Source organism: Pseudoalteromonas sp. SG41-2 (assembly GCF_014164535.1).
GTDB classification, from domain to species: Bacteria; Pseudomonadota; Gammaproteobacteria; order Enterobacterales; family Alteromonadaceae; genus Pseudoalteromonas; species Pseudoalteromonas rhizosphaerae.
The window spans coordinates 115,343-164,977 of record NZ_JACJFK010000011.1 but is presented as its reverse complement, the minus strand read 5'-3'; the positions used below and the strand labels follow the sequence as shown (position 1 = coordinate 164,977).

At 40.4% G+C, this 49,635-nt stretch carries 41 protein-coding genes; 16 read left to right on the top strand and 25 right to left on the bottom strand.

The features are described from left to right. Positions 1-322: 322 nt before the first annotated feature. Positions 323-1,132, bottom strand: a complete 810-nt coding sequence (locus H5186_RS11045) for a sulfite exporter TauE/SafE family protein (RefSeq protein WP_182794455.1) — start codon at positions 1,130-1,132, stop codon at positions 323-325. Positions 1,133-1,643: 511 nt separating this feature from the next. On the opposite strand from H5186_RS11045, the gene H5186_RS11040 reads away from it, so the two are divergent. Beyond that, complete coding sequence (locus H5186_RS11040; RefSeq protein ID WP_182717840.1) at positions 1,644-2,618, top strand: DUF1852 domain-containing protein; 975 nt, start codon at positions 1,644-1,646, stop codon at positions 2,616-2,618. Between the two features lie 68 nt (positions 2,619-2,686). Next, positions 2,687-3,736 carry a methionine synthase gene (locus tag H5186_RS11035; protein WP_182794454.1) on the top strand — a complete coding sequence of 350 codons (1,050 nt, stop codon included), beginning with the start codon at positions 2,687-2,689 and terminating at the stop codon, positions 3,734-3,736. 102 nt (positions 3,737-3,838) lie between these two features. Here the strand turns inward: H5186_RS11035 and H5186_RS11030 are convergent, their stop codons facing one another. The 4 genes from H5186_RS11030 to H5186_RS11015 all read right to left on the bottom strand — a co-directional run bounded on the left by H5186_RS11030 (position 3,839) and on the right by H5186_RS11015 (position 8,141). Continuing rightward, positions 3,839-4,270 (bottom strand): DUF3859 domain-containing protein, encoded by a 432-nt coding sequence (locus H5186_RS11030; protein ID WP_182739272.1) that lies wholly within the window; start codon positions 4,268-4,270, stop codon positions 3,839-3,841. Between the two features lie 49 nt (positions 4,271-4,319). Next, positions 4,320-6,143, bottom strand: a complete 1,824-nt coding sequence (locus H5186_RS11025) for a protein kinase domain-containing protein (RefSeq protein ID WP_182739271.1) — start codon at positions 6,141-6,143, stop codon at positions 4,320-4,322. Between the two features lie 321 nt (positions 6,144-6,464). Continuing rightward, positions 6,465-7,391, bottom strand: coding sequence for an electron transfer flavoprotein subunit alpha/FixB family protein (locus H5186_RS11020; RefSeq protein WP_182717844.1), 927 nt, complete (start codon positions 7,389-7,391; stop codon positions 6,465-6,467). Then, positions 7,392-8,141 (bottom strand): electron transfer flavoprotein subunit beta/FixA family protein, encoded by a 750-nt coding sequence (locus H5186_RS11015; protein ID WP_149981096.1) that lies wholly within the window; start codon positions 8,139-8,141, stop codon positions 7,392-7,394. It lies immediately after the preceding gene. Between the two features lie 195 nt (positions 8,142-8,336). Between H5186_RS11015 and H5186_RS11010 the strand changes: the two genes are divergently transcribed. The 6 genes from H5186_RS11010 to H5186_RS10985 all read left to right on the top strand — a co-directional run bounded on the left by H5186_RS11010 (position 8,337) and on the right by H5186_RS10985 (position 15,010). Beyond that, positions 8,337-9,983 carry an electron transfer flavoprotein-ubiquinone oxidoreductase gene (locus H5186_RS11010; protein WP_182794453.1) on the top strand — a complete coding sequence of 549 codons (1,647 nt, stop codon included), beginning with the start codon at positions 8,337-8,339 and terminating at the stop codon, positions 9,981-9,983. A gap of 139 nt (positions 9,984-10,122) precedes the next feature. Next, the gene (locus H5186_RS11005) at positions 10,123-10,593 is read left to right on the top strand and encodes an acyl-CoA thioesterase (protein ID WP_145233918.1); all 471 of its coding nucleotides are present in this window, start codon (positions 10,123-10,125) and stop codon (positions 10,591-10,593) included. A 222-nt stretch (positions 10,594-10,815) separates the two neighbouring features. Then, positions 10,816-11,388: an outer membrane beta-barrel protein gene (locus tag H5186_RS11000; RefSeq protein WP_182717846.1), complete on the top strand. Its 573-nt coding sequence runs from the start codon at positions 10,816-10,818 to the stop codon at positions 11,386-11,388. A gap of 108 nt (positions 11,389-11,496) precedes the next feature. After that, the gene (tsaA, locus tag H5186_RS10995) at positions 11,497-12,201 is read left to right on the top strand and encodes a tRNA (N6-threonylcarbamoyladenosine(37)-N6)-methyltransferase TrmO (protein WP_182717847.1); all 705 of its coding nucleotides are present in this window, start codon (positions 11,497-11,499) and stop codon (positions 12,199-12,201) included. Between the two features lie 90 nt (positions 12,202-12,291). After that, entirely contained in the window at positions 12,292-14,016 is a 1,725-nt protein-coding gene (locus H5186_RS10990) for a proline--tRNA ligase (protein ID WP_182717848.1), read from the top strand. 151 nt (positions 14,017-14,167) lie between these two features. Beyond that, a complete protein-coding gene (locus H5186_RS10985; RefSeq protein WP_182739270.1) occupies positions 14,168-15,010 on the top strand; it encodes a UDP-2,3-diacylglucosamine diphosphatase in 843 nt (280 codons plus the stop codon). Between the two features lie 17 nt (positions 15,011-15,027). Here the strand turns inward: H5186_RS10985 and H5186_RS10980 are convergent, their stop codons facing one another. The 4 genes from H5186_RS10980 to H5186_RS10965 form a co-directional block, all read right to left on the bottom strand. Beyond that, a complete protein-coding gene (locus H5186_RS10980) occupies positions 15,028-18,078 on the bottom strand; it encodes an ATP-binding protein (protein ID WP_182794452.1) in 3,051 nt (1,016 codons plus the stop codon). 192 nt (positions 18,079-18,270) lie between these two features. Then, positions 18,271-19,479 carry an ABC transporter permease gene (locus tag H5186_RS10975; protein WP_182717851.1) on the bottom strand — a complete coding sequence of 403 codons (1,209 nt, stop codon included), beginning with the start codon at positions 19,477-19,479 and terminating at the stop codon, positions 18,271-18,273. Next, entirely contained in the window at positions 19,472-20,260 is a 789-nt protein-coding gene (locus H5186_RS10970) for an ATP-binding cassette domain-containing protein (protein ID WP_182761330.1), read from the bottom strand. Before H5186_RS10970 ends, H5186_RS10975 begins: the two co-directional genes overlap by 8 nt. Next, positions 20,257-21,066: a DUF3025 domain-containing protein gene (locus H5186_RS10965; RefSeq protein ID WP_182717853.1), complete on the bottom strand. Its 810-nt coding sequence runs from the start codon at positions 21,064-21,066 to the stop codon at positions 20,257-20,259. The genes H5186_RS10970 and H5186_RS10965 overlap by 4 nt, the downstream gene beginning before the upstream one ends. 108 nt (positions 21,067-21,174) lie before the next feature. Here H5186_RS10965 and H5186_RS10960 point away from each other — a divergent pair, with 108 nt between their 5' ends. Both H5186_RS10960 and H5186_RS10955 read left to right on the top strand, forming a co-directional pair. Next, positions 21,175-22,800 (top strand): M28 family metallopeptidase, encoded by a 1,626-nt coding sequence (locus H5186_RS10960; RefSeq protein WP_182730936.1) that lies wholly within the window; start codon positions 21,175-21,177, stop codon positions 22,798-22,800. 69 nt (positions 22,801-22,869) lie between these two features. Further along, positions 22,870-24,042, top strand: coding sequence for a putative manganese transporter (locus H5186_RS10955; RefSeq protein ID WP_182739266.1), 1,173 nt, complete (start codon positions 22,870-22,872; stop codon positions 24,040-24,042). Positions 24,043-24,107: 65 nt separating this feature from the next. Here the strand turns inward: H5186_RS10955 and H5186_RS10950 are convergent, their stop codons facing one another. From H5186_RS10950 to seqA, 6 genes are all read right to left on the bottom strand, one after another. Then, positions 24,108-25,685: a dihydrolipoyllysine-residue acetyltransferase gene (locus tag H5186_RS10950; protein WP_182794451.1), complete on the bottom strand. Its 1,578-nt coding sequence runs from the start codon at positions 25,683-25,685 to the stop codon at positions 24,108-24,110. Positions 25,686-25,693: 8 nt separating this feature from the next. Beyond that, positions 25,694-26,671 (bottom strand): alpha-ketoacid dehydrogenase subunit beta, encoded by a 978-nt coding sequence (locus H5186_RS10945; protein WP_182761327.1) that lies wholly within the window; start codon positions 26,669-26,671, stop codon positions 25,694-25,696. Continuing rightward, complete coding sequence (locus H5186_RS10940) at positions 26,671-27,885, bottom strand: thiamine pyrophosphate-dependent dehydrogenase E1 component subunit alpha (protein ID WP_182761326.1); 1,215 nt, start codon at positions 27,883-27,885, stop codon at positions 26,671-26,673. Before H5186_RS10940 ends, H5186_RS10945 begins: the two co-directional genes overlap by 1 nt. A 261-nt stretch (positions 27,886-28,146) precedes the next feature. After that, entirely contained in the window at positions 28,147-29,199 is a 1,053-nt protein-coding gene (gene astE / locus H5186_RS10935; protein WP_145233889.1) for a succinylglutamate desuccinylase, read from the bottom strand. 84 nt (positions 29,200-29,283) lie between these two features. Beyond that, positions 29,284-30,921, bottom strand: coding sequence for a phosphoglucomutase (alpha-D-glucose-1,6-bisphosphate-dependent) (gene pgm, locus H5186_RS10930; protein ID WP_182761325.1), 1,638 nt, complete (start codon positions 30,919-30,921; stop codon positions 29,284-29,286). A 10-nt stretch (positions 30,922-30,931) separates the two neighbouring features. Then, positions 30,932-31,516: a replication initiation negative regulator SeqA gene (seqA, locus tag H5186_RS10925; protein ID WP_182717858.1), complete on the bottom strand. Its 585-nt coding sequence runs from the start codon at positions 31,514-31,516 to the stop codon at positions 30,932-30,934. A gap of 141 nt (positions 31,517-31,657) precedes the next feature. Here seqA and H5186_RS10920 point away from each other — a divergent pair, with 141 nt between their 5' ends. The 5 genes from H5186_RS10920 to fur all read left to right on the top strand — a co-directional run bounded on the left by H5186_RS10920 (position 31,658) and on the right by fur (position 34,193). Beyond that, on the top strand, positions 31,658-32,422 hold the full coding sequence (locus tag H5186_RS10920) for an alpha/beta fold hydrolase (protein WP_182794456.1): 765 nt from the start codon (positions 31,658-31,660) through the stop codon (positions 32,420-32,422). A gap of 99 nt (positions 32,423-32,521) precedes the next feature. Beyond that, complete coding sequence (locus tag H5186_RS10915) at positions 32,522-32,743, top strand: DUF2788 domain-containing protein (RefSeq protein ID WP_054204660.1); 222 nt, start codon at positions 32,522-32,524, stop codon at positions 32,741-32,743. Positions 32,744-32,745: 2 nt separating this feature from the next. After that, a complete protein-coding gene (ybfE, locus tag H5186_RS10910; protein ID WP_016709654.1) occupies positions 32,746-33,024 on the top strand; it encodes a LexA regulated protein in 279 nt (92 codons plus the stop codon). A gap of 14 nt (positions 33,025-33,038) precedes the next feature. Then, the gene (gene fldA, locus H5186_RS10905) at positions 33,039-33,566 is read left to right on the top strand and encodes a flavodoxin FldA (RefSeq protein WP_149981079.1); all 528 of its coding nucleotides are present in this window, start codon (positions 33,039-33,041) and stop codon (positions 33,564-33,566) included. A gap of 186 nt (positions 33,567-33,752) precedes the next feature. Then, entirely contained in the window at positions 33,753-34,193 is a 441-nt protein-coding gene (gene fur / locus H5186_RS10900; protein ID WP_145233880.1) for a ferric iron uptake transcriptional regulator, read from the top strand. A 91-nt stretch (positions 34,194-34,284) separates the two neighbouring features. Here the strand turns inward: fur and glnS are convergent, their stop codons facing one another. Then, entirely contained in the window at positions 34,285-35,946 is a 1,662-nt protein-coding gene (glnS, locus tag H5186_RS10895) for a glutamine--tRNA ligase (protein WP_145233878.1), read from the bottom strand. Between the two features lie 511 nt (positions 35,947-36,457). Here glnS and H5186_RS10890 point away from each other — a divergent pair. Further along, positions 36,458-37,528, top strand: coding sequence for a DUF3083 family protein (locus H5186_RS10890; protein ID WP_182717859.1), 1,071 nt, complete (start codon positions 36,458-36,460; stop codon positions 37,526-37,528). Between the two features lie 42 nt (positions 37,529-37,570). Here the strand turns inward: H5186_RS10890 and H5186_RS10885 are convergent, their stop codons facing one another. From H5186_RS10885 to sdhC, 9 genes are all read right to left on the bottom strand, one after another. Continuing rightward, on the bottom strand, positions 37,571-39,418 hold the full coding sequence (locus H5186_RS10885) for a GGDEF domain-containing protein (RefSeq protein WP_182794450.1): 1,848 nt from the start codon (positions 39,416-39,418) through the stop codon (positions 37,571-37,573). 217 nt (positions 39,419-39,635) lie between these two features. Beyond that, positions 39,636-40,508, bottom strand: a complete 873-nt coding sequence (sucD, locus tag H5186_RS10880; protein WP_145233870.1) for a succinate--CoA ligase subunit alpha — start codon at positions 40,506-40,508, stop codon at positions 39,636-39,638. Continuing rightward, positions 40,508-41,674 (bottom strand): ADP-forming succinate--CoA ligase subunit beta, encoded by a 1,167-nt coding sequence (gene sucC, locus H5186_RS10875; RefSeq protein WP_145233868.1) that lies wholly within the window; start codon positions 41,672-41,674, stop codon positions 40,508-40,510. The genes sucD and sucC overlap by 1 nt, the downstream gene beginning before the upstream one ends. A gap of 176 nt (positions 41,675-41,850) precedes the next feature. After that, positions 41,851-43,365: a 2-oxoglutarate dehydrogenase complex dihydrolipoyllysine-residue succinyltransferase gene (odhB, locus tag H5186_RS10870; RefSeq protein WP_182717861.1), complete on the bottom strand. Its 1,515-nt coding sequence runs from the start codon at positions 43,363-43,365 to the stop codon at positions 41,851-41,853. Between the two features lie 3 nt (positions 43,366-43,368). Then, positions 43,369-46,191: a 2-oxoglutarate dehydrogenase E1 component gene (locus H5186_RS10865; RefSeq protein ID WP_182717862.1), complete on the bottom strand. Its 2,823-nt coding sequence runs from the start codon at positions 46,189-46,191 to the stop codon at positions 43,369-43,371. Between the two features lie 86 nt (positions 46,192-46,277). Further along, entirely contained in the window at positions 46,278-46,994 is a 717-nt protein-coding gene (locus H5186_RS10860) for a succinate dehydrogenase iron-sulfur subunit (RefSeq protein ID WP_064666153.1), read from the bottom strand. 10 nt (positions 46,995-47,004) lie between these two features. Then, positions 47,005-48,777 (bottom strand): succinate dehydrogenase flavoprotein subunit, encoded by a 1,773-nt coding sequence (gene sdhA, locus H5186_RS10855; RefSeq protein ID WP_182717863.1) that lies wholly within the window; start codon positions 48,775-48,777, stop codon positions 47,005-47,007. Further along, entirely contained in the window at positions 48,778-49,125 is a 348-nt protein-coding gene (gene sdhD, locus H5186_RS10850) for a succinate dehydrogenase, hydrophobic membrane anchor protein (RefSeq protein WP_169017830.1), read from the bottom strand. It lies immediately after the preceding gene. Then, positions 49,116-49,493, bottom strand: a complete 378-nt coding sequence (gene sdhC / locus H5186_RS10845; RefSeq protein ID WP_084448108.1) for a succinate dehydrogenase, cytochrome b556 subunit — start codon at positions 49,491-49,493, stop codon at positions 49,116-49,118. The genes sdhD and sdhC overlap by 10 nt, the downstream gene beginning before the upstream one ends. Positions 49,494-49,635 lie beyond the last annotated feature (142 nt).

Here is a 49,635-nt window from a genome sequence, read left to right as displayed (position 1 = left end):
AGGTGCTAGGTGCTAGGTGCTAGGTGCTAGGTGCTAGGTGCTAACAAAATATTTTAATAATTAAGCTGGCAGTGCCAGCTTTTTTGCGTTTATACGGATACTTTTCATAAATGTTCTAATGTACTTTCATTTAAAAAACGACTTAGCTTTCTCAGATTTAAGCCCTCATTTATTTCTCATTCTTTCCTCTTTGTGCAATAAAATTTTAGTGAATTATTCACAAAGAAATTAAGGTTCGCTGCGCTTAAAGAGCTAGCCTACGCAAATAGAACCGATTTGATAAATTATTGGCTCTATTCGTTTCACTGCAGTGCCCTTCCTTTTAATACATAATCATTTTGACAGCGGTTACTAGCAACAATGCGGCGAAGATTTTTTTGACTAACGTGACTGGTAAGTGATGGGTGGCTTTGGCGCCTAACGGGGCGGTAAACCAGGATGTGCAAATAATACCGAATAACGCTGGTAAATACACAAATCCAGCAAATCCATCTTCTAGTGCAAAATGGCAGCTGCCTGAGCTGATGTAACCAATTGAACCAAATAATGCGATAACAATGCCGCATGCGGATGCACACCCTATGGCTTTTTTCATATCGACTGAGAAAAACGTTAACAATGGTACCAAAAGCGCGCCTCCGCCAATACCGATCATCGCAGACAAGCCGCCGGTGATCGTGGTCATAATGGTTAACACACTTTTATTGGGCATGTCACGCTCAACCGATGGCTCACGCTTGTTACTTACAAACATCTTTATCGCAATAAGTACCACTGTGATAGCAAACACTAAGCGAACAACCTGCTCAGGTAATAGTGCCGCTATAAAGCCACTGATAAGCGCCCCCAGTGCAACGCCCGTCATTACCCAAGGAGCAAGAGTCCATGGAACATTGCCATTTTTATGATGTGCGATTGCGGAAGACGTTGATGTAAATAATATTGATGCTAATGACGTTGCAATTGCGGCAATAACGACTTGCTCAGCTGGTAGAATTTCAAAATGCAGTAAAATAATACTCAACACAGGAACAATAACCAACCCGCCCCCAATACCTAGCAGCCCTGCTAAAAAACCTACGCCACAGCCAAGTAAGGCGCAGTATAAAATCAACATTATCAATTCACTCATTGCGTTATCTCTTATTATAATTTGGGAGCACTCATGCTAAATGAATGCGGTTCTATTTCCAACAGAGCAGCGATCACTCACCACATTGGCCGCGAGTATATCAATATAACTGATGCCCATTGATATATTTGCTAAATTAAGCCCTGAATAATCCTCATGTTTTAGATGAAATAAATACAAGATACCCACCCAGAAGTCTAAATGTCTGTATAGCCAAGTTGGCACTCTGTCTTTTAAAGTGCCACTTCAGATAATTTATAGCTAATGGCGTGCAATATTATTAGTTGATGAATACAGCTCATGTTTTAGGTGAAATTAAACCGTTTTTATTCATGTATCGATCCACGTATAAATAGCTCAACTCTTAGAGGCAACACAGTTTTACAGCGGTTTTAATTAAGCCATCAGGCACAAAAACTGTGAACATCACTTACGAGATCAGTAACGTTAATCCGCTCAAGAGCACAGCATAAACGCAGGTTTTAAATCAGATAATTGGATATAGATCACTATGACTAAAGATTTCACATTTACTATTAAGAGTATTTGTCTCGATGAAAATTATCATCCAGCAGCTAATACACGTATCACTACCAATTTTGCAAACTTGGCCAGAGGCAGTTATCGCCAAGCAAACTTACGCAACGCCTTAAAAATGATCGATAACCGTTTTAATGCCTTGGCGCAGTGGGATAACCCAAAAGCGGATCGTTATTCTGTAGAGCTTGAAATCATCTCTGTTGATATGGATATTGCTGGCAGTGGTAATAGCTTTCCATCGATTGAAATATTGAAAACAAATATTGTTGATCATCACACTAACAAACGCATTGAAGGCATTGTAGGAAATAATTTTTCCTCCTATGTGCGCGACTATGATTTTAGTGTATTACTGCAAGAACATAATAAAGATCAGCCTAAATTTAGTATTCCTGATAACTTTGGCGAGCTGCATGGCAAACTATTTAAATATTTTATTAGTTCTGACAGCTACAAAAAGCACTTTAAAAAGCCGCCAGTAATATGCCTAAGTGTTTCGGATAACAAGACCTATCATCGTACTGAAAATCAGCACCCTGCGTTAGGTGTTGAATATCAGCCAAATGAACCGTCTTTGACTGAGCAATATTTCAAAAAAATGGGCTTGCAGGTGCGTTATTTTATGCCGCCAAATAGTGTAGCGCCCTTAGCCTTTTATTTTGTTGGTGATTTGCTAAATGATTACACTCATCTTGAGCTTATTAGCACTATTAGCACTATGGAGACATTTCAAAAAATCTACCGACCAGAGATCTATAATGCCAATGCGACTGCGGGGAAATCATATCAACCAAATTTGAAGAACCTAGATCATTCACTCACGCAAATTGTTTATGACCGTGAAGAGCGCAGTAAATTGGCGAATGAACAGGGGAAATTTGCTGAGCAGCACTTCATCAAGCCATATCAAACAGTGCTTGAGCAATGGTCTGCTAATTACGCGTAATAGCGAGTTCAATCGTTAGATTCAATCGCAACTTAAAAAGTTAACCCAAATAAATGGCATTATTTATTATGAAAACATCTATTAGCAAAACAATATTACCGACTTCAACTGCAGGCAGCTTACCTAAACCTTCATGGCTTGCAGAGCCAGAGACTCTTTGGTCACCTTGGAAACTTCAAGGTGATGAATTAATTGACGGCAAACACGATGCATTACGGATCTCTCTGCAAGAGCAACAACGCGCAGGTATTGATATTGTCAGTGATGGCGAGCAAACACGCCAACACTTTGTTACCACATTTATTGAGCACCTTAACGGTGTAGATTTTGAAAACCGTAAAACGGTGAGAATTCGTGACCGCTATGATGCCAGTGTACCGACAGTCATTGGACCTGTTAGTCGTATAAAACCGGTTTTTGTTGATGATGCTAAGTTTTTACGCAGCCAAACCAAAAAACCGATCAAATGGGCGCTTCCAGGTCCTATGACTATGATAGATACACTTTATGATGACCATTATAAAAGCCGCGAACAGCTCGCTTGGGAATTTGCCAAAATTCTTAATCAAGAAGCCAAAGAACTAGAAGCTGCGGGGGTTGATATCATTCAATTTGATGAGCCTGCATTTAACGTGTTTTTTGATGAGGTAAATGATTGGGGAATTGCGTGTTTAGAAAAAGCCATTGAAGGCCTTAAATGCGAAACGGCCGTACATATTTGTTATGGTTATGGCATCAAAGCCAATACAGATTGGAAAAAAACGTTAGGCTCAGAATGGCGACAATACGAAGCAGCATTTCCAAAACTGCAGCAATCTAATATTGATATTATCTCATTAGAATGTCACAACTCTCATGTACCAATGGAACTACTTGAACTTATTCGCGGTAAAAAAGTAATGGTTGGCGCCATTGACGTTGCCACCAATACCATAGAAACACCTGAAGAAGTGGCAAATACGCTACGTAAAGCACTGCAGTTTGTCGATGCTGACAAGCTCTACCCGTGTACTAACTGTGGTATGGCCCCCCTACCTCGCGCAGTTGCAAGAGGTAAGCTCAATGCGTTAACCGCTGGCGCAGAGATTATTAGAAAAGAGCTGGCTCAAAGTAATTAAAATCTAATTTATTTCATGAGGTGGAGTAACCACCTCGTCCTAATTTATTTTCAACAATTACACTTACTACAAATACAATAAGCCTATATACACATAAAGTATTTAATACCCGCGCTTTTGCCAAAACTCAATTTCTGACATGGACTCTTGTTCAAACACTGAAAATGTTTTATCGGCAATCAGTTTACCGTTTAGCTCTATGGTCATGCGCCAGTCACCTATTTTATTGCTGATAGGTTGCCACAAGGTATCACCTAAGTAAAAGTGCCAGTCATTGTCTTTAACGTATTCAAAGCCGTAAAATGGTGGCATTACCTCACCATCAGCATCCGGTATGTCAGGATGATAAATACAATAATGAAGCTTTTCGCCTTTGGCTTTTTTAATATTAATGATAAAACCAAACTCCACATCGAGTTGTGCGGGTACTTTTGTGGTAAATGCTTGAATTTGCGGTAAGGCTTTTGATGATGAATCCCACTTTGTATAAATACCAAAGCTTTGCATAGTGATTGCGGGCTGAGTTTTTGCCATTATTTATCCTTTTTTTGATGCATTAGTTTAACGTATTTACACGGCAAAATTAAGCGCCAAAACGTTTAGGATCTTTAGGATAGAAAAAATCAGGCTGGCGATCACACAAGGCAAACTCACGGGTATTTTTGTAAGGTAGTTTCATAAACCCGGCAACCCCCACATCAGTAATGCTCACCGCATATTGCATCAACTTATTAAGCAAGCGCTTAAACTGTGCTTCTTTAGTGCCATCTAACAAACGATAGTAATGATGTATTTTCATTCTATCTGGTAAAGCTTCAAAAATAATGCAGCCGGTATGATGTATTTGGTTTAACTCAAATACGCATTTGATCACTTTTTTAGGTAGCTGCAGTTGCTCGTCCGGATCTTTACCGTCTTCAAAATAAGAATGTGGTCGGGTGACTTCTGAGCTTTTTAAATTCATTACCTCATAGTCAAGCTCTGGAAGTTGTTCAAACTTAAATGCCCCTGTGCCATCACGCTCCAGTTGAATGGTCTTTCTTGCATCAAATAAACAACACTTAAATAAGCCTTTTTGATGAATGCCTTGTGCCAACATCACGGTATTATTAACCGCTTGGGTAAAAGCATGGCCTAAACTTTCATCATGCATGATCAGTGATGATTCAACGAACAGTGATTCCTCTTTCCAATGAAAGCTTAAGCCCCCTACTACTGGGTATTTTGCTAATCGGCTGATAGAAGCTAAAAATGCTTTTTCAGTATCACCGGTATCAAACAGGAATTCTTTATAATACCGGTCCAATTGAGCGTCATTTACATCAAGCAGTTGTTGATTGAGGTCGGCTTGGCGTAAAAATTGTTTACGTGAACTATAAACCACAGTATCAGGTAGTTCGTCATCGTTACCAAACCAAAATGGAATATTGGCTCGCACATCTTCAGCTAAATTGAGCTCTGGTAAATATGCTTTTGCCATAGCAGGCATATTACGCATAAAGTAATCACCCGCCCCGTCTCTTGTAATTTTATTTTTAGAGAGCATACCGTCAATCACTTTTGCAAGCTCCATAGGGAGCCCTAGTGAACTGGCTGGGATCACTTGCGCGCCAAATCGGCATGACTGTGCAGAAGCCAGTGCGTATAAGGTGGACGCCACGCCTTGCTCATCAAAACGCGGCGATGATTTAGCACCTGACATTTGCTCATCACCAATAAAATACACATCCCCCATCCGCGCATTGGTGGTACTTAAATCGCCAGACATTAAATCCATAAAGTTACTGGTGATTGGCTCGCCATTACTGTCTATTTGGGCATACACCGAGCTGCCCCAGTCCACCAGCGATAAGCCTTGGGTATGTTCATCCCACACTAGATTAGAGGGCTTGATATCGCCATGCACAATCGGTTGTGGCGTTATGCCATTTTGCTGAGTGCGTAGGTCTATTAATACATTACGTAGTTTTAGCGCTAAACTGGCGATTGCTGCTGCGCTAAAGCGGCCTTTTTTAAGTGATACTTTTTCTAAGTCTTCGCCCAGCGCGCGGGCCATCATTAAAATGCCCTGCTTTTTTATCCGTTCAAAAGCATAAAACTTAGGCACTAATGGGTTATCAACTTGCGAGAGCATATACGCTTCGTCCTCAAGTCGATCACGTACACTTTGCGCCAAGGTGATACGTGAAAATTTAAACACCCAAGGAAGTTTACGCTCATCTAAACCCGCAAATACAAATCCAAAAGCACCCGAGCCAATCATTTCAACCTGGCTGTAGCCTAAATTAGTGAGTTGCTTAATACAGATATTCAACCATTGGCGATGTTTTTTGGCGTCATGGTGCGAAAGCAAATAGACCGACTGCTCTTCATTGATATAAAAATTGCGGATTGCTTTGGTTTTCACTGCGAGGTCTCAACGTATTCTAAAAAATGTAAGGGATAAGGGTGAAGCTAGCTTATTGATTATTAATTTTTTAGTTCTAAATTTCTAGTCATTTAGCCTCAGCTTAGCGTGTCCTGACATTTTGCGCAAAAAAAGTGTAAAAAGGCAATGTGTGTTAAAAAAATAATGCACCCAACTCACTAAACGACAAGTGATACTCCTTATTCATGGTAATTACTTAGTTAGATATTACAGACTTTCTGATTGGTAAAATAAAAGAAAAAAAGCCGCGTGATCAGTAAACTGATCACAACAGCTTTTAACAACCAGAATCGTTATAAATTAGAGTGCTTGTTCAAGCTCTGGTAGCACATCAAATAAATCTGCTACTAAACCATAATCTGCCACTTGGAAGATTGGCGCATCGGGATCTTTATTGATAGCCACAATCACTTTAGAGTCTTTCATACCCGCTAAGTGCTGAATTGCGCCACTAATGCCTACGGCAATATATAAGTTAGGCGCAACGATCTTACCGGTTTGACCCACTTGCATATCGTTTGGCACAAAGCCTGCGTCAACCGCAGCACGAGACGCACCAATTGCCGCGCCTAGTTTATCGGCAATACCATTAAGTAATGAAAAGTTCTCGCCATTTTGCATACCGCGTCCACCTGATATAACCACTTGCGCAGCAGTTAACTCTGGGCGCTCAGATTCGGTTTGCTCAACACTTACAAATGCGCTTAATTCACTGCTAAACACAGAATCAACAACACGACTCTCAGCGGGAGCTTGCTCACCTTGCAGATCAAAGCTACTTGCACGAACGGTGATCACTTTTTTGCTATCCAGTGATTTTACAGTTGCGATGGCATTACCTGCATAGATTGGACGTTTAAATGTATCAGCGTCAACCACATCAATGATTTCTGAAATTTGTGCAACATCAAGTAATGCGGCAACACGTGGCATGAAATTTTTGCCCGTTGTAGTGGCACTAGCAACAAGATGCGAATAATCTGGCGCAAGCGATAACACTAAATCTGCGATGTTTTCAGCTAACTGATGCGCATACTCACTATGATCAGCCACCAGCACGGTGTTTACACCTGCAATACTGGCCACTATTTCACTCATTGGTGCTACGTTTTCACCAGCAATTAGTACATCAACAGCAAAACCAAGCTTTAATGCTGCGTTTATGGTTTTAGAAGTTTCAGGCTTTAAACTGCCATTGTCATGATCTGCTATAACTAATGTTTTCATTTAAATCACCTTCGCTTGTGTTTTTAATAAATCAACTAACTGGGCTACATCATCAACAATGATACCGCCACTGCGTTTTGCAGGTTCATGTACCGCAACAAGTTCGATACGCGGGGTTAAGTCTACACCTAAGCTATCAGCTGCAATTACCTCAAGTGGTTTACGTTTGGCTTTCATAATATTTGGCAATGATGCATAACGGGGTTCATTCAAACGTAAGTCTGTTGTGACTACGGCCGGTAACTTTAATGCCACTGTTTGTAAACCGCCATCAACTTCACGCGTCACATTAACAGTGCCATTTGCTATGTCGACCTTTGATGCAAACGTACCTTGCCCGCGCCCAGTAAGAGCCGCCAGCATTTGACCTGTTTGATTGTTATCTGAATCAATCGACTGTTTACCTAAAATCACCAGTTCAGGGGCTTCTTGCTCGACGATTTTAGCAAGCAGCTTTGCAACGTGCAGTGATTCTAATTTTTCGTCAGTCTCAATATGAATCGCTTTATCGGCGCCCAGTGCCAGAGCTGTACGTAATTGTTCTTGAGATGCTTTAGCACCAATGGTTACAGCAATCACTTCAGTGGCAGTGCCCGCCTCTTTTAAGCGGATAGCTTCTTCAATGGCAATTTCGCAAAATGGGTTAAGTGCCATTTTCACATTAGTTAGATCAACGTCGCTATTATCTGCTTTAACGCGTGCTTTTACGTTGTAGTCGATAACTCTTTTTATTGGAACGAGAACTTTCATAGGAACTCCATAATTATTTAAACCTACAAGCTAACGTGTACGTCAACCTATTTATTTTATGAAATCAGACTACTTCCTGTTGACGTAAACGTCAACCTAAAATAACCTTAAACTATTCATCGCCTGTAACGTTTCATTTGCAAGTATGAAATTGCCCTCGTAAAGGCACAGGTCCGTCACATAAAAGAGGTTAATATGGTCGAACGCGAAACCATGGAATTTGATGTCGTTATTGTCGGCGCAGGCCCTGCAGGCTTAGCTACCGCCATACGATTAGCGCAACAAGCACAAGAAAAACAACAAGAGTGCATGATCTGCGTGGTTGAAAAAGGCTCCGAAGTGGGCGCCCATATATTATCGGGCGCAGTATTTGAAACCACCGCTTTGGACGAGTTACTGCCCAATTGGCAAGAACTTGGCGCACCAGTGACCACTAAAGTAACCAGTGATGAAATATATTGGTTTAATAATGACAGCAAAGCCACCGCTATCCCTCACTTTGCCGCACCTAAAACATTTCATAATACTGATAACTATATTGTCTCTATGGGTAATGTATGCCGCTGGCTTGCAGAGCAAGCAGAAAAACTAGGTGTTGAGATTTTCCCAGGGTTTAGCGCGCACTCACTGATTATTGAAGATGACACAGTAAAAGGCATTATTACCGGCGATATGGGCCTTGATAGCAATGGCAATGAAAAAGATGGCTTTATGCCTGGCATGGAACTTCGTGCTAAATACACTGTATTTGCTGAAGGTTGTCGTGGTCACTTAGGTAAACAGCTGATCACTCAATTTGCACTTGCTCAAGATGCCTCACCGCAACATTATGGTTTAGGCTTTAAAGAAATTTGGCAAATCGATCCTGCTAAACACAAGCAAGGCACGGTAGTTCATGGCACCGGTTGGCCCTTAAGTGCAGATACTAACGGTGGTGCGTTTATGTACCACAGTGATAATAATCAAGTTGTAGTCGGCTTAATTGTTGATTTAAATTACTCAAACCCGCATTTAAGCCCGTTTGATGAATTTCAGCGCATGAAACACCACCCAATCTTTAAAGATGTATTAGCCAGTGGTGAACGTATTGCTTATGGCGCTCGTGCGATTGCAAAAGGTGGCTTACACTCATTACCAAAAATGCACTTCCCGGGTGGTTTGTTGGTCGGCTGTGATGCTGGCACCTTGAATTTTGCCAAAATCAAAGGCAACCACACAGCGATGAAGTCAGGTATGATTGCCGCTGAGGTGATCTTTAGCGCGCTTACAAACGAACAACAGCATACTGACTTAGTTGACTACAGCGAAGCATTTAAACAAAGCTGGGCTTATAAAGAGCTATACCAATCACGTAACTTTGGCCCTGTGATGCATAAGCTAGGAAAATTTATTGGTGGTGCGTATAACACTCTTGATCAAAATATTTTTGCAGGGGCATTACCTTTTACTTTTAAAGATAATATCCCAGATCACGCAACGCTAGTTGATAAAAATCAGGCCAGCGTCATTGATTACCCGAAGCCTGATGGTCAACTCAGCTTTGATAAATTATCTTCGGTGTTTTTATCAAATACCAATCATGAAGAATCTCAGCCGTGTCATTTAAAACTAAAAAATAGCGCTATTCCTATCGATGTTAACTTAGTTAAATTTGACGAGCCTGCTCAGCGCTATTGCCCGGCGGGTGTGTATGAGATACAGCAAATTGCCGGCAAAGACGAGTTTGTGATTAATGCACAAAACTGCGTGCATTGTAAAACCTGCGATATTAAAGATCCGAGCCAAAACATCACCTGGGTAACACCTGAGGGAGCCGGTGGTCCCAACTACCCAAATATGTAATCTAAATACAATTAAAGCGCTTGATACAGCGTAAAAATAATATTTTACATATAAATTATAAACCTATCCTAAATTGCAGGGGCTTCGGCCCCTTTTTTGCGCTATGCTAATAAGAATTATATATGAGTGAGATATTTTTATGCCGTCGTCTAATGTTGTATTCCGTTTTTTAGCAGAGCCCACCGATGTGAATTTTGGCGGGAAGGTTCATGGCGGTGTCGTCATGAAGTGGATTGACCAAGCAGGTTATGCCTGCGCTGCTGGTTGGAGTGGTCATTACTGTGTCACTGTATCTGTCGCTGGGGTTAAATTTCGTCGCCCTATTCTAGTTGGTCAAATTGTTGAAGTTGAAGCTAAAATTGCCCACACTGGCAAAACCAGTATGCAAATCTTTATACAAGTTCGCTGTGGCGATCCGAAAACGCGTAATTTAGTTGAGACTAACCACTGTGTAATTAGCTTTGTTGCCATGGACGAAACAGGTTACCCCGTAGCAGTGCCAGAATACATCGCAGTGAGTAATGAAGACAAAAAATTAGAAAACTACGCAATTAAGATGAAAGAGATTGCCATAGAAACTGAAACTTTATTGCATAAATCAGAACCCTGATCACCTAAACTATCTATCTGTAAAAGCTACATCCTAGTCAGAAATATTTTCTCCAGCCAAACTGAACGAGCGTTTAAATAGCGCTCATTGGTATACTTTATATGCTATAAAAGACTATAACTGGCTGTTTTTAAGCCAAATTAATCATGGCACGCACCATGCAATATTAAAATTAACCGGTAATTTAAAGGTTATATTTTTATTTTGTAAAGGAGCTATTAAATGATTAAATCAATTTCACTTTCTGCTATCTCATTAGCATTGTTAGGTTTTAATACTGCAGCTAGTGCAGAAACAACAAACATGGATTACCCTCGCGTATATACAGGTATTGGCTATGGTCAATACTCATTCAAATTTGAAGACTCTGATGACGACATCGATTTTGATGATGATTCACAAATGCTTAAAGGTTACGTTGGTACGCAATTTAATAAGTATTTAAGTTTAGAGCTTGCCTATCAAAACTTTGATGAAGTAAGCGATATTGATAGCTATGCTGAAGTTGATGGTGTGTCTTTGGCCGCACGGTTAGCTGCCCCTATTACGGATAGCTTCTCTGTCTATGCTAAAGGTGGTTGGCTAGAATGGGATGCTGAGGTAACCAGCGACCTTCCTGCTATTGGTAAGATATCAGCAGATCAAAGTGGAGGCGATGTATTTTATGGTGCAGGTATCGAGTACGCATTCACCACCAACATGCAGGTACGCTTTGAGTATGAACGCTATGAACTAAAAGATGAAATTGATCCAGAAATGGATGTAGCATCGGTTTCATTCCAATATATGTTCTAAGAAATGCTTAACCTATTTTGAGGTTATTTAGCAGTAAAAGGCAGCTTCGAGCTGCCTTTTTTGTTGTTAGCGGTTAGAATATCGTATCTTTAACAGTAATTGAGTTTCATGAGCGATTTTCAACTAACGGCTATTGGCCATATTCAATCTCCTTATAAACAAAAGTTCGCCATTCCTCGCCAACCGCGTTTAGTTCCACAAGCAAAAGCTAAGTTGGTATTTGCTGCTGATTTTAACCGTGAAGAATTTGTTCGTGGTTTAGATGAATTTAGCCATATTTGGTTATTGTTTCGCTTTCATGAAACTGCAGATAAAGGCTACTCAGCCATGGTTAGACCACCGCGTTTAGGCGGTAATGAGCGCAAAGGCGTATTCGCCACACGCGCGACCTTTAGACCCAATGCCATAGGCATGAGTGCCGTCAAACTTGAAGGCATAGAGTATAAAAATGGCCAGCTGTGTTTATTATTGGCAGGCATAGATTTACTTGATGGCACCCCGATTTTAGACATCAAACCATATTTACCTTATTCAGATGCCATGGTTGATGCCACTGCAGGCTTTGCTGACACGCGCCCAGAAACGCAAATGACCGTTGAGTTTAGCCCGCAAGTGCAGGCGTTTATTGAACAGCAAACCAACTTCCCACAGTTGCATGACTTTATTAGTAATGTACTTAAGCAAGATCCTCGCCCTGCCTATAAAAAGCAAAAAGAGGGTGAACAAAGTTATGGAATGACCTTGTATGATTTTAATATCCGTTGGCAAGTAAACGACGAGCATAACTATGTCACTAGCATAGAAAAAAGTTAGAAAAACACACTTAGCGCTTTAGTGTAAAAGCAACCGCTGCTAAACTGAGTGCCCAATTGAAATAATAATTTTATAACTATCGGAATAAACATGCGTACCAGTCAATATATACTCGCAACACTTAAAGAAACGCCATCAGATGCTGAAATTGTATCGCATCAATTAATGTTAAGAGCGGGCATGATCCGTCGCGTCGCGTCGGGCCTATATACTTGGTTACCCTCTGGATTACGCGTGTTACGAAAAGTCGAAAACATTGTGCGTGAAGAAATGGACAAATCAGGTGCAATCGAAATGTTGATGCCTGTTATTCAACCTGCGGATCTATGGGAAGAGTCTGGCCGTTGGGAGCAGTTTGGCCCAGAACTTATGCGTTTTACTGACCGTCACAATCGTACTTTCGCGTTAGGACCAACCCATGAAGAAGTGATCACTGACTTTGTTCGTAAAGAAGTAAGTTCGTATAAACAATTGCCGCTTACTTTGTATCAAGTACAAACAAAAGTGCGCGACGAACGTCGTCCTCGTTTTGGGGTTATGCGCGCGCGTGAATTTACTATGAAAGATGCCTATTCATTTCATTTAAGTGAAGAATGTTTAGATGCAACTTATCAAGTAATGCACAAAGCATACTGTAATATATTCGATCGCTTAGGCCTTGATTACCGTCCTGTTATTGCTGATACCGGCTCTATAGGTGGTAGTGTATCTCATGAATTTCATGTGTTAGCTGAATCAGGTGAAGATGCTATCGCCTTTAGTGATAAAAGTGACTACGCAGCAAACATCGAAAAAGCAGAAGCATTAGCGCCAAGTGAAGCGCGCCCTGCTGCCGCAAAAGAATTAAAAGCATTCCCAACGCCTGATGCGAAAACTATCGACGAGCTAAAGAAACACTATGGTGTTAAACCTCATCGCAGTGTTAAAACACTGATTGTTTACGGCGCGCCAAATGAAGATGGTCAACGTGGTTTAGTTGCATTAGTAATACGTGGCGATCATGAGCTTAACGAACTTAAAGCTGAAAAACATCCATTAGTAGATTCTCCACTGGAAATGGCAAACGAGGCTGACATAATTGCAGCCATTGGTGCTAAACCGGGTTCATTAGGCCCTGTTGGCTTAATCATGCCAATTTTAGTAGACCGTACAGCCAACGTAATGGCTGATTTTGTAGCCGGTGCTAACAAAGATGACGAGCATTACAGCGGTATTAACTGGGATCGCGATGTAACTGAGTATGAAGTTGCTGATCTACGTAATATTGTCGAAGGTGATCCTAGTCCATGTGGTAATGGTACTTTACATATTAAACGCGGTATTGAAGTTGGCCATATCTTCCAGCTTGGTACTAAGTACTCAGAAGCGATGAAAGCGGGAGTATTAAACGAAAGCGGTAAAAACCAAATAATGACTATGGGTTGTTATGGTATTGGTGTATCGCGTATTGTCGCAGCGGCTATTGAACAAAATAATGATCAATACGGTATTATTTGGCCACAGCCAATCGCCCCGTTCGATTTAGCTATTGTGCCAATGAATATGCATAAATCGCATCGTATACCAGATATCGCTAATAACCTTTACGACGGTTTAAAAGCCGCAGGCTTAGACGTGTTATTTGATGACCGTAAAGAGCGCCCAGGTGTGATGTTTAACGACATGGAATTACTCGGTGTACCTTTCACGTTGGTAATTGGTGAGCGTAATCTTGATGAAAACAAGGTTGAGCTGAAAAATCGCCGTACCGGTGAAAAACTAATGATAGATATTGATAGCGCTGTTGAAGCAATCAAAGCGGCCATGAACGCTTAATCATCAGCACCCTCTGTAACAAAAAAACCGCGAAATGCGGTTTTTTTGTTTTTGCACGATCATTAATTGTCATAGATGTTTCGTCAAACAGTCTTATAAACGTCATTCAAGTTGCTTAACTTTGTTGTTATTACACCGTGAGTAACCTCCTATGCACGACATCGAAAAAAGTGATAAAAAGTACTACCCAGCCGTTTGGATCTCCGATGTACATTTAGGCTATAAAGATTGTCGAGCAGATTACCTACTCGACTTTTTAAATAGTATTGAGTGCGATACCCTTTATCTAGTGGGTGACATCGTCGATTTATGGTCTATGAAGCGAAGTTTTTATTGGCACCCTAGTCACTATCAAGTATTAGCCTGTATTCAAGCCAAAGCAGTTCAAGGTACTCGAGTGATTTATATTCCCGGCAATCACGATGAAACATTCCGGCACTACGTCAATAACAGCCTATTTGGTATTGAAGTCCACCAGCAGTTTATTCACACAACCAAAGCCAACAAACGATTTCTTCTGGTTCACGGTGATGATTTTGACTCAGCAACTCGGTATAACAAACTGATCAGTATTGCCGGTGATGCAGGTTATGACTTTTTACTATTTTTAAATCGCTGGACTAATCGTATTCGACGCCTATATGGTGGTAACTATTGGTCACTTGCTGCTTGGATAAAAGCCCGCGTTCATAAAGCGCGTGAAGCAATAGAGGCATTTGAAAATGCTGCTATTCATGAGGCTAAAAAGCAAGGCGTAGACGGTATTATTTGCGGTCACATTCATCACCCACAACTCAAAGTCGTTGATGGCATTGTTTACTGTAATGATGGCGATTGGATAGAAAGTTGTACCGCAGTAGTAGAGCAAGAAAATGGTCGTATCGAATTGCTACACTGGTCTGACACTCAAACAGTGATTAATTCTGCTGATATTACCAAACTTAATCAAAATCTTGGTGGACCAAAGGCTAAACCTGAAAAATCAGTAGCTTAAAATTTAGACTGTGTGGTTTATTTTAACCACATAGCTAATTTGTCTTTCAAAACTTTTGGCTTTATGGGTTTGGTAATATAATCATTCATACCAGCTGTAATACAGCGTTCTCTGTCACCTGCCATAGCGCTGGCAGTCATAGCGATAATAGGCACTTTCGCATAGTCAGCACCAGCTTTGTTGCTGCGAATTGCAGAGGTCGTGTCATAGCCATTGAGGTTTGGCATTTGGCAATCCATAAAAATCAGATCAAATAAAGCTGTTTGCTCTGTATTTAATATTTCTAGTGCATCGAGGCCATCGCTGGCACATACAATAGTGACACCGGTATTTTTTAATATTGCTTTGGCAACTTCAAGGTTGATCATATTATCATCAACCAATAACACCTTAAAATTTGAGAAATCGTATTCAACATATTCTGTTTGCTCACTACCTTGGCTAGCAACCAAAAAACTATTATTAACACCAAACAAACTTGCTAACTTAAAGCTAAATTGATCTTGAGTAAGCGGCTTATTAAGTACATGGCAATTTTCAGGCACCTGCTCTTTGGCTTTTTTACTAAGCAATAAATCACGCAAAATTAATACATATTTTTTATTCTGCTTATTACATAAATTAATCAGTGTTTGTAAGTATGGGTGATCATTATCAACAACCAGTAAATCAACTTTTAACTCTTGATATTGTGCTTGGTAGTCAAATCGTTGAATATTATTGGCCGCTACTTGGCAATTTTTAATCAATAAATTAGTGACATTGTTATATACACTGTCGCTATCTATCAGCACGCCAACCTGAATATCTTTTGCCAACTCAACGGCTGTATTGAGCTTTTTCTCAGCTGCAATATGTAATTGCACTTGCGCTGTAAAACAGCTCCCTTTGCCTTTTTCACTGGTGACGCTAATATCACCGCCCATCAATTGCGCCAACTTACGACAAATTGATAAACCAAGCCCAGTACCACCAAAGTGGCGAGTGGTACTGGTGTCCTCTTGGGTAAAGGCCTCAAACAACTTATCGATATTTTTTTCAGCAATGCCGATGCCTGAATCTTCAATAACAAAGCTCATTAATAACTTTTCTTCAGTAAGATACTGACATCCAAGAGTCAAACTGACTTCACCTTGATGGGTAAATTTGAATGCATTATTAAGTAAGTTTATTAATATTTGTTTTAATCGGTGGCTATCTCCTACTAACATACGATCAATAACTTTATCGGTATGCAAAAACACTTCTAAGCCTTTACGCTGGGCTTGTAATGCCATAGAGGTGATCATATCACTGCATACAGTAATCACATCAAAACTGTGATTATCAATATCAAGTTTACCTGCTTCTATTTTTGAAAAATCCAAGATGTCATTAATTAATGTCATTAATGAGTTAGCGCTGCTATTGGCCAGCTCTAGGTATTGCTGTTGCTGTTGCGTTAGTGTGTCTTCTTTGAGCATTTCCAGCATCCCTAATACACCATTCATAGGGGTACGTATTTCATGGGAAATGTTAGCAATAAAATCACTTTTCGATTTACTGGCTGCCAACGCTTGTTCAATCGCACTTTCAAGTTCAGTTGTGCGTTGGCGAACCTTTTGCTCTAACGTACTATTGAGTTTTTCAAGCTCTACTTGAGTCTGTTTAAGTGAATTGATGTTTCGTAAAATCGCTGCAACCTGGTGGCGCTGGGTAAAAATATCAAACACGCTAGTAAGTGTAATTGAGTAAAAGTGTTGTTGATCCTGCGGATCAGTATACACGCCTTCAAATGATGGTTTTGACCCCTGCGCTATGGTTTCATCAATACATGAATTATCACTTTCAGCAAGCGTAAATAATTGCGTGAATTTGGTGTGATCAATAATGATATCAAAGAACTGCAACGCTGTTTTATTGGCATTACTGATAAGCCCATCCTCTTGTACTGTTAAGATTGCATCGAGGGAATTTTCAATAATCTTGTTATTACGCTCCTTCAAGGAGTGAAACTCTAATTTGCGGTTTATATACCTTTGGTATAACCACACTAATAACCACAAAGCAGTGAAAAGTGAAATAATTACCAGCACAAAATGATCACGACGCTTAGCAACGTCTTTTGCCAAAATATCGGTATTAATTGATACCGCAAGTTCAAGGGGCAACATGCTAATGTTATTTTCTAAACTAATACGTTGTTTTAAATAATAATGACTTGGTAAATCATGAAAAGGTAAAGTCGCTTGGCTGCTCATATCTTGGCTTTGACTAAATACACTTAACCAAGTAATGTCTTGACCAAACTCAAAACCAAATCGCAGTTTAGGATCTGGGTGAAATAAAAACTGCTGCTGATCATTTAACAGATAAACATCAACCCCAGCAGGTGAACTAAAAGTAACACTATTAAATAACTCATCAGCAAAATAATTGGTTACTAATACAGCAAACACTGCTCCTTGTTTATTAAATACCGGCTTAGCAACTCGGTAGGTACTCACGTAGGGGATCTGAATTTGGCCATGCTCTCGATTATAGTTAATCGGTGATATATAGACAGATTCACTATCTAACCTGCTGGCATTAAGCATGTAATCCCGCTGCCCTTTTTGTTGTAATAAGTCTCCCTCTAGGCAAACCAAAGCATCATTGATCCTATCAACACGGACAATTTCTTGACCATTATCAGCAAGGGTAATATATCTGGCTTGTAATAGCTGCGGGTCAGTGCGCATAAAGCCACTAAATATTTCAGCTAAGCGCGTTTGCCATATTGCGATGGGAGTATTTAATAGTGGATCAATAAGGTTATTTGCAGCGGCTCGGCTGATGCCACTGATAGGCGGTGTGGCATTTAAAAAGTTGATTGACGAAACACTGTCTTTTAAATGTCCTTTTAACATCAGTGCTTTTGTATCAAGCTCTTGCTGTAGTGTGGTTTGGGCAACCTGGTAAACATCTTTGCGTACTTTCAGCTCAAATATATATAAAGCAGGTATTGCGAGGATGAAAAAAAACAGCAATGCTAATAAAGAAAGTTTATTACTGCGAAATAAATTAAAAAATGTCAGTGAGTTGCGCATCAAAATTGCCAGTTTGCTTTCAAATACAAACTACATTATAGAGCAATTAAAAAGTTATCTCTGCGCTTTTTATCGATTCTTAGTTTTTCTAAGGAAACTATAGTAATAAAAAATGACGAGCTAGCCCGTCATTTTTATTATTTAACTGAGAGTATTGTAACAACCACGCCCAGCCTACTTCTATATAATTTATTATCTAAATAAGACTTCTTCTTTATTAAACCATTTAACACAAAATGCTAATAGTGCACCGGCAACAATCACGGTCGCTAAAAAGATTAGTCCAAGTAACGTGTAATCAATCGTACCTTTGATAATTTCTTTAATCGCTAAAGCCACATTAGTAACCGGTATAAATGCGGTTTTAGCTGTTAGCTCAACATTCGGTAGTAAAGCAACAATGATAGGAAATATCACCCCCATACTCAGTGGTGTCATGTAATTCTGAGCTTCTTTAAAGCTACGAGCATAAATCGATATTGCTAACGCAAGAGAAGAAAAAATCGCGGCGACGGGTAATAAAATAATAAAAATGAGTGCCAAATCTAATACGCGTAATGAACTAAATGCTGTTTTTATCACATCCAAATCAATGAAAGAAATCGCGATACTGATCCAAACGCCCATACTCAACACGGTTATCGTTGTGGTGGCGATTGACGCTGCAAGTAAAGTAATAAATTTACCTAATACAAGTTGCGTACGGGTGATTGGTGTCAATAGTAACGTTTCTAATGTGCCGCGTTCTTTTTCACCTGCACCTAAATCAATTGCTGGGTATGTTGCTCCCATCAATACTAATGGGATCAGTAAGTAAGGGATAAAGCCGCCTATTTTCTCACCTAAATTTTCTCGTTTATCAGCAGTATCAACTTTTACAACTTTGATTGGATCAATAATTGCACTTTGTTGCTCAACTGAAACACCGTAGCTTAATAGTTTTTCAGCTCTTAGCTTATTACCAAATTCTTCAGCAAGCTCTTTTACTCTGTCGAATAAAAAGTTAATCGCTTTAGCATCGTTATAAACCACTTGCCACTGACTTTGTTTTGCGTCATCAAGGTTTTGTTTGGCATCTGCGGGTAAGAAAATACCCATATCAATGGTGCCGGCTTTAACGGCCTCTGTAAGCTCTGCAACTGTATTAAAGGTGTGATCACCTTTGTATAATTGAAAACTTTTATGATAAAAAACTTTATCTGTGAATGATTGCGCATATTCGCCATTGATAATGGCATAGGTATGAACTTTTTGTTCGGCTTCAAGTGTTGCTTGAGAACTAATAAATGCCATCACCGCAAATAATAATGGAAAGATAGCAACTGGTAATGCGACAATAAAAATGAGTGTTTTTTTATCTCGTAATAGCTCCTTTAATTCCTTTTTAAATACTTCAAACATTATTTTTCTCCGTCAATATATTCATAAACGCTTGATTAAGTTCGTCGCTTTTACCCACTTTTTTAAATTCGTCAAGACTGCCGTCAAAACAACTGATACCTTCGTTGATCACCGCAACGCGGTCACACAGTAGCGCTACTTCATCTAAATGATGGGTTGAAAATATAACAGGAGTCCCTTGCGCTTTAAGCCGTTTTATAAACTCGATCACCGTTTGAGTGGTCATAATGTCTAATCCAGTGGTCGGCTCATCAAGTACCACGACTGCCGGATGGTGCACAACTGCGCGGGCTATATTGGCTTTTTGCTTCATACCCGTTGATAAATTATCAGCACGTTTATCAATAAAGCTATGCATATCGAGTAAATCAAATAACTCTTCACACCGTGAACTAATCGCGTCTTTACTCATACCGTGTAGTTTTGCAAAATATTCGATATTTTCTTTTACCGTTAAACGGCCATATAAACCGGTACTGCCAGATAGAAAACCAATAGACTTACGACCAAATAGTGGTTTTTTAATGATGTCTTCACCAGCAATAATTATTTGCCCTTCATCGGGTTTTAACGCTGTCGAGAGCATTCTTAGCGTGGTGGTTTTTCCTGCACCATTAGGGCCGAGTAAGCCCAGCACTTCGCCTTTATTACAATGAAAGCTGACATCTCGCACCGAATGAAAATAATCTTTATCTTCACGGGGATCTATTTTATCGACTTTGTTTTTTTTATGGTCTTTAGTTAGCTTAAATTTCTTTTTAAGCCCCGTAACTTCTATCATGTTCGTGTCCTTCGTTTTGGTCTAAAGTAATCCGTATTACTATAAAACTCGGGGTTATTATTATCATACCAGCCTGGTACGCCTAGCAGTGGTAATGGTGAGAGCTGGCTATTGTCCCTTAAACAGTTATCGACGCTAATCATCTCATAAAGGGTTTGATCAATATACTGATACTGCTGGGCTAAATCTTTACAAAATATGTCACTCGGTACTTTTACAAATAATGCTTTACCTGTCAGACCAATATACGGCTTTGTTAGCATTTCATAATTAGCGTGGCCGAACATAAATGGCGCAATGGTTTTACCCCACAACGCTCTTTGCTCAATAAATGCCTGCTGCCATTGATGATTTTTAAGTAACGCAGGCCAAACATTATCACTTACAGCAAGTACAACCCCACATTCATCAAACAAGGTTAAGGCATTGCGGTGTTTTGAGCGTACTTTAGTGCCGTGAAGTGTGATCTCTTCAACATGGCGTTGATTGATCAATGCTTTCGTTTTAGGAAATAAACACCAGATAAGTCCACCAAATAAGTCATGCCAATTTTGTTGTCGCGTTGGTACTTTACCGGTATCAAAAATGATTTGCTCATAATAGCGCTCTTCCTCACTAAAGCAGGCGTCTTCAACAAAGCGAATTGTTTGCTGATTTGCATTTTTAGCATCTAAAAATGATGAAATCCACGCACATTGCGGCCAGTCGGATAAACCGTTTAAAGAAAACAGTGTATTTAAATGGCTAAATGCACCATTTTCTAAACTGGCGCTATGCCATTGTTCGTAAGGGGTAAAACGCTTCATGAGTATCTTTAGCTTTACAATTATTATGGTTGGAGTTTACCGCAAAAACTGGTTCTCTTTAATAGAAGTTCTTATACTGAGCTCACTTAAAACAAAAAAAGAGCGACTATGAAACGTTATTTTTCTCTGACACTCCTTGCAACTGCGGTACTTGCAGGATGTGCAACAACAAGTCTCACCTCTGATGATGTTAGCAAAGGGTATAATTCAATCAATGCCCAACAACTCGCAGAGCATGTCAAAGTGCTTGCCTCCGATGAATTTGGAGGCCGCGCTCCATCTTCAAAAGGTGAAGAACTCACACTAGCTTACCTTACTGAAGAATTTAAAAAACTAGGTTATCAACCAGGTAATGGCGACAGCTTTTTACAAGAAGTTCCGTTGGTGTCTCTTGAAGCAGATCCAAACATGGTGTTAACTATCGGCGGCAAAGATTACCAGTATAAAAAAGACATGGTAATGGGCAGCAGTCGCATTAGCGAACGCCAAAGTATTAAAGACTCTGAACTGGTATTTGTTGGTTATGGTGTTAATGCCCCAGAATATAATTGGAATGATTACGCAGGTTTAGATGTTAAGGGTAAAACTGTGGTGATTTTAGTCAACGACCCTGGTTTTGCCACTAAAGATCCTGCTTTGTTTACCGGTGATGCCATGACTTACTATGGCCGTTGGACTTACAAATACGAAGAAGCCAGCCGTCAAGGTGCTGCTGGGGCTATCATCGTTCATGAAACTGCACCGGCCTCTTACCCTTGGTCTGTGGTTGAAAACTCATGGAGCGGCGAGCAGTTTGGTTTTCAAAAAGAAAACAATAATATGGACAGAGTCGCTGTTGAAGGTTGGGTAACCACAGAGGTTGCTAACGAGCTTTTCACTAAAGCAGGTTTAGATTTTGCCAGTGCGAAAGCCAATGCAGCAAAAGGTGCTTATCATGTTGATATGGGCGATTTAACGGCGTCTGTTGCGGTTAAAAACACCATCAAAAAATCAATTTCATATAACTTCATTGCGACTTTACCCGGTAGTGAAAAACCAGATGAGCATATTATATACTCAGCACACTGGGATCACTTAGGTACTGATAAAAACCGTAAAGGCGACCAAATCTACAATGGAGCACATGATAACGCGACAGGCACTGCAGGCTTAATTGAAGTAGCAGAAGCGTTTGCAAGCTTACCAAAGCACCCTAGCCGCTCAATGACTTTCTTGGCAGTGACAGCTGAAGAGCAAGGTTTATTAGGATCTAAGTATTATGCTGCACACCCAGTGATAGCAGCAAATAAGACAGTCGCTAATATTAATATGGATAGCTTGAACTTGTTAGGCAAAGTAAAAGATATCAGCGTGGTTGGTATTGGTAAATCAGAAATGGACTCGCTATTAGCACAGGCAGCTAATGCACAAGGGCGCACTGTCTCGGGCGATCCTAAACCATCTTCAGGCGGGTACTATCGCTCTGATCATTTTGCTTTCGCCAACATGGGTATTCCAGCGATGTATGCGGGTGGTGGCAGTGAAGCACTTGACGAAGATACGGCTAATTATCGTAAACGCATGAGCTTAGTGCTACGTGGTTGTTACCATCAACCATGTGACAGATACCGTGATGAATGGGATCTATCGGGAGCTGTACAAGACTTACAACTGTTTTATCAAGTAGGTTTTGATATTTCAGAGCAACCACAATGGCCCAAATGGAATGCGAACTCAGAATTCCAAAGAAAATAACGCAAATGATATTGATTTTCATTTAATTTGAATCTAAAGTGCAACTTAGATAGTTTTTAGGTTGCACTTATGTTTTTACTTTCACTGCCCAAAATTAGTTTTCCAGCGTCCACACATTTTATTACCAGTAATAAACGGCTGCTATTACCGCTATTGTTGTTGTGTTGTTTAGCTTATGCTCCTTTGCGAGCAATGACATTGACGGCAATGAGTGATGCGTTTTTTCAAGTTAGTATATTTGTTGCCGTCACTTTATTTATCTATTACTACGCCATCGATCGGTTGCCTCACTTAGAGCTTGGCTATTTAAGCCAAAAATCACCCTTGTTAGAAATTAGTTTTGCTTCACTACTAGGAGCTTTACCTGGCTGCGGAGGCGCCATCATAGTAGTGACACAATTTACCAAAGGACAAGCGAGCTTTGGCTCTATCGTTGCTGTATTAACAGCGACCATGGGGGATGCTGCATTTTTACTATTAGCAACGAAGCCGCTTGAAGGCTTACTTATTATGATTATTGGCCTAAGCGTTGGTATTATCAGCGGATCCTTAGTCAATGCATTTCATAAGCAAGATTATCTTCGCCCAGCAAAAAATGATTATGCTGATGAGTGCTTAAATCAGCCTAGTAAGGCAATTATAGTCAGTAAATCAATTTGGCAAATTATTATGATGCCCAGTCTTATTGTGGCAATAATGATTGCTTTCAATACTGACTTTTCAGCCTTTGATGCTCTACTTGCTGAATCAATAACCTTATTTGGCGCTATTATGGCGCTATTGGCTGTTACCACTTGGGCGCTGTCGTCTAAAGGTCAAAGCTATCAACAAGTAACTTCAGAAGAAGAGACTATAACGCCCCCTTCAAAGCTATATAAAGTTTTGCAAGACACCCATTTTGTTACGGCATGGGTAGTTGCCTCATTTATGCTATTTGAGTTATTAGTAACATTTGCCGGTGTGGATTTAAAAGCCTGGTTTACTCACTATGCATACTTAGCGCCTTTAATTGCCGTTTTGATTGGTTTTTTACCTGGCTGTGGACCACAAATAGTGGTAACTACATTGTATATTCAAGGCATCATTCCCTTTAGTGCCTTAGCTGCGAATGCAATATCAAATGACGGCGATGCCCTTTTCCCTGCAATCGCAATGGCACCACGTGCCGCATTTGTGGCAACAATATATTCGGCAATTCCCGCTTTACTCGTTGGCTATGGCTTATATTTCTTTGGGGTGTAAGTCACTGACATAAAAAAGCTCAGCGACTGCTGAGCTTTGATAAAATGAATAATTAAGAGCTACGCTTAACTCATTGCCATCATCATTTTGGCTGGGTTTTCTAAATACGATTTCCACAAGTTATTGAATCGCGCTATCGTGGCCCCATCAATCACTCGGTGATCGCCTGACCAACTAACTTGCATAATTGCAGCAGACACCACTTGCCCTTTGGCATCAAAACGCGGTAGATGTTGTAATTTACCCAATGCCACAATCGCCACTTCTGGCTTGTTGATAATTGGCGTCGCAACTGTTCCGCCAATCGCACCAATATTAGAAATGCTAATTGTGCCGCCTTTGAGATCGTCAGGGCTAACACGTCCTTCACGGGCAGCATCCGTCAATCGCGTTACTTCATTGGCTACATCAACAATACTCTTTGTTTGACATTGTTTGATATTTGGCACTAACAAACCAATTTTAGAGTCAACTGCCATACCGATATTGTGATCATCAAAGTAGCTAAGCTCAGTGCATTCATCATTTATTTTCGAGTTTAATACCGGAAATTCTTTCATAGCCAGCGATAAGGCCTTGATGAAAAATGGCATCATTGTCAATTTAACGCCTTGTTGCTTATATTGCTCTTTTAAATCACTGCGCAAAGCAATCAAAGTTGTTAAATCAATCTCATCACAAAATGTAAAATGTGGGATAGTCGTTACCGAAGCAACCATTTGTTTAGCCATTGCTGCTTTGATGCCTTTAATTGGCTCAATGCGCATGCCGCCAGTGTCGCTAGCTGTGGTTTTCGTAACGTCAGGCTTCGTTTGCAGTGGTGATGTATCAATACTATTTGGCACTTCCCCTTTCACAAACTGTTCAATGTCCTCTTTGTAAATACGGCCATTCTTACCACTGCCTGGGACTGTGGTTAGATCAACATCAAGTTCACGTGCTTTGCGTCTTACTGCCGGTGATGCGACCGCCTTTTTATTAATTACAGGGGCTGTCACTGACTTTTCAACTACTGCTGTTTTTTGCTCTACCGCTTTGGTTTGTGCTTTCACTAATGCATCATTGATATCGACAACGTTTGCTTGAGTGCCTGCAATCGACATTTGAAAAAGTGGACTGTGTACTTGTGCAACATCCCCTTTAGCATAATAAAGTTTTACCACTGTGCCGGTATATTTAGCTGGAATTTGTACCAGTGCTTTATCTGTCATTACATCACAAACGGCTTGATCTTCTTCTATCAAATCGCCTTCGCTGACTAACCACTCAACAATTTCACACTCAACAATTCCTTCACCAATATCGGGAAGGATAAAATCCTCAACGACTTCAGCGTGAGTATTTGTTTGCGTGTGCTCTATTACGCTGGTTGTTTCTGCTTGAGTATGATCGGCTGTAGTCTCACCAGCTACATCCATTGCAAACAGTGGGGCATGCACTAAAGCAATATCCCCTTTAGCATAATAGAGCTTACTGATCACACCATCATGAACCGCAGGAATTTGCACCAGTGCTTTGTCTGTCATTACATCACAAATCGGTTGATCTTCAGCTACGGTGTCGCCTTCGGCTACTAACCATTCAACAACTTCACATTCAACGATGCCTTCACCGATATCCGGTAAAATAAAATCTTTTGCCATGATGACTCCTAAAATTCGACCGATTGCTTGATTGCTGCTAGCACTTTCAACGCATCAGGTACATATTCTTTTTCAAGCGCTAATGGATACGGAGTATCTAAGCCGCAAACACGTAAGATAGGTGATTCTAAATGCAAAAAACATTCTTGTTGGATTGTCGCCGCAATTTCTGCACCAAAACCATTAGTGATTGGTGCTTCATGGCTAACAATAAGTCGACCTGTTTTTGTCACTGAGTTAACAATCGTTTCCATATCCCATGGTAAAATACTGCGTAGATCAATCACTTCACAACTAATACCTTGCTCATTTGCACGTTTTGCAGCATCTTCGATGATTTCCATCTGTGCGCCCCAAGCAAGTAGTGTTACATCCGTACCTTCACTAACTATTTCAGCTTTACCCAGTTCAATGCTGTAATCTTGTTCAGGAACTTCACCCGTTGATGCACGATATAAGCGTTTAGGCTCAAAGAAAATAACTGGATTATCATCTTTAATTGCAGCTCGTAATAAGCCCTTTGCTTGGTAAGGGTTGCGAGGAACAACAATCTTAAGTCCCGGGGTATGTGCAAAATAAGCTTCAGGTGATTGTGAATGATATAAACCGCCGGCAATACCACCACCGTAAGGAGTACGGATAGTCAGGTTGCCAACATTAAACTCGTTACCGCTACGGTAACGAAATTTAGCAGACTCATTTACTATTTGGTCAAAGGCTGGAAAGATATAATCGGCAAATTGAATTTCAGCAAGTGCTGGTGCGCCAAACGCTGCTAAGCCATTAGCAAAACCCATGATCCCTTGTTCGGTTAATGGTGTATTAAATACACGGTGCTGACCATATTTCTCTTGTAGTCCAGACGTTGCGCGAAATACGCCGCCAAAATAGCCAACATCTTCACCAAAGATACACGCTTGCGGATGTTCAGCCATGGTTATATCAAGGGCTGAATTAATCGCATGTAACATATTCATTTTAGCCATTACTTAATTCTCCCTGCAGTCACTGGGTAAGCATCGGGGTGTTGCTTGATATGCGTTTTCAATTGCTCATATTGACGTTGCAAAGAAGGGATCGGTGTATCATATACATCTGACACCAACTCTTCTAAGGCCGGTTTTGCAATCACTTCAGCGCGTTTTAACGCGGCTAGTATATCTTCACGAATTTGCTCTTTGGCTTTATTGTCTTCTTCTTCATTAAGCCAGTTTTGCTTAATTAACCATTTGCGAAAACGTTCGATTGGACAAGACTGATAATTCGCTTCTTCGTCTTTTGAACGATAGCCACTAGGATCATCTGATGTAGAATGCGCGCCAAGGCGATATGCAATCGATTCAATTAAAATCGGCTCACCTGTTTTAGTGGCAAGTTCACGGGCTTTTTTAGTTGCGGCATAAACAGCAAGTGCATCAGCACCATCAACACGAATCGTTTTAATACCGTAACCTACGCCACGAGAAGCGATGCCGTCGCCCTTAAATTGCTCATCCGCAGGAGTTGAAATCGCATAACCGTTATTGCGAGCAAAAAATATAACCGGTGACTTATGCACTGCGGCCATATTTAAACCAGCATGAAAGTCTCCTTCTGAAGCAGCCCCTTCGCCAAAGTAACAGATAGTTATGTTATCTATCGTTGAGCTTAGCTCACCTGATTTTGCATCTATGTGTTTAATTTTTTGGCCATACGCGTAACCTGTTGCTTGCGGTATTTGAGTGCCTAGCGGCGATGAGATAGTCATGTAATTAAGTGCACTTGAACCGTAGTGAATTGGCATTTGGCGACCTTTACCTAAATCCAACTCATTTGAAAACATTTGATTCATAAACTGATCAAGTGTGAAGCCACGGTAATGAAGTGCAGCCTGCTCACGGTATTGCGCCATGATCATATCGTCTTGATCAAGTGCCGCAGCAGACGCTGTCACTGCCGCCTCTTCGCCTAAACATTGCATGTAAAAGCTTACCCGGCCTTGGCGTTGAGCAGCTTGCATACGCTCATCAAGTGCACGAATAAAACGCATTGTTTCATACAAGCGCAGCGCAGTACTTTCATCAATATCGGGGGCTGTTGCACCGTCGTGGATATCGCCATCCTCGTTTAAAATACTCAAGGTCGGAATATTTAAGGCATGACCGTCAATAAATGAGAGAGCATGACTAATATTCAGCGATACGTTATTTGGATTGCTCATAACCTACCTTCTTTTGTTGTCGTAAACAGTACAAGTCAGTTGTTATTATTGGCTGTGCTCTGCAGGATAAACTTTGCAGAAACTGTACTGTATTTAAATTAAAGCTGCTAACACTTTACGTTAACGTAAAGTGTTATTCAACTAATCATAGACGAAACAAAGTTAATTGGCGACAGTGGCATTGGAAAGTTAACTATACAAGAGCATAAAGTATATACAATCATATAGTTAACGATTTGAGCTGACCTGCAAAGCAACAAATTAAATAATATTATCAGTCAGTTGTAATGGTATTACCGTTAATAATGCACGTTGTCCAAGGGCAACATCGGCATTAGGAAATATAATTGCTTCGCCTTCAACATCTGCGTAATAACAGGTCTGACCATCCGTTGCGAGTAAATCACCTTTGCTAAACCCGGTAAAATTCTCGGCATCATCCGAAAAAGGAAACGAAAAATCGTGTTCAGTGCGATTGATTGATCGGTGCACAGCAAATAACTCAAAGTCACTTGCATCAAATTCTTTATATATCACTTCTTTTTGGCTAATTAATGCGATTAGGGTCGCTTTGGTTTTCGCAAAACGACTCATATCATTTTCACCAAACGGTTTTACTTGACCAAGTTCAACGGTAAATGAATCTGCACCATGAACAAAAGAAGAATAGTAACTAAAAGTGGTGGCTGGTGATTTCATCATTAGCACCGTATTTACTCCACAGCTTAATAAAAACTGTAGTTGCGACTTTTTCCACGGTTTACCATGCAAAAATGGATATACAGCAAATTTATCATTTTTTGAACCACGAATAGCAGTGTGTAAATCGTAATGACAGCGCTCTCGCTGCTGACCGCCGCGTTGATAAAAGTCACTAACATATTGTTCAAGCTTGGCCGCTCGTGTGCGCTCATTATTCATCTTTACACCTTCGACAGTGTGATGACCATTAAATAAACGGTTTAGATTTTCTTCAACAAAACGCTTGTCAATATTAATTGATTGCGGGTTACCAAAAATAAACAGTACACGCTGTGCTAGTTGTAAATCGCCTAAGATAATACGCTTAATTAATTCATCGCAAATTTCAATAGGTGCTGTTTCATTACCATGGATCGCACTTGAAAGTACCACATCGATTGTAGTTGCGCATTTTGGTTGAAACTCTATAACGCCAGTGTCATGAATAGTTACAGTGGTACCATTACTTAAAGTAAAAGCACTCGGTGCTAAATGCCATTCATTATTACGGCTGAGAGTTAAAAAATCGCCTTGCTGTTGTAATTCGTTTAAATACTCTGAGTTGGCTGTCATAATCCAAATGCCTTCATATTATTATGCAAATGAGAAACAAAAACGGCTGAATAAATCAGCCGTTATAAAATAGTCTAAGCGTTATTAACTAATCACTGAATCAACCAACTTCTTGGCTTCTTTTTCTAATAGCGCTAAATGTTCTTCACCTTTGAATGATTCAAGGTAAATTTTATAAATGTCTTCAGTACCTGATGGACGCGCTGCAAACCAGCCGTTTTCAGTAACTACTTTTAAACCACCAATAGCGGCATTATTTCCAGGCGCATGAGTTAGCTTTTGTAAAATAGGCTCGCCCGCAAGTGTATCTGCCGTAACATCTTTCGCACTTAGCCCTTTAAGTCGCTCTTTTTGGGCAGAACTTGCAGGCGCATCTATACGTTTGTATATAGGCGCACCAAATTCGAGCTCAAGCTCTTTATAAAGTGCTGATGGGGTTTTTCCTGTTACAGCTAAAATTTCCGCGGCTAATAATCCCATGATGAAACCGTCTTTGTCGGTATTCCATACTGTACCGTCAAAACGAAGGAATGATGCCCCGGCACTTTCTTCACCGCCAAACGCGAGTGTTCCAGTACTTAGCCCTTCGACAAACCATTTAAAACCAACAGGTACTTCTCGCACTTGACGATTATTACGGGCAACTACTCGGTCAATCATCGCACTTGAAACAAGTGTCTTGCCAATTTCAACGCCTTTGGACCAATCACGATGATTTAATAAGTAATCAATGGCAACCGCTAAAAAGTGATTAGGATTCATTAAGCCGTCAGGAGTTACAATACCATGGCGATCATAGTCAGGATCATTGCCAATGCTTATATCAAAATCATCTTTAAGGGCGATTAAGTTTGCCATCGCATAAGGTGATGAGCAATCCATACGAATTTTGCCATCTTTATCAAGTGGCATAAATGCAAAGCGCGGATCGACACTTTCATTGACGATTGTTAAATCTAAAGCAAATTTTTCGGCGATAATAGGCCAAAAGTTGATCCCTGAACCACCGAGCGGATCAATACCCACTTTAATATTTGCTTTTGCAATCGCTTTTACATCAACAACATTAATCAGATCTTCAATATAAGGAGTCATTAAATCTTGGTATTTAATAAAACCTGAACGGGCTGCTTTTGCAAATGGGAATAGCTCAACTTCAACTAAATCTTCTAGTAGTAGTTGATTTGCTCTGTCTTCTATCCACTTAGTAACGTCAGTATCTGCCGGGCCACCATTAGGTGGGTTATATTTAAAACCGCCGTCTTCTGGAGGATTATGTGAAGGTGTAACAACAATACCGTCAGCTAATTCATGAGGATGTAATTTGTTATGACACACGACCGCGTGGCTAATCACCGGTGTAGGTGTAAAATCGTCGTTTTCTTGCGTGATCACTTGTACTTCGTTAGCAACAAGCACTTCAATCGCTGAATTGTAAGCCGCCTCACTTAACGCGTGCGTATCCTTACCTAAGAATAGCGGTCCAAAAATATTATTTTGTTTTCGGTAATCACAAATTGCTTGAGTAATGGCGAGAATGTGAGATTCATTGAATTTCACATCATATGAACAACCTCGGTGCCCTGAAGTACCAAAAGCAACACAATGTTCAGGGTTTTGCTCTAGATCGGGTTCATTTAAATAATAAGCAGACACTAATTTTGGTACATTTACTAAATCTGATTGTGTTGCAGGTTTCCCTGCACCGGAATGAATCGCCATTACATTTCCTTTATAAGTAGTCTCGAATTTTTTCAGCTTGTTCAGCACTATAGCCTAAGCCAAGTGCCACTTCGTGTAGCATCATTTTCTTACGGGTAGTATTTGAGTTGGTCATTACCCAGTATTCACTGTCGGTAATGTTTTTTGGATTCATACTGCTGCCACTGTTTACTAACGCTTCTTTGCTGGTTGCGAAGTAAACGCGATCACGCCCTTGCACATCCAATACCGCTGAAAAATCAGTTTTATGAGTTCTATGTAAAGCAGATAAAATAAACAAAAAGCGCCCTACTACGCCTTTTTGCATCGCCAACTCTTCTTTATTGAGTATATTAAAAACACTGGCATGCGCTTGTGTCAATGGTGTGACAGCGGCTGACTTTTTATTCTCGGTCGATGAGGTGTGTTCAGTTGTTTGAGTCGTCTTTGCAACCTCATGCGTGACGGGCTGTTCTGGTTTTTCTTGCGCGGCTAAATCATTTTCGCCGTGAATATTTAATAAACGACGTAAAATAGTTGAGGCGCTTTCGCCTATACTTTGAGTGTTACTTGCAATGTATTGATATAACTCGTCGTCTATGTCAATTTTTTTCATGTTATTCCTGTCGTTACGGGTCACATTTTTTTCATCCATGCTGATTATACCCAAACCTGATTTAATTCTCTATGTTTTGCAATTTGTTATTTCACTAGGCAAACTAGGCACACTTTTATGAGATTGTTTTTGGAAACTGTGATGCTGTTAAATTACAAACAAACTGGCCAAGGGCCGCATGTAATTTTGATCCATGGATTGTTTGGTTCACTGGAAAATTTAAATGTTATAGCCAATGCATTGGCAGAAAATTTTACCGTAACGAATCTTGATTTACGTAACCATGGCCGTTCACCACACAGTGATATTATGGATTACCCGGCAATGGCTGACGACGTACTCGCCTTAATGGACCATTTAGGTATTGATAAAGCCCATTTAGTCGGTCATTCTATGGGCGGGAAAGTTGCTATGCAAATAGCACATGTTAGTCCAAGCTCAGTAAATAAACTCGTAGTATTAGATATCGCTCCTGTTGCATATCAAAGTCGTCATGATGATATCATTGCGGCACTAAAGCTGGTAAAAAGCCATGCTATAAATGACCGCAAAGAAGCGGATAAATTAATGACGCAGCTAATACCTGAATTAGGTGTTCGCCAGTTTTTGCTAAAAAGCTATGCGAAAAACGAACTTGGTGAACTGCAGTGGCGCTTTAATTTGACTACCCTTAGTGAAAAATATCGCAATATTTTAGCAAATGTTAAAGCAAATGATTCTTGTTTATGCGATACTTTATTTATCAAAGGGAACGATTCTGATTATATATTGCCTGAATATCGTGAAGCTATTATGGCTCAATTTAGCAACGCAAAAGCAAAAATTATTCATGGCGCAGGTCATTGGTTGCATGCCCAAAAACCAATGGCGGTTAATAAGTCTATCAATGATTTTTTAATGGCTTAATAAAGCAAAATTTAATCACGTATTTTTGACTTAGCGCACTAAATTATTACAATTTTATATGCTATAGTACGCGCCGTTTAATTTAAAGGTTATACGTTGATGGTCAGTCAGTTAATTAACGAATTTGATACCCTTGGGTTGTACTTTGGCTTAGCCGGTGTGTTCTTTTTTATCGGTATGGCTATCCAAGACGTACTAAAAAAAGGTAATGTGCCTAAATTTGGCCGTTATGTAGTATGGCTTGTGCTATTTTTAGGGTGTTCTGGTTTTATCGCTAAAGGACTTATTCAAGTTTTTTGGCAAGGTGCGGGTGTGGGTTAACCATGGCTAAGTCTGAAACAGATAGAACAACGCTCGATTTATTTGAATACGAAAAACGCCCCGGCAGACCAAAAACGAATCCCCTACCAAGGGAGGTTCAGTTAAAGGTAAATAAACGTAATCAAATAAAAAGAGATAAAGCACGTGGTTTAAAGCGTGTCGAATTTAAAGTTTCATCGCAGTTATATCAAGCGTTAAGCGATATGGCCGATGCACAAAATATTAGCCGCAGTGCGCTGATTGAAACTATTTTACAAGAAAGATTGGCTATTGATAGATAAAAGGTTTTAAATCCATGGCAAGTGTAGGTATTTTTTTCGGAAGTGACACAGGTAACACAGAACACGTAGCTAAAATGATCCAAAAAGAATTGGGTAAAAAGTTAGTGGCTGTGCATGATATTGCTAAAAGTTCAAAAGAACAGATCGCAGAATTTGATTTAATCTTATTTGGCATTCCTACTTGGTATTATGGTGAAGCACAATGTGATTGGGATGACTTTTTCCCTGAATTAGAAGAAGTTGATTTTGATGGCAAGCTTGTGGCTATTTTTGGCTGTGGCGATCAAGAAGACTACGCTGAATACTTCCTTGATGCGATGGGTATGATCAATGACATCGTTACTGAGCGTGGCGCTATTGTTGTGGGTCATTGGCCAACACAAGGGTATGATTTTGAAGCCTCGAAAGGCATGGCTGATGACAACCATTTTGTTGGTTTAGGCATTGATGAAGACCGTCAACCAGAGCTTACTGAACAACGTGTAAAAGCATGGTCAGCACAAGTTTATGAAGAAATGTGTTTAAGTGAACTTGCTGATTAAATGCACTTTATTGCTAGTAATCGTATAAAATAGTGACGTTCGTTTTCCTATTACACATTTTATAAGTATTTCTAGCAATTGATCTTTGCACTTAATGACTAGGCACGTTATTCTTATCGTTGCTAATGTGTCGTGTACATCTTTGTAAGGTGTCTAGTATAACCAAATATAATTGAGACAGATTTAATGACTGATCATAACTTGGAATTAAAAAAAGCCGGCTTAAAAGTAACTTTGCCGCGTATTAAAATTTTAGAGATTTTACAATCTCCAGATAACCAACACATCAGCGCTGAAGATGTTTACAAAATTCTTTTGGACCTAGGTGAAGAAATTGGCCTTGCTACTGTGTACCGCGTACTTAACCAATTTGATGATGCGGGTATTGTTAGCCGTCACCATTTTGAAGGCGGTAAGTCAGTATTTGAACTCTCTGGTAGCACACACCATGATCATCTTGTATGTTTAAAATGTGGTAAAGTTGTTGAATTTGAAGATGAAATGATTGAACGTCGTCAACTTGAAATTTCAGAAGAAAATGGTATTAAATTAACCAACCACTCTCTTTATCTGTATGGCGAGTGTACTGACACTGCAGCATGTAAAGCATTTGCTGATAGCCAATAATTTTTTAGCTGAATAAAAAAAACCTGCAAATTGCAGGTTTTTTTATGTCTGTTACTTTTATCCCCTCGCCTTTGAGCGAAGGGATAAAAAACTACTGCTGCGTTTTAGTCCAAGAATCACGTAAACCAACTGTTTGGTTAAAAACAATGTTCTCTGACTTAGTATCACGGCTGAAGTACCCTGTACGTTCAAATTGAAAACCTTGTGCAGGCTCTGCATTAGCAAGTGATGGCTCAAGTTTTGCGTTTGCTAAAACCACTAATGAATCAGGATTTAAAGTTGTTGCAAAGTCTTCAGCTGCTGCAGGATTTGGTACGCTGAATAACCGATCATATAAACGAACTTCTGCGGTGATTGACTCACTGGCTGACACCCAGTGGATAACGCCCTTCACTTTACGTCCATCAGTTGGATTTTTGCCCAGCGTTTGTGGATCATAGCTACAGAAAATCGTGGTTATTTCGCCATTTTCGTCTTTTTCAACACGCTCTGCTTTAATAACATAAGCACCACGTAAACGAACTTCTTTATCAAGTACTAAGCGCTTGAATTTGTTATTTGCTTCTTCTTTGAAGTCTTCACGTTCAATATAAATTTCACGGGTGAACGGAACATCACGACGACCCATACTTTCATCATTTGGATGATTTGCAATTGATAAGGTTTCAACGGTATCAACAGCATAGTTTTCAATGATGATTTTAACCGGATCGAGAACGGCCATGGCACGTGGAGCATGTTCGTTTAAGTCTTCACGGATACAGGCTTCAAGCATGCCCATTTCAACCATGTTTTCTTGTTTGGTTACGCCAATACGTAAGCAAAATTCACGAATTGATGCTGGTGTATAACCACGACGGCGAAGACCTGCAATGGTAGGCATACGCGGATCATCCCACCCTTCAACATACTCATTGACCACTAAATCATTTAGCTTACGCTTTGACATTATAGTGTATTCAAGGTTTAACCTTGAAAACTCAATTTGTTGTGGATGACATTCAAGACTGATGTTATCTAACACCCAATCATATAAACGGCGGTTATCTTGAAATTCAAGTGTACACAATGAATGGGTAATGCCCTCTAGCGCATCTGAGATACAGTGCGTAAAGTCATACATTGGGTAAATGCACCATTTATCACCGGTCTGATGATGGTGTGCAAATCGAACACGATAAATAATAGGATCACGCAGCACCATAAATGAGCTGGCCATATCGATTTTTGCACGTAGTACACACTCGCCTTCTTTAAATTCACCAGCACGCATTTTTTCAAATAGTGCTAGGTTTTCTGAAGGACTAGTATCACGGGTTGGACTATTTTTACCAGGCTCTTTTAACGTGCCGCGATATTCACGCGCTTGATCAGCTGTTAAAAAGCAAACATAGGCTAAGCCTTTATTGATAAGCTCTACAGCATAGTCATACAAAGTATCAAAATAATTTGACGAATACTTTATTTCACCATCCCAGTTAAAACCTAACCACTGAACATCTTCTTTGATTGAATTAACGTAGTTAATATCTTCTTTTTCAGGGTTAGTATCATCAAAACGTAAATTACATTGACCACTGTAGTCTTGCGCTATACCAAAATTTAAACAAATTGATTTAGCATGACCAATATGTAAAAAACCATTTGGCTCTGGTGGAAAACGAGTATGTGTAGACGCATGTTTACCTGATGCTAAATCTTCATCAATACGGGTTCTTATAAAGTTACTTGGGCGATTCTCAATTTCCGCCATAGGAATACAATCCTCACAATAGTGCATGGTGACAAAACTACTGCATTATACCCAAACCACCCCAAGATGCGAGTTTCAGTTGGAATTAAAAGCGATTTAGGCAAGGCATTGATTGCAAATAATAGTGGTTCTATTGGTAAAATCAATAACGCAGTATAAATCGCTTTTAAACCAACCCGTTGGGCGTTTCGCAGGCATTTACTCTCATCGTTGTTACTTCTTAAAAGGGACTATCATTGTTGCAAAGTAACGCCTTGATATTAAGCCCCTGTGAAACGCTGAATTCTGCATATTGAGGTGGTTTGGGTATATTATAAAAACAAACCTTAACATACAGTAATAGATGCGGGTTTATTACATACTGTGTGCTTAGCGGAAAATACTAGCTGAAGAACCACGTCTGGGTTGTTATTCAACCTCTTAATGGCGATAAATTGTTCTAGCGCAATAAAACAGTCATTCAACCAAGCTACAGTGGCGTCATTAAAGTAATTCTTTTAAGGAGAAAATAATGGCTTCACTTTCACAGCATCGCGTTTATATCCCAACTACTGCACGCGCAAACCAATATATCTTAGCGGAGTTCGTACCCAGTGCCGATTTATACGCACGTTTTAGCAATATACAGCAATGTTATGAACGTTTAGCACGACAGCTATTCTCTTCATGTGATGAATACGAGCTACACAATGTACATTTGATAGCAAACGATAAGCTTCCCGTTGTTAGGTTTCATGAAGAGTCTTATTGCTTACAAACAGAAAAACAAATTTTATTCTTTTATAACCCGCGTTACCATGAAGCGCATAAATGCATTTACGACAGTAGCAAACCCAGTAAAAAAATTCGCTTGCTCTTCCTTGCTACTGGTGAAGACTTGCGTGCGAATGCTGCTATATTCCATACCCGTGTTAAAAAAGTACTCGAATACCTACAAAGCACATTATTGATCGATGAAACAGCAATAAAAGTGCGTGATCATCAGCATTTAACCTATGACTTGTTCGCCAAAGCGAAAGGATGTAAAGAAAGCTACGGTTATAAACTTAGAGGACTCTACCCTCGCTACCAAAGCCGCCATTGTACACTCCCTGCAGAACATAATGAGATGACTTATACGACATTTGCGATCCCAATAACACGTACCATTAAAACTCAGTTTCATCATTTACTTAATAAGCCAACATTCACAGAGTTTTACCAGTATTTTTATGACGCATTTATTCAGCAATGCGCCGCCAAAAATTTACATTTAGCGGCGATGATAGCAAATGGTACGATGCCAATAATTAGAAACAGTAAGACTGATAACAACGATGGCAATCATGAATTGCAAAAGCTGAGCTTTTCAACCGACGATCAAAAAACGCAATACAGTCATTATTGGCATGATGAAAAACTAGTAGATTCACTGCATTTTGTTATTGTTGCCAGTGAAAAAGACGAACAAGGAATTGGCCACGGTCGGTTTATGAATCAAGTTGAAAGTGTGATCCGTACACTCATCGAACCATTATCTATTAATAAAGAGCGCCAAGATATCACTGTGCGATTTTTTCAACATATCAATCATTATCTATAATAGCGAGCTTGTCGATAATGACCCCCTTAAGCTAAGTTCAGGTTAACTACAAACCTTATCCCTGCCAGTATTTTTAGCATGGTAAAGGTTTGTGTCAGCAACTTTTAATAATGTATTAAGGGCTAATCCTGGCTGCATTTGTGCGACCCCAGCACTGCTTGTTAAAGTGATTTTATTATCGGTCAAGCTTAACGATTTTAAACAAATGCATAAGTTACCGATAAAATCATGCCCTTGTGCAAGTGTTAAGTTTGGCATTACCACAATAAACTCTTCACCACCAAAGCGAGCAAATTGATACTCAGTATCAGCTAACTGCTCAGTAAGTAACGCGCTAAAAGCAATTAGGGCTTGATCACCGATATCATGACCATATTGATCATTTACTTGTTTAAAATGATCAATATCTAAAATTGAAACTGAAAAGTTTTGTTGCTTCCCGATAAGTTGCGATGCAATAAAATCGAGAATATAACGACGGTTATGAGCTCCAGTGAGTGGATCTGTATTTGCTCTGCGTTGGCTTCGTAAATATGCTTTGCGTTGATTTAATGCGAAAATTGTAATGCTTAATATCGCTAATATACCAATAACAGAATAGGCTGCTTGTAACTGTCCTTCTTTAGCTAACTTATCTAAAGTAATTTGTTGGTATTTTAATTTCTCTTCAGCCAACTGCAATTTGATATCTTGTTGAGTAGATTCAAATCGTGAGCGTGCTTCTTGCTCGAGTTTCTGCTGCGTTGTTTCTTTTGCTTGCTCTGTAAGCTTAATCAATAACTTCAGTGCATTAGTAGCCTCTGCAAAACGACCTAATTGTTCTAGGCTTTGCGCCTTTAAGCTAAGTGTATTACGGCTGTAACGGTTATTAAGCGGCCTATCGTAATCAGTCAACAATAACTCTGATGCTTGAATATATTCAAGTGCTTGCTCTGGTTGCTGTAATGCTAAGAAAGTTTTAGCAAATCCATTATTTAACGCAATTATATGCGCTGGATTTACAATCACTGTATTGACATAACTTTTAGCCAAGTTTAGTAGTTGCAACGCTTGCGAATATTTTTTTTGCTTCAGAGCGACATTTGCCTTACCAGCTGGTGCCAAAAAAAGATAGCGCGGTGCTTTTACCATTGCTGATAACATTATCATTTCTTCATAACAAGCCGCCGCTGAATCAAGTTTTTCAGCGCGCTCATATGTCATGCATAAGATATAGATAACAGGCAAACCATTGACAACATCGCCGTTTTTACTGGCGATATCGCGCGCCAAAACTGCATATTGCTCACCTTTCTCAAATAGTGACATAGTCGAATAATATGCCGCTAAACTATCATAAACATAAAGCATGGTAGTTGATGACATATTCGCAGTTTTCGCTTCAATGTAGGCATTTTCGATAATTTCTATTGCTTTAGGGTATTCCTCTTGCCAGAGCAACAGAGCCCCTTCAATTGACTCAGCTTGTACCAACATCTCTAAATCGTTTGCTTGAATAAAGGCATTTTGTGCTAAGCGGATTTGTTTAATACTTTCAGGTAACAGCCCTTCTTCTAAAGAAAAAACACTCCGATACATTAACCAATAACCTTGGATCCAATCATCGTCTTTAGGCAGTTGTTGTTGGGCAAGTTCAAAGTAACTTTGTGAACGTGCGATATCACCTTTAAATAAATACAGCCGTGCTAACAAAGTATTATTATAAGCGTGTTCAGTGGTAGAAATACCCTGAGCTGCTTGTGTAAGAACTAATTCTTCGATCAACTGATTTGGTTCAGCTAATGCGCGTTGTTCGGTTACTAAAAATGCGGTACGAAATGAAGTAGATGAAAATAAATTGAAAGAGCAACAAAAGCATACAAGGTAGACTGTAAAATAAATTATTCGCATTACTGCTAGATCTTCCAATGATAAAAAGCAATCGCACATTATAACGGCAGTTTTGATTATTACCAGTAGATTTTATTGAAACAAGCTATTGATTTTTATTATTAAATAAACAGCTAAAGATTCTGAAATTTATCATTATCTAGACATAATACTTTATGAATAATGACAATAAAAAAGGCTCACTAAGTGAGCCTTTTTTTCAAAACATAGCGGGTTATTACCAGCCAGTTTTTTCTTTAAGTGCTTTACCGATATCAGCAAGTGAACGTACAGTTTTTACGCCCGCAGCTTCTAATGCAGCAAATTTCTCATCAGCAGTACCTTTACCGCCAGCGATGATTGCGCCAGCATGACCCATACGCTTACCTTCTGGTGCAGTAACACCAGCAATGTAAGAAACAACAGGCTTAGTAACGTTAGCTTTGATGTACTCTGCAGCTTCTTCTTCTGCAGTACCACCGATTTCACCGATCATTACGATCGCTTCAGTTTGTGGATCTTTTTCGAACATTTCTAAAACGTCGATAAAGTTAGTACCAGGAATTGGGTCGCCACCAATACCAACACAGGTAGACTGACCGAAACCTGCATCTGTAGTTTGTTTAACAGCTTCGTACGTTAAAGTACCAGAGCGAGAAACAATACCTACTTTACCAGGTTTGTGGATGTGACCAGGCATGATACCAATCTTAGTCTCACCAGGAGTGATAACACCTGGACAGTTAGGACCGATCATACGAGTACCTGTTTGATCTAGTTTAACTTTAACGTCAACCATATCAAGTGTAGGGATACCTTCAGTGATACAAACGATTAGCTCGATGCCCGCATCGATTGCTTCTAAGATAGCATCTTTACAAAAAGGTGCTGGTACATAGATAACTGATGCAGTTGCGCCAGTTGCTTCTACAGCATCACGTACAGTGTTAAATACTGGAAGACCAAGGTGCGTTTGACCGCCTTTACCTGGGCTTACACCACCAACCATTTGTGTACCGTACTCAAGCGCTTGCTCAGAGTGGAAAGTACCTTGGCCACCGGTGAAACCTTGACAGATAACTTTTGTATCTTTATTGATTAATACAGACATTATTTGCCCTCCGCAGCAGCAACAACTTTTTCAGCCGCGTCTGTTAGTGATTCAGCAGCAATGATATCTAGACCAGAGTTCTTAAGAACTTCACGACCTAGCTCAGCGTTAGTACCTTCTAAACGTACAACTACTGGTACGTTTACGCCAACTTCTTTAACTGCACCAATGATGCCTTCAGCGATCATGTCACAACGAACGATACCACCGAAGATGTTAACTAAAACGGCTTTAACGTTGTCATCAGAAAGAATGATTTTGAATGCTTCTGATACACGTTCTTTAGTCGCGCCGCCGCCAACATCTAGGAAGTTTGCAGGCTTGCCACCGTGTAGGTTTACGATGTCCATAGTACCCATTGCTAGGCCTGCACCGTTAACCATACAACCAACGTTACCGTCTAATGCAACGTAGTTAAGTTCAAAACTTGCTGCATGAGCTTCACGTGCATCTTCTTGTGATGGATCGTGGAAATCACGCATTTTAGGTTGACGGTAAAGTGCATTACCATCGATACCGATTTTGCCGTCAAGACAGTGAAGGTTACCTTCATCAGTGATAACAAGCGGGTTGATTTCAAGTAGTGCGAAATCGAAATCAGTAAACATTTTACCAAGACCCATAAAGATCTGTACGAACTGTTTCATTTGTACTGGGTTAAGACCCAATTTAAAACCTAGTTCACGTGCTTGGTAAGCTTGAGGACCTACTAATGGGTCGATCTCTGCTTTGTGGATAAGCTCTGGTGTTTCTTCAGCAACAGTTTCAATTTCAACACCGCCTTCAGTAGACGCCATGAAAACAACTTTGCGAGATGCACGGTCAACAACTGCACCTAAGTACAATTCGTTGGCGATATCAGTACAGCTTTCTACTAAAATTTTAGCAACTGGCTGACCATTCTCGTCTGTTTGGTAAGTAACTAGGTTTTTACCTAACCAGTTAGCTGCAAACGCTTTAACTTCGTCGATAGTTTTAACTAGCTTTACACCGCCAGCTTTACCACGTCCACCTGCGTGAACCTGAGTTTTAACAACCCACATATCACCGCCGATTTTCTCAGCAGCTGCTGCAGCTTCTTCAGGTGTATCGCAAGCGAAACCTTGAGAAACTGGTAAACCATATTCGGCAAAAAGTTGTTTTGCCTGATACTCATGCAAATTCATGATGCTTTATCCAATTTTTTATACTAAAAGAGCTGACTATTTTTATAAATAGACAGCTATCCCAAATTGCGCACCTAGTATAGATCCCAAGGCTTAACATGAAAACCCCAGTACGACCAAAGGCGCAAAAAAAAAGCTGTGAATATGACTCACAGCTTATATTTTATACTACTGAATTAAACATCCAGTAATAAACGAGTTGGATCTTCAAGTAACTCTTTAATTGTTACTAAGAAGCCAACAGATTCTTTACCATCTATTTGGCGATGATCATAAGATAATGCCAAATACATCATAGGAAGAATTTCAACTTTACCATTCACAGCCATTGGACGATCTTGGATTTTATGCATACCCAAAATTGAAGACTGCGGTAAGTTAATAATAGGTGTTGATAGTAACGAACCGAACACACCACCGTTAGTGATAGTGAAGTTACCACCCGTCATGTCGTCAAGTGTTAACTTACCATCACGACCTTTAAGTGCTAATTCACGAATACCTTTTTCGATTTCAGCAACAGATAGCTTATCGCAATCTTTTAGTACTGGAGTCACTAGGCCACGTGGCGTAGAAACTGCAATGCTGATATCAAAATAGTTGTGGTATACGATATCATCGCCATCAATTGATGCATTTACGTCAGGGAAACGTTTTAGTGCTTCAGTAACTGCTTTTACGTAAAAAGACATGAAACCTAAACGGATACCGTGACGTTTCTCGAACACTTCTTGATACTGCTTACGAAGATCCATGATTGGTTTCATGTTAACTTCGTTAAATGTCGTTAACATTGCAGTAGAGTTTTTCGCTTCAAGAAGACGATTAGCAATGGTTTTACGTAAACGTGTCATAGGCACGCGTTTTTGTGTACGGTCACCCATTGGTGCCGCTGGCGCTGCTTCAGCTTTCGCCGCAGGAGCTGGTGACTTCAAGAATTGATCAACATCTTCTTTTGTCACACGACCATTTTTACCAGAGCCTTTAATTTTAGAAGCATCTAGGCCTTTTTCTGCGATTAAACGACGCACTGACGGTGTTAACACGTCTGAGCTATCGCTAGAATCAGCAGCTGGAGCTTGTTCTTTTGCTGCAGGGGCTGCAGCTGGTGCGCCACCGGCTTTAACTTTACCGATAACTTGGTCACCCAGTACTGTATCGCCTTCTGCGTGAATAATTTCACCCATTACGCCATCTTCTTGAGCAACAACTTCAAGAACAACTTTATCAGTTTCGATATCAACTAGGTTTTGATCGCGTGTTACTGCGTCACCTGGTTGCACATGCCAAGTAGCTACTGTCGCGTCTGCGACTGATTCTGGAAGTACAGGTACTTTAATGTCCACTTCTTTACCTTCTGATGCTGGTGCTGATTGCGCCGCTGGCGCGTTTTCTTGTTTGTCCGAAGCTGGTGCAGCTTCGCTCTTTGCGTCTTCAGTTGGCGCAGCTGCATCAGCCTCACCAATGATACCGATCACTTGGTCGCCAAGTACGGTTGCACCTTCTTCTTGTGAAATTTCAGTGATCACACCATCATGTGGTGCAACAACTTCTAAAACAACTTTGTCTGTTTCGATATCTACTAAGTTCTGATCACGGCTTACTTTGTCGCCAACACTTACATGCCATGTAGCAACGGAAGCATCAGCAACCGACTCAGGAAGAACAGGAACTTTAATTTCTGTGCTCATTGCTTATCCTTTATTTTCAATAGTAAGCGCGTCTGCGACAAGCGCTTGTTGTTCTTTAGTATGCACTGACATATAACCACACGCTGGAGAAGCAGAGGCTTTACGACCTGCATATTTAAGCTTCGCACCTTGTGGGATTGCATCTACAAAGTGGTGTTGTGAACAATACCAAGCACCTTGATTTTGCGGCTCTTCTTGACACCAAACAAAGTCTTTCACATGTTGATAACGCGCCATAATGGCTTCCATTTCATCATGTGGGAATGGGTATAACTGTTCAACACGCACAATAGCTATATTGTCTTGCTCAAGCTTACGACGCTCTTGTAATAGCTCGTAGTAAACTTTACCACTACAAAATACTACGCGTTCTACTTTCTTAGCATCAATATCATCGATTTCATCGATCATATTATGGAAAACACCTTCTGCAAGCTCTTCAAGCGACGACGTTGCAAGTGGATGACGTAACAATGATTTAGGTGTCATAACAATCAGTGGGCGACGCAGTGGTCTTACTGATTGACGACGTAACATTGCATATACTTGTGCCGGTGTTGATGGCACACATACTTGCATGTTGTGATCAGCACATAGCTGTAAGAAACGCTCTAAACGTGCTGAACTGTGCTCAGGACCTTGCCCTTCATAACCATGTGGCAATAAAATGGTCAGTCCACATAAGCGGCCCCATTTTTGCTCACCTGAACTTAAGAATTGGTCAAATACAACTTGGGCGCCGTTAGCAAAATCACCAAACTGTGCTTCCCACAATACTAGTGATGTTGGCTCTGCTGTCGCATAACCATATTCAAACGCCACAACCGCTTCTTCTGAAAGCACAGAGTCAAATACTTGGAAAGTACCTTGATCTTCACTTAAGTGCTGTAAAGGCGTGTAAGTGGCCCCATCAGTTTGACTATGTACAACTGCATGGCGGTGGAAGAAAGTACCACGCCCTGAATCTTGGCCTGTTAAACGAATATCAGTGCCTTCAGTTGCGATTGTTGCATAAGCAAGTGTTTCTGCCATACCCCAATCAAGTGGTTTCTCACCGTTAGCCATTAATTTGCGATCATCGTAAATCTTTTTAACGCGAGACTGGGCTTTATATTGCTCAGGGTAACTTGCTATTTTGTTACCCAGTTCTTTTAATTTTTCAACTGGAACGCTGGCATCGTAATCAACACTCCATTCATGGCCAACATACTTAGCCCAATCAGATGAGTGTGATGTTTCTGGTTGAATTTCTTCAACAACACAATTGCCTTCGTCTAAACCATTACGGTAGTCATCAGCCAGTGCTTTAATTTCATCTTCAGTAAACGAGCCTTCAGCCATTAACTGATCTGCGTAGATCAAACGTGGCACAGGGTGTTTTTTGATTTTTTGGTACATGATCGGTTGAGTCGCATTCGGCTCATCCGCTTCATTATGGCCGTGACGACGATAACAAACTAGATCAATAACCACATCACGTTTAAATTGATTTCTGAAATCAAGTGCGATTTGCGTAACAAATGCAACCGCTTCAGGGTCATCTGAATTAACGTGGAAAATAGGCGATTGCACCATTTTTGCGATGTCTGTACAGTAATCTGTTGAACGTACATCGTATTGTTTGCTTGTAGTAAAACCAACTTGGTTGTTCACTACAATGCGAATACTACCACCACAACTAAACGCATTTGTTTGCGATAAGTTAAAGGTTTCTTGAACAACACCTTGGCCTGCAACTGCCGAATCACCATGAATGGTGATAGGTAGTGCTTTAATACCTGAACTGTCACCCAAACGGTCTAAACGTGCACGAACCGAGCCCATAACTACTGGGTTTACGATTTCAAGATGCGATGGGTTAAAGGCAAGAGCCATATGAACTTTGCCACCTTTAGTAGCAAAATCCGAAGAGTAACCCATGTGGTATTTAACATCACCTGAGCTTAATGTTTCTTTATGCTTGCCAGCAAACTCATCAAATAGTTCTGATGGATTTTTACCAAGTACATTGACAAGAACATTTAAGCGACCACGGTGAGCCATACCAATTACCGCTTCTTGTTGGCCACTTTCGCCAGCACGGTGAATAAGCTCTTTCAGCATCGGTACTAACGCATCACCACCTTCGAGTGAGAAACGCTTAGCACCTGGGAACTTAGCCCCTAAATACTTTTCAAGACCATCGGCTGCGGTTAATCCTTTGAGGATACGCAACTTTTCTTCTTTACTGAATGTTGGTCGTGATTGCACTGATTCTAAACGTTGTTGTAACCAACGTTTTTCTTCAGTTGATGTGATGTGCATATACTCAGCACCTACTGAACCACAATATGTGGTCATTAGTGCTTGATATAACTCACCTAAAGGCATGGTATCGCGGCCTACGGCAAACGATCCCACGTTAAATTCACGGTCAAAATCAGCTTTAGATAATTCATGGTATTCAAGTTCTAAATCTCGAACACGTTCACGCTGCCAAATGCCTAATGGATCTAAGTTAGCATTTTGGTGACCACGGAAACGGAAAGCATTAATAAGCTGCAGTACTTTGACCTGTTTAGGATCGCCGCTACCACTGCCCTCTGCTACCACTACTTCTCTATGCTTGTTTTTCGCAAGCGCCGCAAACTGTGCACGAACTTCTGAATGCTTTACTTCAACATCCACACCATCTACTTTTGGTAATTGTTCGAACACTTCTCGCCATTCTTCTGGCACAGAAGTCGCATTGTCTAAATACGCTTCATAAAGCTCTTCTATATAAGCAACGTTTCCGCCGTTTAAATGTGAAGATTCTAGCCATGCCTTCATCACACCTTCGTGCATTTATAAGCCCTTTTCTTTAGCGCAGAAATTAATTGTTATAACAAGATGGCTAATTTACATTAGCCATCTTACATTTATCAATATTATTAAACTGAACGGTTTATTAACATTGATTTGATTTGTCCGATTGCCTTAGTTGGATTAAGACCTTTAGGACAAACGCTAACACAGTTCATGATACTGTGACAACGGAACACGCTGAATGCATCGTCTAAGTCAGCTAAACGCTCTTCTGTTGCTGTATCTCGGCTATCTGCCAAGAAACGGTAAGCATGAAGAAGACCAGCTGGACCGATGAACTTGTCTGGATTCCACCAGAACGAAGGACACGATGTTGAACAACATGCACATAGAATACACTCATACAAGCCATCTAACTTGTCACGTTCTTCAATTGATTGAAGACGCTCACCTGCAGCAGGTGTATCGTTAATTAGATAAGGCTTTACTTTTTCGTATTGAGTGTAGAACTGACTCATGTCAATAACAAGGTCACGTACCACTGGTAAACCTGGTAATGGACGAATTACGATTTTACCTTTGCCACCTTTTTGTAGCGTTGATAAAGGAGTAATACATGCTAAACCATTTTTACCATTCATGTTAACACCGTCAGAGCCACACACACCTTCACGGCATGAACGACGAAATGATAACGTTGGATCTTGCTCTTTTAATAATAAAAGTGCATCCAATACCATCATGTCGTGGCCTTCTTCCGTTTGCAAAGTATATTCTTGCATACGGGGGGCGTTATCAACATCTGGATTGTAACGATAAACAGAAAATTGTACTTGTGCCATCGTCTCGCTCCTAGTAGGTACGTGCTTTAGGTGGAAATGCTTCGCGCAGTTTCGGCGCATAGTTTACATCACGCTTGCTCATTTCATCCGTTACCGGATTGAATACTGAGTGACATAACCAGTTTTCGTCATCACGATCTGGGAAGTCAAAGCGAGAGTGTGCACCACGGCTTTCTGTACGGAAGTTTGCAGCAACTGCTGTTGAGTATGCTGTTTCCATCATGTTATCTAACTCTAGACATTCGATACGTGCAGTGTTGAAGTCTGATGATTTATCATCAAGACGCGCATGCTGCAGACGTTCACGAATTTCTTTAAGCTCTTTTAGACCGGCTGCCATTGACTCACCTTCACGGAATACCGAGAAGTTAAGTTGCATACACTGCTGTAGGTCTTTCTTGATTTGTACTGGATCTTCGCCTTGACCAACTGTTGAGTTCTCCCAACGATTGAAACGAGCGAGTGCAGCGTCTAAATCTGATTCTGAGGCATCTTTTGATACTTCAACGTCATTTAGGTAAGTGCCAAGGAAGTTACCTGCAGCACGCCCAAATACAACTAAATCAAGTAATGAGTTACCACCTAGGCGGTTTGCACCGTGTACAGATACACAGGCAATTTCACCAACAGCAAATAAACCTTCAACTACTTTTTCGTTGCCGTTAGCATCGATTTGTAGCGCTTGACCATTTACGTTAGTAGGAACACCACCCATCATATAGTGACAAGTAGGGATTACTGGAATTGGCTCTTTTGCAGGGTCAACGTGAGCAAATGTTTTAGCAAGATCACATACACCTGGAAGACGTAGGTTAAGCGTTTCTTCACCTAAGTGATCAAGTTTAAGCTTAATGTGTGGACCCCAAGGACCATCACAACCACGACCTTCACGAATTTCTGTCATCATTGAACGGGCAACAACATCGCGTGACGCTAAGTCTTTCGCATTCGGTGCATAACGTTCCATGAAGCGTTCGCCATCTTTATTTAAAAGATAACCACCTTCACCACGACAACCTTCCGTTACTAGCGTACCCGCACCAGCAATACCGGTTGGGTGAAACTGCCACATTTCCATGTCTTGCATAGAAATGCCAGCACGTGTCGCCATACCAACACCGTCACCAGTGTTAATGTGAGCATTAGTAGTTGAAGCGAAGATACGACCCGCACCACCTGTTGCTAGTACCACAGCTTTTGATTTGAAATAAACAACTTCGCCTGTTTCAATATCAATAGCAGTACAACCAACTACATTACCATCATCGTTTTTAACTAAATCTAATGCATACCACTCAGAGAATACATTGGTTTTGTTTTTAACGTTTTGTTGATAAAGAAGGTGCAATAACGCATGACCTGTACGGTCAGCCGCAGCCGCGGTACGTGCTGCTTGCTCGCCACCAAAGTTTTTCGATTGACCACCGAAAGGACGTTGGTAAACACGGCCATTTTCAAAACGAGAAAACGGTAGACCCATGTTTTCTAATTCAGTAATTGCTTCTGGGCCAGTTTTACACATATATTCGATAGCGTCTTGGTCACCGATGAAATCGGAACCTTTAACGGTATCGTACATGTGCCATTCCCAGTTATCTTCATGTGAGTTACCCAGCGCAACCGTAATACCACCTTGTGCAGACACAGTGTGTGAACGCGTTGGGAAAACTTTAGAGATAAGTGCACAGGTTTTACCTGATTCAGTGATTGCAAGTGCCGCGCGCATACCCGCACCACCTGCGCCAATCACGACGGCATCAAATTCACGAACAGAATATTTCACTTAAACACCCCATAGAACGATTAGACCAATTGCTACGTATGCAGCGGCCATTAGGTTCAAAACAAAACCTAAAACAGCACGCAATTTTGCGCATTTAACGTAGTCAGTCAGTACTTGCCAAAGGCCAATACGGGTATGAACCATAATGCAAACAAGGGTAATTAGTGTGAACCCTTTCATTGCTAGGTTTGAAAACAGGCCTTGCCATGCTTCGAAAGTGACTTCTGGTGTACATAAGAAGTAGCCAATAATAAAAATCGCATACGCGGTAATTACTAGTGCCGTGGTACGTAACGAGACATAATCTTGTATGCCGTCACGTTTTAGAGTTGCTTGATTTAAAACCATATCCACACCCCTGCTAATACAGAAGCCACAACGCCAAGTGCCATTGCAATTTTAGCGCTAAGGTTACCTGATTCAAGTTCTTCCCAATGTCCCATATCCATAATGATATGACGGATACCACCAATAAGGTGATACGCCAATACAGAAATGGTGCCCCAAGCTATAAATTTGGCAATGAATCCGCTAAACAGACCCTTGACGAATTCAAAACCTTCAGCTGAAGAAAGAGACTCTGACCAAGCCCAAATGACAAACGTTAAAGCAAAAAATAATGCAACACCGGTGACGCGGTGAAAAATTGATGCTTTAGCCGCTGCCGGCATAGATATAGTTGTTAGATCTAGATTTACAGGTCTTTGCTTTTTCACAGTTACTTGCCCATCTTGCCCACTAGGAGCTCATCTACTTGTTTTTCTTAACCCACCAAAAAACGATTTTTCTGATGGAACTATCTAAGTAAAGCGTTTTGTTACGACTAAAATTCACATTTTTGCAAAGATTAGCTGTAAA

Bases quoted from the DNA above. Each gene is read 5' to 3' on its own strand.
- H5186_RS11000 (WP_182717846.1), top strand. From the start codon at position 10,816: ATGATTAAATCAATTTCACTTTCTGCTATCTCATTAGCATTGTTAGGT.
- H5186_RS10915 (WP_054204660.1), top strand. From the start codon at position 32,522: ATGGTCAGTCAGTTAATTAACGAATTTGATACCCTTGGGTTGTACTTT.
- sdhD (WP_169017830.1), bottom strand. From the start codon at position 49,125: ATGGTTTTAAATCAAGCAACTCTAAAACGTGACGGCATACAAGATTAT.
- H5186_RS10865 (WP_182717862.1), bottom strand. From the start codon at position 46,191: ATGCACGAAGGTGTGATGAAGGCATGGCTAGAATCTTCACATTTAAAC.
- fldA (WP_149981079.1), top strand. From the start codon at position 33,039: ATGGCAAGTGTAGGTATTTTTTTCGGAAGTGACACAGGTAACACAGAA.
- H5186_RS10945 (WP_182761327.1), bottom strand. From the start codon at position 26,671: ATGGCTAAAATGAATATGTTACATGCGATTAATTCAGCCCTTGATATA.
- tsaA (WP_182717847.1), top strand. From the start codon at position 11,497: ATGAGCGATTTTCAACTAACGGCTATTGGCCATATTCAATCTCCTTAT.
- H5186_RS11015 (WP_149981096.1), bottom strand. From the start codon at position 8,141: ATGAAAGTTCTCGTTCCAATAAAAAGAGTTATCGACTACAACGTAAAA.
- H5186_RS10950 (WP_182794451.1), bottom strand. From the start codon at position 25,685: ATGGCAAAAGATTTTATTTTACCGGATATCGGTGAAGGCATCGTTGAA.
- ybfE (WP_016709654.1), top strand. From the start codon at position 32,746: ATGGCTAAGTCTGAAACAGATAGAACAACGCTCGATTTATTTGAATAC.
- odhB (WP_182717861.1), bottom strand. From the start codon at position 43,365: ATGAGCACAGAAATTAAAGTTCCTGTTCTTCCTGAGTCGGTTGCTGAT.
- H5186_RS10985 (WP_182739270.1), top strand. From the start codon at position 14,168: ATGCACGACATCGAAAAAAGTGATAAAAAGTACTACCCAGCCGTTTGG.
- H5186_RS10990 (WP_182717848.1), top strand. From the start codon at position 12,292: ATGCGTACCAGTCAATATATACTCGCAACACTTAAAGAAACGCCATCA.
- H5186_RS11005 (WP_145233918.1), top strand. From the start codon at position 10,123: ATGCCGTCGTCTAATGTTGTATTCCGTTTTTTAGCAGAGCCCACCGAT.
- H5186_RS10960 (WP_182730936.1), top strand. From the start codon at position 21,175: ATGAAACGTTATTTTTCTCTGACACTCCTTGCAACTGCGGTACTTGCA.
- H5186_RS10980 (WP_182794452.1), bottom strand. From the start codon at position 18,078: ATGCGCAACTCACTGACATTTTTTAATTTATTTCGCAGTAATAAACTT.
- H5186_RS10965 (WP_182717853.1), bottom strand. From the start codon at position 21,066: ATGAAGCGTTTTACCCCTTACGAACAATGGCATAGCGCCAGTTTAGAA.
- H5186_RS11035 (WP_182794454.1), top strand. From the start codon at position 2,687: ATGAAAACATCTATTAGCAAAACAATATTACCGACTTCAACTGCAGGC.
- H5186_RS10890 (WP_182717859.1), top strand. From the start codon at position 36,458: ATGGCTTCACTTTCACAGCATCGCGTTTATATCCCAACTACTGCACGC.
- H5186_RS10920 (WP_182794456.1), top strand. From the start codon at position 31,658: ATGCTGTTAAATTACAAACAAACTGGCCAAGGGCCGCATGTAATTTTG.
- H5186_RS10975 (WP_182717851.1), bottom strand. From the start codon at position 19,479: ATGTTTGAAGTATTTAAAAAGGAATTAAAGGAGCTATTACGAGATAAA.
- H5186_RS10860 (WP_064666153.1), bottom strand. From the start codon at position 46,994: ATGGCACAAGTACAATTTTCTGTTTATCGTTACAATCCAGATGTTGAT.
- pgm (WP_182761325.1), bottom strand. From the start codon at position 30,921: ATGGCGATTCATTCCGGTGCAGGGAAACCTGCAACACAATCAGATTTA.
- astE (WP_145233889.1), bottom strand. From the start codon at position 29,199: ATGACAGCCAACTCAGAGTATTTAAACGAATTACAACAGCAAGGCGAT.
- H5186_RS11010 (WP_182794453.1), top strand. From the start codon at position 8,337: ATGGTCGAACGCGAAACCATGGAATTTGATGTCGTTATTGTCGGCGCA.
- H5186_RS11020 (WP_182717844.1), bottom strand. From the start codon at position 7,391: ATGAAAACATTAGTTATAGCAGATCATGACAATGGCAGTTTAAAGCCT.
- H5186_RS10970 (WP_182761330.1), bottom strand. From the start codon at position 20,260: ATGATAGAAGTTACGGGGCTTAAAAAGAAATTTAAGCTAACTAAAGAC.
- sucC (WP_145233868.1), bottom strand. From the start codon at position 41,674: ATGAATTTGCATGAGTATCAGGCAAAACAACTTTTTGCCGAATATGGT.
- sucD (WP_145233870.1), bottom strand. From the start codon at position 40,508: ATGTCTGTATTAATCAATAAAGATACAAAAGTTATCTGTCAAGGTTTC.
- H5186_RS10940 (WP_182761326.1), bottom strand. From the start codon at position 27,885: ATGAGCAATCCAAATAACGTATCGCTGAATATTAGTCATGCTCTCTCA.
- H5186_RS11045 (WP_182794455.1), bottom strand. From the start codon at position 1,132: ATGAGTGAATTGATAATGTTGATTTTATACTGCGCCTTACTTGGCTGT.
- fur (WP_145233880.1), top strand. From the start codon at position 33,753: ATGACTGATCATAACTTGGAATTAAAAAAAGCCGGCTTAAAAGTAACT.
- H5186_RS11040 (WP_182717840.1), top strand. From the start codon at position 1,644: ATGACTAAAGATTTCACATTTACTATTAAGAGTATTTGTCTCGATGAA.
- H5186_RS11030 (WP_182739272.1), bottom strand. From the start codon at position 4,270: ATGGCAAAAACTCAGCCCGCAATCACTATGCAAAGCTTTGGTATTTAT.
- H5186_RS10885 (WP_182794450.1), bottom strand. From the start codon at position 39,418: ATGCGAATAATTTATTTTACAGTCTACCTTGTATGCTTTTGTTGCTCT.
- glnS (WP_145233878.1), bottom strand. From the start codon at position 35,946: ATGGCGGAAATTGAGAATCGCCCAAGTAACTTTATAAGAACCCGTATT.
- H5186_RS10955 (WP_182739266.1), top strand. From the start codon at position 22,870: ATGTTTTTACTTTCACTGCCCAAAATTAGTTTTCCAGCGTCCACACAT.
- seqA (WP_182717858.1), bottom strand. From the start codon at position 31,516: ATGAAAAAAATTGACATAGACGACGAGTTATATCAATACATTGCAAGT.